General features: G+C 66.6%; 52 protein-coding genes and 1 pseudogene (2 of these 53 cut by a window edge). 30 read left to right on the top strand and 23 right to left on the bottom strand.

All coding sequences use genetic code 11. The features are described from left to right. On the top strand, positions 1 to 380 hold the 3' portion of the coding sequence (locus tag OG203_RS02635; RefSeq protein WP_405164037.1) for a TetR/AcrR family transcriptional regulator. 244 nt of this gene lie to the left of the window's left edge; only the last 380 of its 624 coding nucleotides appear in the window; its start codon lies beyond the left edge, outside the window; its stop codon occupies positions 378 to 380. Between the two features lie 465 nt (positions 381 to 845). Next, entirely contained in the window at positions 846 to 1550 is a 705-nt protein-coding gene (locus OG203_RS02630; protein ID WP_405164036.1) for a dienelactone hydrolase family protein, read from the top strand. Between the two features lie 438 nt (positions 1551 to 1988). On the opposite strand, the gene OG203_RS02625 is transcribed toward OG203_RS02630, so the two are convergent. Continuing rightward, complete coding sequence (locus tag OG203_RS02625) at positions 1989 to 2771, bottom strand: crotonase/enoyl-CoA hydratase family protein (protein ID WP_405164035.1); 783 nt, start codon at positions 2769 to 2771, stop codon at positions 1989 to 1991. 182 nt (positions 2772 to 2953) lie between these two features. Here OG203_RS02625 and OG203_RS02620 point away from each other — a divergent pair, with 182 nt between their 5' ends. Then, positions 2954 to 3253: an endonuclease domain-containing protein gene (locus OG203_RS02620; protein WP_405167755.1), complete on the top strand. Its 300-nt coding sequence runs from the start codon at positions 2954 to 2956 to the stop codon at positions 3251 to 3253. Positions 3254 to 3284: 31 nt separating this feature from the next. Then, entirely contained in the window at positions 3285 to 4391 is a 1107-nt protein-coding gene (locus OG203_RS02615; RefSeq protein ID WP_405167754.1) for an AI-2E family transporter, read from the top strand. A 1-nt stretch (position 4392) separates the two neighbouring features. Here OG203_RS02615 and OG203_RS02610 read toward each other — a convergent pair whose 3' ends face one another. Beyond that, a complete protein-coding gene (locus OG203_RS02610; RefSeq protein WP_405164034.1) occupies positions 4393 to 5058 on the bottom strand; it encodes an enoyl-CoA hydratase-related protein in 666 nt (221 codons plus the stop codon). A gap of 32 nt (positions 5059 to 5090) precedes the next feature. Then, positions 5091 to 5699: a TetR family transcriptional regulator gene (locus OG203_RS02605; RefSeq protein WP_405164033.1), complete on the bottom strand. Its 609-nt coding sequence runs from the start codon at positions 5697 to 5699 to the stop codon at positions 5091 to 5093. 1131 nt (positions 5700 to 6830) lie between these two features. Between OG203_RS02605 and OG203_RS02600 the strand changes: the two genes are divergently transcribed. Continuing rightward, on the top strand, positions 6831 to 7379 hold the full coding sequence (locus tag OG203_RS02600) for a TetR/AcrR family transcriptional regulator (protein ID WP_405164032.1): 549 nt from the start codon (positions 6831 to 6833) through the stop codon (positions 7377 to 7379). A gap of 613 nt (positions 7380 to 7992) precedes the next feature. On the opposite strand, the gene OG203_RS02595 is transcribed toward OG203_RS02600, so the two are convergent. Continuing rightward, complete coding sequence (locus tag OG203_RS02595) at positions 7993 to 9852, bottom strand: Na+/H+ antiporter (protein WP_405164031.1); 1860 nt, start codon at positions 9850 to 9852, stop codon at positions 7993 to 7995. A 125-nt stretch (positions 9853 to 9977) separates the two neighbouring features. Here OG203_RS02595 and OG203_RS02590 point away from each other — a divergent pair, with 125 nt between their 5' ends. From OG203_RS02590 to OG203_RS02580, 3 genes are all read left to right on the top strand, one after another. Continuing rightward, the gene (locus OG203_RS02590; protein WP_405164030.1) at positions 9978 to 10880 is read left to right on the top strand and encodes an alpha/beta fold hydrolase; all 903 of its coding nucleotides are present in this window, start codon (positions 9978 to 9980) and stop codon (positions 10878 to 10880) included. A gap of 727 nt (positions 10881 to 11607) precedes the next feature. After that, positions 11608 to 12255, top strand: a complete 648-nt coding sequence (locus tag OG203_RS02585; RefSeq protein ID WP_405164029.1) for a TetR/AcrR family transcriptional regulator — start codon at positions 11608 to 11610, stop codon at positions 12253 to 12255. A 426-nt stretch (positions 12256 to 12681) separates the two neighbouring features. Beyond that, positions 12682 to 13653 (top strand): enoyl-CoA hydratase/isomerase family protein, encoded by a 972-nt coding sequence (locus OG203_RS02580; RefSeq protein WP_405164028.1) that lies wholly within the window; start codon positions 12682 to 12684, stop codon positions 13651 to 13653. Between the two features lie 404 nt (positions 13654 to 14057). Here the strand turns inward: OG203_RS02580 and OG203_RS02575 are convergent, their stop codons facing one another. Further along, entirely contained in the window at positions 14058 to 14753 is a 696-nt protein-coding gene (locus tag OG203_RS02575) for a M23 family metallopeptidase (protein ID WP_405164027.1), read from the bottom strand. A gap of 210 nt (positions 14754 to 14963) precedes the next feature. Here OG203_RS02575 and OG203_RS02570 point away from each other — a divergent pair, with 210 nt between their 5' ends. Beyond that, positions 14964 to 15260, top strand: coding sequence for an ArsR/SmtB family transcription factor (locus OG203_RS02570; RefSeq protein ID WP_405167753.1), 297 nt, complete (start codon positions 14964 to 14966; stop codon positions 15258 to 15260). A 509-nt stretch (positions 15261 to 15769) separates the two neighbouring features. Here the strand turns inward: OG203_RS02570 and OG203_RS02565 are convergent. Then, positions 15770 to 16405 (bottom strand): TetR/AcrR family transcriptional regulator, encoded by a 636-nt coding sequence (locus OG203_RS02565; RefSeq protein ID WP_405164026.1) that lies wholly within the window; start codon positions 16403 to 16405, stop codon positions 15770 to 15772. A 114-nt stretch (positions 16406 to 16519) separates the two neighbouring features. Between OG203_RS02565 and OG203_RS02560 the strand changes: the two genes are divergently transcribed. Further along, on the top strand, positions 16520 to 18052 hold the full coding sequence (locus tag OG203_RS02560) for an FAD-dependent oxidoreductase (RefSeq protein WP_405164025.1): 1533 nt from the start codon (positions 16520 to 16522) through the stop codon (positions 18050 to 18052). 263 nt (positions 18053 to 18315) lie between these two features. Here the strand turns inward: OG203_RS02560 and OG203_RS02555 are convergent, their stop codons facing one another. Further along, positions 18316 to 19302, bottom strand: coding sequence for a glycosyltransferase family 9 protein (locus OG203_RS02555; protein ID WP_405164024.1), 987 nt, complete (start codon positions 19300 to 19302; stop codon positions 18316 to 18318). A gap of 159 nt (positions 19303 to 19461) precedes the next feature. On the opposite strand from OG203_RS02555, the gene OG203_RS02550 reads away from it, so the two are divergent. Then, positions 19462 to 19914 (top strand): VOC family protein, encoded by a 453-nt coding sequence (locus OG203_RS02550; protein WP_405164023.1) that lies wholly within the window; start codon positions 19462 to 19464, stop codon positions 19912 to 19914. A gap of 103 nt (positions 19915 to 20017) precedes the next feature. Further along, positions 20018 to 20602, top strand: coding sequence for an HdeD family acid-resistance protein (locus OG203_RS02545; RefSeq protein WP_405164022.1), 585 nt, complete (start codon positions 20018 to 20020; stop codon positions 20600 to 20602). Between the two features lie 65 nt (positions 20603 to 20667). On the opposite strand, the gene OG203_RS02540 is transcribed toward OG203_RS02545, so the two are convergent. The 7 genes from OG203_RS02540 to OG203_RS02510 all read right to left on the bottom strand — a co-directional run bounded on the left by OG203_RS02540 (position 20668) and on the right by OG203_RS02510 (position 27084). Continuing rightward, entirely contained in the window at positions 20668 to 20925 is a 258-nt protein-coding gene (locus tag OG203_RS02540) for a hypothetical protein (RefSeq protein WP_405164021.1), read from the bottom strand. Beyond that, positions 20901 to 21059 (bottom strand): hypothetical protein, encoded by a 159-nt coding sequence (locus OG203_RS02535; RefSeq protein WP_405164020.1) that lies wholly within the window; start codon positions 21057 to 21059, stop codon positions 20901 to 20903. The genes OG203_RS02540 and OG203_RS02535 overlap by 25 nt, the downstream gene beginning before the upstream one ends. Before the next feature lie 74 nt (positions 21060 to 21133). Beyond that, on the bottom strand, positions 21134 to 21844 hold the full coding sequence (locus OG203_RS02530) for a hypothetical protein (RefSeq protein WP_405164019.1): 711 nt from the start codon (positions 21842 to 21844) through the stop codon (positions 21134 to 21136). Positions 21845 to 22054: 210 nt separating this feature from the next. Continuing rightward, a complete protein-coding gene (locus tag OG203_RS02525) occupies positions 22055 to 22897 on the bottom strand; it encodes an alpha/beta fold hydrolase (RefSeq protein WP_405164018.1) in 843 nt (280 codons plus the stop codon). A gap of 113 nt (positions 22898 to 23010) precedes the next feature. Then, positions 23011 to 23670, bottom strand: a complete 660-nt coding sequence (locus tag OG203_RS02520) for a hypothetical protein (protein ID WP_405164017.1) — start codon at positions 23668 to 23670, stop codon at positions 23011 to 23013. A 1366-nt stretch (positions 23671 to 25036) separates the two neighbouring features. Further along, entirely contained in the window at positions 25037 to 25750 is a 714-nt protein-coding gene (locus OG203_RS02515) for an endonuclease/exonuclease/phosphatase family protein (protein WP_405164016.1), read from the bottom strand. Positions 25751 to 25857: 107 nt separating this feature from the next. Next, on the bottom strand, positions 25858 to 27084 hold the full coding sequence (locus tag OG203_RS02510; protein ID WP_405164015.1) for an AI-2E family transporter: 1227 nt from the start codon (positions 27082 to 27084) through the stop codon (positions 25858 to 25860). Between the two features lie 118 nt (positions 27085 to 27202). Between OG203_RS02510 and OG203_RS02505 the strand changes: the two genes are divergently transcribed. From OG203_RS02505 to OG203_RS02490, 4 genes are all read left to right on the top strand, one after another. Next, positions 27203 to 29224 carry a heavy metal translocating P-type ATPase gene (locus tag OG203_RS02505; RefSeq protein ID WP_405164014.1) on the top strand — a complete coding sequence of 674 codons (2022 nt, stop codon included), beginning with the start codon at positions 27203 to 27205 and terminating at the stop codon, positions 29222 to 29224. A 1205-nt stretch (positions 29225 to 30429) separates the two neighbouring features. Continuing rightward, positions 30430 to 31206, top strand: a complete 777-nt coding sequence (locus tag OG203_RS02500; RefSeq protein ID WP_405164013.1) for a DUF6585 family protein — start codon at positions 30430 to 30432, stop codon at positions 31204 to 31206. A 1254-nt stretch (positions 31207 to 32460) separates the two neighbouring features. Continuing rightward, positions 32461 to 33162, top strand: a complete 702-nt coding sequence (locus OG203_RS02495) for a response regulator (protein ID WP_405164012.1) — start codon at positions 32461 to 32463, stop codon at positions 33160 to 33162. Then, entirely contained in the window at positions 33159 to 34265 is a 1107-nt protein-coding gene (locus OG203_RS02490; RefSeq protein ID WP_405164011.1) for an ATP-binding protein, read from the top strand. The genes OG203_RS02495 and OG203_RS02490 overlap by 4 nt, the downstream gene beginning before the upstream one ends. Before the next feature lie 1007 nt (positions 34266 to 35272). Here OG203_RS02490 and OG203_RS02485 read toward each other — a convergent pair. Then, positions 35273 to 35437: a hypothetical protein gene (locus OG203_RS02485; RefSeq protein ID WP_405164010.1), complete on the bottom strand. Its 165-nt coding sequence runs from the start codon at positions 35435 to 35437 to the stop codon at positions 35273 to 35275. Positions 35438 to 36060: 623 nt separating this feature from the next. Between OG203_RS02485 and OG203_RS02480 the strand changes: the two genes are divergently transcribed. Both OG203_RS02480 and OG203_RS02475 read left to right on the top strand, forming a co-directional pair. After that, positions 36061 to 37362 carry a DUF4153 domain-containing protein gene (locus OG203_RS02480; RefSeq protein ID WP_405164009.1) on the top strand — a complete coding sequence of 434 codons (1302 nt, stop codon included), beginning with the start codon at positions 36061 to 36063 and terminating at the stop codon, positions 37360 to 37362. 165 nt (positions 37363 to 37527) lie between these two features. After that, complete coding sequence (locus OG203_RS02475; RefSeq protein WP_405164008.1) at positions 37528 to 38739, top strand: alpha/beta hydrolase family protein; 1212 nt, start codon at positions 37528 to 37530, stop codon at positions 38737 to 38739. An 82-nt stretch (positions 38740 to 38821) separates the two neighbouring features. Here the strand turns inward: OG203_RS02475 and OG203_RS02470 are convergent, their stop codons facing one another. Both OG203_RS02470 and OG203_RS02465 read right to left on the bottom strand, forming a co-directional pair. Then, positions 38822 to 39184: a hypothetical protein gene (locus tag OG203_RS02470; protein WP_405164007.1), complete on the bottom strand. Its 363-nt coding sequence runs from the start codon at positions 39182 to 39184 to the stop codon at positions 38822 to 38824. Positions 39185 to 39253: 69 nt separating this feature from the next. After that, a complete protein-coding gene (locus OG203_RS02465) occupies positions 39254 to 40201 on the bottom strand; it encodes a LysR family transcriptional regulator (protein ID WP_405164006.1) in 948 nt (315 codons plus the stop codon). 166 nt (positions 40202 to 40367) lie between these two features. On the opposite strand from OG203_RS02465, the gene OG203_RS02460 reads away from it, so the two are divergent. Next, positions 40368 to 41708 (top strand): MFS transporter, encoded by a 1341-nt coding sequence (locus OG203_RS02460; RefSeq protein ID WP_405164005.1) that lies wholly within the window; start codon positions 40368 to 40370, stop codon positions 41706 to 41708. On the opposite strand, the gene OG203_RS02455 is transcribed toward OG203_RS02460, so the two are convergent. Beyond that, positions 41701 to 41997: a hypothetical protein gene (locus OG203_RS02455; RefSeq protein ID WP_405164004.1), complete on the bottom strand. Its 297-nt coding sequence runs from the start codon at positions 41995 to 41997 to the stop codon at positions 41701 to 41703. The genes OG203_RS02460 and OG203_RS02455 overlap by 8 nt on opposite strands. A gap of 337 nt (positions 41998 to 42334) precedes the next feature. Between OG203_RS02455 and OG203_RS02450 the strand changes: the two genes are divergently transcribed. Further along, positions 42335 to 42961, top strand: a complete 627-nt coding sequence (locus OG203_RS02450) for a hypothetical protein (protein WP_405164003.1) — start codon at positions 42335 to 42337, stop codon at positions 42959 to 42961. Between the two features lie 245 nt (positions 42962 to 43206). Here the strand turns inward: OG203_RS02450 and OG203_RS02445 are convergent, their stop codons facing one another. Further along, positions 43207 to 44010 carry a thioesterase family protein gene (locus tag OG203_RS02445; protein ID WP_405164002.1) on the bottom strand — a complete coding sequence of 268 codons (804 nt, stop codon included), beginning with the start codon at positions 44008 to 44010 and terminating at the stop codon, positions 43207 to 43209. Positions 44011 to 44167: 157 nt separating this feature from the next. On the opposite strand from OG203_RS02445, the gene OG203_RS02440 reads away from it, so the two are divergent. The 7 genes from OG203_RS02440 to OG203_RS02410 all read left to right on the top strand — a co-directional run bounded on the left by OG203_RS02440 (position 44168) and on the right by OG203_RS02410 (position 51099). Further along, a complete protein-coding gene (locus tag OG203_RS02440; protein ID WP_405164001.1) occupies positions 44168 to 44362 on the top strand; it encodes a hypothetical protein in 195 nt (64 codons plus the stop codon). A gap of 119 nt (positions 44363 to 44481) precedes the next feature. Then, positions 44482 to 45117: a fasciclin domain-containing protein gene (locus tag OG203_RS02435; RefSeq protein WP_405164000.1), complete on the top strand. Its 636-nt coding sequence runs from the start codon at positions 44482 to 44484 to the stop codon at positions 45115 to 45117. A 116-nt stretch (positions 45118 to 45233) separates the two neighbouring features. Then, positions 45234 to 45899, top strand: coding sequence for an ECF RNA polymerase sigma factor SigK (gene sigK / locus OG203_RS02430; protein ID WP_405163999.1), 666 nt, complete (start codon positions 45234 to 45236; stop codon positions 45897 to 45899). Between the two features lie 213 nt (positions 45900 to 46112). Next, complete coding sequence (locus OG203_RS02425; protein WP_405163998.1) at positions 46113 to 46835, top strand: RskA family anti-sigma factor; 723 nt, start codon at positions 46113 to 46115, stop codon at positions 46833 to 46835. A gap of 49 nt (positions 46836 to 46884) precedes the next feature. Then, a complete protein-coding gene (locus OG203_RS02420) occupies positions 46885 to 48885 on the top strand; it encodes a molybdopterin-dependent oxidoreductase (protein ID WP_405163997.1) in 2001 nt (666 codons plus the stop codon). Between the two features lie 226 nt (positions 48886 to 49111). Further along, positions 49112 to 49891, top strand: a complete 780-nt coding sequence (locus tag OG203_RS02415) for a helix-turn-helix domain-containing protein (RefSeq protein WP_405163996.1) — start codon at positions 49112 to 49114, stop codon at positions 49889 to 49891. Then, positions 49888 to 51099: a fructosamine kinase family protein gene (locus tag OG203_RS02410; protein WP_405163995.1), complete on the top strand. Its 1212-nt coding sequence runs from the start codon at positions 49888 to 49890 to the stop codon at positions 51097 to 51099. Before OG203_RS02415 ends, OG203_RS02410 begins: the two co-directional genes overlap by 4 nt. Positions 51100 to 52662: 1563 nt before the next feature. On the opposite strand, the gene OG203_RS02405 is transcribed toward OG203_RS02410, so the two are convergent. The 3 genes and pseudogenes from OG203_RS02405 to OG203_RS02395 form a co-directional block, all read right to left on the bottom strand. Then, positions 52663 to 53538 (bottom strand): TIGR03619 family F420-dependent LLM class oxidoreductase, encoded by an 876-nt coding sequence (locus OG203_RS02405; protein ID WP_405163994.1) that lies wholly within the window; start codon positions 53536 to 53538, stop codon positions 52663 to 52665. A 1-nt stretch (position 53539) separates the two neighbouring features. Beyond that, positions 53540 to 53768 (bottom strand): annotated as a pseudogene (locus OG203_RS02400) (FAD-binding protein); the annotation flags it as partial. A 287-nt stretch (positions 53769 to 54055) separates the two neighbouring features. Then, positions 54056 to 54559 (bottom strand): VOC family protein, encoded by a 504-nt coding sequence (locus OG203_RS02395; RefSeq protein WP_405163993.1) that lies wholly within the window; start codon positions 54557 to 54559, stop codon positions 54056 to 54058. A 95-nt stretch (positions 54560 to 54654) separates the two neighbouring features. Here OG203_RS02395 and OG203_RS02390 point away from each other — a divergent pair, with 95 nt between their 5' ends. After that, the gene (locus OG203_RS02390) at positions 54655 to 55293 is read left to right on the top strand and encodes a TetR/AcrR family transcriptional regulator (protein WP_405163992.1); all 639 of its coding nucleotides are present in this window, start codon (positions 54655 to 54657) and stop codon (positions 55291 to 55293) included. Between the two features lie 754 nt (positions 55294 to 56047). Next, complete coding sequence (locus tag OG203_RS02385) at positions 56048 to 56461, top strand: VOC family protein (protein ID WP_405163991.1); 414 nt, start codon at positions 56048 to 56050, stop codon at positions 56459 to 56461. Here the strand turns inward: OG203_RS02385 and OG203_RS02380 are convergent. Continuing rightward, positions 56449 to 57258, bottom strand: coding sequence for a HugZ family protein (locus tag OG203_RS02380; protein ID WP_405167752.1), 810 nt, complete (start codon positions 57256 to 57258; stop codon positions 56449 to 56451). The two genes, OG203_RS02385 and OG203_RS02380, sit on opposite strands and share 13 nt — an antisense overlap. Before the next feature lie 138 nt (positions 57259 to 57396). Between OG203_RS02380 and OG203_RS02375 the strand changes: the two genes are divergently transcribed. Next, positions 57397 to 57671: the start of a hypothetical protein gene (locus OG203_RS02375; protein WP_405163990.1), read on the top strand. The gene runs 817 nt beyond the window's last position; 275 of the gene's 1092 nt are visible here — the first part of the coding sequence; its start codon is at positions 57397 to 57399; its stop codon lies beyond the right edge, outside the window.

The raw sequence follows: 57671 nt of genomic DNA, 5'->3' as shown, positions 1-57671 counted from the left end.
AGGCGATGCCTGTTTTCGCCGACGACGCCGAGTTCGACGACATCCTCGTCGCGGCGATGAAGAACCTGCTCACCGCGGTCCTCGCCAACCCCGATTCGTGGCGGTTGCTCCTGCTCCCTGCCGTCGACGCCCCGAGTCAGGTCCGCGAACGGTCCGAGGCCGCAATGCAATTCGCGCTCGATCAGATGCGCGCTCTGCTCGAATGGGGTCGCGATCGCCGCCCCGGTCTTGCCGATATGGATCTGGAACTGCTGGCCATGTCCCTGATCGCTGCGGGGGAGCGGGCCGGTCATCAGGTCCTCACCGACCCTGAACAGTTCAACGTGGACCGCTACGAACGTTTCGCCCGCAGCATGCTGGCCGCCGTCGCGCCGCACTGATCGGCTAGCCAACGGATGTCCGTCAATCGTGTGCGCGGCGGGCCCGAAGGTGCAGCGCACTCGTCGAGGGGACGCGGCTGAGGTATGGCGCGGGTCCAGTCTTGGTTGTCGCGTTGGCGGATGGGGGTGCCGTTTAGGGCTGCGCACGCATTCGAGTCGGTTGCGTGACACATAGGCGGCCCGCAGCTCGGCGCATACCGTCATCATCTGGGGTGTCGAGAAGGCGGATCTGCGTACGAGTGTGTTGGCGGGCCTGGCGGGCCGGTGGTGGCACACCGTCTTCTGCGTGCCGCATCGGATCGGAATCGGTTGCCTACCGCCCACAGTGCACGGCCACGTCACTCGCGGCACGGCGCCGAGCTATGCAGGGGCGCCGAAATTCAGCGTGAGCGTCGAGCGCGCCTTCGACGGTCGCGCGCACTTCGTGCTGTACATGTCTGAGACACTGACCTAGATTCGGTGAGCATGGAGACGATTGAGCTCACCGCGCCTGACGGCCGGCTCGAGGCGATAGTGGCGCGGCCGTCCGGGGAGGGACCGTGGCCGGGGGTGGTGGTGCTCCACGATGGGGTGGGGTTCAGTGCGGATCTGCGGCGGACCGTGCGGATGCTGGCCGACTACGGGTATCTGACGATCGCGCCGAATCTGTTTTCGCGCGGGCGGGTGCGCTGTATCCGGACGATCTATCGGGCGCTGGTGTTCACCGGAGACGGACCGCCGGTACGTGACGTGCTGGCCGCCCGCGATTGGCTGGTCGCCGAACCCGATTGCACCGGGCGCACCGCCGTTGTCGGATTCTGCATGGGCGGTGGGTTCGCGTTGTTGGTCGCGCCGAAGGGTTTTGACGCGTCCGCGCCGTTCTACCCGTCGCTGTACGGCGACTATCGCGCCATGCTCGAGGGCGCCTGCCCGGTGGTCGCCAGCTATGGACAACGCGACCCGATCCTGATCGGTGCGCCACGCAAACTGGACGAAGCGTTGACCGTACTCGGCGTCGACCACGACATCAAGGTCTACCCGAAGGTCACCCACGCCTTCGCCAACGTCACCCCCGTCGACCCGCTGCTGCGCGTCACCGGCCTCGGTTACAGCGAGGATGCCTCCCGCGACGCCTGGGACCGCATCTTCAGCTTCTTCGACACCCACCTCACCGGAGCCGAAAAGCCCTGACCCCAGGGGCCGTCCGCGCGAATCGCTGTTCGCGTTCAAGATCATGGGGAACTGGTGGCGGGGCTCTCTCGGACAATGCCGCCACCAGTTCCCCATGATCTTGGTCGGCTCGCCGCTCGGTGGTGAAGGAGGCCTCTCGGGCTGTGACCGTGCGCCCGACTTGGATCAATCGGGACCGCTGCGGGAGAGTTCCTTACCCTGTGCCGTGCGGAGTCCGTCCCGGCTTCGTGACTGTCGGGGCGGGTATCGGTTTCGCCCACTGGACCAGTCGTCCGGTTTACCCGCCGTCGGCCCACGTCAGTTCGATGGTGGAGAAGTGGGCTCGCAGTTCGGGACTCGATGATCGCCGCGCTCGGCTGCGGCCACCCGTGACTGATCACGGCGGTAGTGGTTCGAGCACGCTCCATTCGGTATCGGTCAGAACTCAGGTACGAGCGCTTACTCGCCGCTCCACTGCGGCGCGCGCTTTTCGGCGAACGCGCGGGGACCTTCGAGGGCATCCTTGCTGATGAACACCGGGCCCGCTTCCTCGAGACTCATCTGCCAGATCGGGGTATCCCAATCGGAGCCGAAGTCGTTGACGCGGTGCATGATTCGCTTGGAGGCGCGAACCGCCAGCGGTGCGTTGGCGGCGATGGTCTCGGCCAGTTCGAATGCGGTGGTCAGCACCTGGTCGGCGGGCACCACTCGGTTGACGAGCCCCCAGCGCGCGGCGCTCGCGGCATCGATCGGGGTGCCGGTCAACGCCATCTCGAGTGCGATCTTCGGCGGTACCGCGCGCGGCATCCGCAGCAATCCGCCTGCGGCGGCGACCAATCCGCGCTTCACCTCGGGCAATCCGAGCGACGCTTCCTCGCTCATCACCGCGAGATCACTGGCGAGCACGATCTCGGTGCCACCGCCGAGGGCGAACCCGTTGACAGCCGCGATGAGCGGCTTGTCGACGAAATGCTGTACCAGTCCGGCGAATCCGTACTCCGGATGCGCCGGATCGTGAATCCCGATGCCGCGCGCCAAATCCTTGAGGTCGGCCCCGGCGCAGAACGCGCGCCCGGCGCCGGTGATCACCCCGACCCGCAGCCCGGGATCGGCGGCGAGCTCGTCCAGCGCGGCACCCACCGCGCTCGACAACGCGGCATTCACCGCATTCATCGCCTCGGGGCGATTCAAGGTGATGACGGCGATATGCCCCTTGCGTTCCAGCGTTGCTGCGGCGGTCAAGGTTGGCCCTCCTTCAGAAGATCATTCGAACCTACCGGGGCCTGGCGGGGGCATCGCACCGAATCCCGGTCAGCGGACGGCGAGCTGTCATGCTCGACGGGACTGCTTACGTTCAATGCTGAACGGCAGTGCTGGAGTTCAACGGCGCATCGGGTGGTGCGCTCAACCTCCTCGAATAACGGCTGATAACGACACCGCTCGCCGTTGATCACGATCACACCTCGGGCGCGGTTCTAGGTCTCCTCTGCCCGCCGCGCGATGCCGGTCTCGGTGCATTCGGCGATGACCAAGCCCTGCACGCGAGGGCGATCAGCTCAGGGCTGACCGGCCGCTCGGAATTGTGGTTCGGCCAGGCGCGATTCGACCGCACCAAGGACCGCGCCGCACGGCACGCAATGACCGGTTCGGGCATCGGCCCCATGCGAGACTTGCCGCGTGAGTGGGCCGAGCGAAGACATTCAGCACAACACCGGCAAGCCTGAAAACACGGACGCGAGCACCGGTAGTCACGCGGTGCCGGATCGCGGCGACGTGATCGGGTCCGGACTGCTCTGGCTCGCCAAATGGGCGCTGTGCGTTGTCGCGATCGCGGCGGGCGCGTGGGTGCTGATGTATCTGCTCGCGAAACTGTGGGTGGTCATCCTGCCGGTCGCGCTCGCGATCGTCGTCGCGACCGTGCTGTGGCCGCCGACCCGGTGGCTCACGCAGCGCGGCTTGCGTCCGGCGCTGGCGGCGAGCATCACGATGGTCGTGTTCGTCGGAGCGCTGGCCGGAGTGATCGCGCTGATCGTGCCGTCGGTGGTCGACCAGGCGCCGGACCTCGCCGACAAGTCCACCGCGGGCGTCAATCAGGTGCGCGACTGGATGCAGGGACCGCCGCTGCGGATCGGCGACGAGCAACTCACCTCCGCGGTCGACGCGATCGTGTCCCGGTTGCAGTCGAGCGCCGCGCAGATCGCGGGTGGCGTGTTCAGCGGGGTGTCGACGGCGACGTCGGTGCTCATCACCCTGTTTCTGGTGCTCGTACTGAGCTTCTTCTTCGTCAAGGACGGGCCGCGGCTGCTGCCCTGGCTGCATGCCGTGCTCGGCAGCCGCAGCGGCCGTCATGTCGAGGAGGTGCTGGATCGGATCTGGGCCACCCTCGGCGGCTTCATCCGGACCCAAGCGCTGGTCAGTTTGATCGACGCGGTGTTCATCGGTGCCGGGCTGGTGATCCTCGGCGTCCCGTTGGCGCTGGTGCTCGCGGTGATCACGTTCATCGGTGGTTTCGTCCCGATGGTCGGCGCGTTCGTGGCCGGTGCGCTCGCGGTGCTCGTCGCGCTGGTCGGCAACGGGTTCACCACCGCGTTGATCGTGCTCGGCATCATCGTCGCGGTGCAGCAGCTGGAAGGCAATGTGCTGCAACCGGTTTTGCAGAGTCGGAGCATGAAACTGCACGCGGTGCTGGTGTTGCTTGCCGTCACCGCGGGCAGTTCACTGTATGGGATCGTCGGTGCGTTCCTCGCCGTGCCGGTCGTTGCGGTGGTCGCGGTGGTGGTCCGCTACATCGGCGAGCAGATCGATGTGGTCACCGCCGCGCCGCTGGCGTCGGACGACGAGGTTCAGCCGGCACCGAAGTAGCTCAATTAGGTTGGCGGGCAGCCGAAAGCGCGGCGATGGCGTCGGCGAACATGGTGTTCTTGATGGCGCCGAGGGTGTTCGGGTCCTTGCCGCCGAGCGGAGCGAGCATGGCGAGGGCGGCGTCGGTGATCGCGCCCTCGGCGGCGGTGGCGTCGACGATATCGACTGCGAGAGCGTCGTTTCCGCCGAAGCGACGGCCGGTGGTCATCGAGGCGACCGCGGTCTTCGGCGTGAGCTTGGCTTGGATGAGCGCGGCCATGCCCGCGGTGAACGGAATGTGGATGTCGACCTCGGGGAAACAGAAGTAGCCGCGGTCGGCCCGCATGACGCGGTAGTCATGGGCGATGGCGAGCATGGCGCCCGCGCCGAACGCGTGGCCGGGCAAGGCGGCGGCGGTAGGGACGGGCAGGGCCAGTACACGCGCGAAGAGTGCCTGGACCTCGCCGATGTACCAGTCGGCGCGGTCGCCGTTGCCGCCTAGCCAGTCCAGATCGAGACCGTTGGAATAGAACTTTCCGCTGGCGGTGGTGACCAGGCCCTGTGCGCCGTTGGCGAGCACGGTGTCGAGGTGAGTGTTCATCGCGTCGAGAAAGGTTGGCGAGAAACGGTTTTCGTCGTCGCCGAGGTCTAGAACGGCGATCTTGTCGTGGTAGCTGAGAGACGGCATGGGGTTCCTCGGGTTGCGGGTGGATGGAGCATTCATTGCGGTGGGCCTAGTGCGAGCACGGCCCGTACTGCCGCGCGAAGTTGGTCGCGGGCAAGGGGATTAGTAAACCTGTTGCGGCGCAGCAGGATCGCGGTCGGTAGGTCGACGAGGCACAGATTGAGTACGTCGACCGCGCGACCGTCGCCGCGATCCCACAGGTGCCGGGACAGTCGGATCATCAACTCCACCAACACCTTGTCGGTATCCGCGAGCTCGGTTGCGATGGCGTCGGGCACCTCGCCGAGCAGTTCGTCACGCTCGACTGTGAGCAGTAGCCGTGATGAGGTCGGGAACTTCTCGGCGAACACGACCGGTGCCTCGGCCGCGGCGATCACGGCGTCGATACCGTCCTGCCGGTCGGGCCCGTCCAGCGCGGCGTCGACCAGCGCGGACTGCAAGGCCAGAAACCGGTGCGCGGCCCGCAACCAGGTGCGGCCGAGCAACTCCGCCCGCGAACCGAACGTGTGATAGATGGCCCCGTTGGACACCCCGGTCGCCGCCGCGACGGCGCGAGTGGTGACCGCGGCCGGACCCGACCGCACGGCCAGCGACTCCGCAGCATCGAGCACGATGTCGGGATCGTGCGTCCGGGGGCGAGGCATAGAAACACAATAACAGAGCGATTGCTCTGCTATTGGATCGAGCGGCCGCAGTCCCCGATCCGTGCTCTTGCGTTCGCTATTCGGCGCGCACTCTCGGTCTCGCCGGTAATCGGCGTGGCCGCATGGTTCGCGCCGGTGGTTCAGGCGTGGGCGCTAGGTCCCGCCGATAGTGGCGCGCATATCGATCCGGTCGGTAATAGGGCCTGGCCGCGTGGCTCGCTTCCAGTGGTTCACGCGTGGGTGCTCGGTTTCGTCGGTCGTCGGGTGTGGCCGCGCGGTTCACGCCGGTGGTTCAGGCATGGGCGCTAGGTCCTGCCGATAGTGGGCGCGGCGGCGCGCATGTCGGTCCGGTCGGTAATTGGGCCTGGTCGCGTGGTTCGCTCCGGTGGTTCATGCGGGGGTGCTCGGTTTCGTCGGTAGTCGGGTGTGGCCGCGTGGTTCGCGCCGGTGGTTCGGGCGTGGGCGCTAGGTCCCGTCGGTAATCCGACGTGGCCGCGTGGCTCGCGCCGGTGATTCAGGCGCGCACTCTCGGTCCCGTAGGTAATTGGGCCTGGCCGCGTGGCTTACTCCGGTTAATCAGGCGTTGGCGCGCTAGCTCCAACCGGTAATCGGACGTGGCCGCGTGGCTTGCCGCCGGTGATTCACGCGTGGACGCTCGGTTGGCTGGGGTGTTCGCGCGTGCTTTCGGCTCCGGCGTGTCCGGGTTCGTTTCGATTGTCGGGCATTGACGGGAAGTCCAGGATGGCCATGGGCGCGCTCGCTGCCTGGGTTGCGAGTGTCTTTGGTCCGCCTCCGGTAGTCGGGTGAAACTTGGCGGGCGAACTCTGGCGGGCGGACGAACTTGGCGGTCGGCGAAACCCGGCGGGCGGACGACACTGGGCGGTCGGGCGAACCCCTGGCGGTCGGGTGAAACCTGGCGTGCGGGCGAATCCTGATCGGTCGCGCATCGCCGAGCCATTGTCGGCAGTCGCTCGATTGCGCACGCGCACTAGATATTTCGTCAAGTTACAGGTACTCGGGGTCGCTCGAATGGTCGTGGCGCAGCTTGGATATCCTCGTACGAGCCGACGAGACAATGGGGTACTGTTCGGTCCTCGCACCCCTGCCCGAACGAACAGAACGGCGCCCGGCATGTCACGTGTGGTCACCAAGGAGCAGTACTTCGACACCGCTCTGGAGGTGCTCGCCGAACTCGGTTTCAAGGGGCTCAACATCGGTGTGCTGTGCCGCAGACTCGGCGTCACCAGCGGCTCGTTCTATCACCACTTCGGCAGCTGGCAGGGCTTCGTCGACGCACTGCTCGAGCACTGGGAGAACCGTCAGGTACTGATCCTGCGCACCCTGAACTTCAACCAGGGCAACCCCGACGACGACATCCGCGCCATGTCCGACCTCGCCGTCGGCCTGCACCACGCCGCCGAAGCCGCGATCCGCGCCTGGGCCGCCAACGACGAATCGGTGAACCTGGCACTCAAGCGAGTCGACGAATCACGCAGGCGCACTGTGCACAAGGCGATTCTGGGTGTCGTCGGCGACAACGACACCACCGCGGTGGTGACCTCACTCGGCATGGCAATGCTGATCGGCTACCAGCAGATCGCCGCAAGCGGGGAAGTCATCTCCCTGGACAAACTGCTCAACGAATACGCCCGCCTGATCTACTCCCACGCCCACCGCTGACCGCGAATTCCGTTACAGTGCAACGCCGCTGACTACATCGAGTATGCACGTTCCGTGCAGCCGTGCAGCCGTGCAGCCGTGCAGCCGTGCAGCCGTGCAGCCGTGCAGCCGTGCAGCCGTGCAGCCGTGCAGCCGTGCAGCCGTGCAGCCGTGCAGCCGTGCAGCCGTGCAGCCGTGCAGCCGTGCAGCCGTGCAGCCGTGCAGCCGTGCAGCCGTGACGTGACGTGACGTGACGTGACGTGACGTGACGTGACGTGACGTCGTGACGCTGCGATGCCGTGACGCCGCGATGCGCGCCCCTGACCGTGCGCGCTGCGGGCAGCCAAGGGCTGATGGACTTCATCGCGCCAATTGCGCAGTCTCGATGACTGCGGAGTGCCGCCGTGCGGAGCACTGTTGGTGTAGTGCCGCGCTGCTGGCGTGGCGCCGCTAACCGCGTCGGTCGCGCTTGTATGCGGGAGTTGCCGCGCACGTTTCCTCGTGCTGCGCGCGAAACTGCTGGCGATTCTGTGTGCGCCGTGCGACATTGTGCGTGGCAACGACATCCGCGCCCCCGTTTCGTCGAGAGGTGCTCGAATTGTGAAGTGTCGCAGGGTGGTGCGGCTCTGCGGTCTCAGCCCAGCAACTCGTCCACATAGCACCAGCGCCACGCCTCGCCGGGCTCGACGCTGCGCATCACGGGGTGCTCGGTGCTGCCGTAATGCTTGGCCGCGTGATTGCCGACCGAGGACTCGCAGCAGGCAATGTTGCTGCAGGACAGGCACATTCGCAGGTGCACCCAGCTCAGCCCCTCGGCCAGGCATTCGGCGCAGACATCTGGCCCCTCCGGCTCCATCACCAGTGGTGCGTCTTGGAGATGCACGCAGGTATCGCCTGCGGTGGGGGCGGCGAGTGGTTCGAGACGTTCTTCTTCGGTCTCGTCGTATCGGTCGATCATCGATTCCTCGAGGTCGAGCCGGGCCAGCACGTATTGCAGGATCTCGTAGTCGGCCCCGCCCGAATCACGTACGCGCAGCACGGTTTCCCGTTCCGCGCGCAGCATCTCCAAGCGCAGCCGCCGGTACTCGGCGGTCGGGGTGGCCAGTTCGGATTCGGATCGGCCGAGGCGTTCCCAGGCGGCGTTGGTCTTCCAGGTGACCCGGTCGCGCAGCGAATCGATAACCGACGCCGGTGTTTCCTGGGTGATCCACTTCTCGAGTTCGGTGAGCCCCGCCGTAGTCGCCTGCTGGAGCAGATTCGCCTTCTGCAGCGCGTTTTCCGCGCGACTCGGCCCACGCAGGTGCAGCAGCTTCACCAGCCATGGCAGCGAAGTACCTTGCAGCAGTAACGTTCCCGCGACGACGACCAGCGCGAGCAGTTTCAACACGGGCAGCTGCGGGGTGTCCTCGGGCAGCAGCAGCACCGCGGCGAGGGTGACCACGCCGCGCATGCCAGCCCACGACACCACCGTGGAATTCTCGATCGGCACGCCTCCGGTATGGCGTCCGAGTCGGCGAATCAGCAACGACCACGGGAAGATCCACAACGGACGCGCCAGCATCGTCGCCAGCAGCACCCCGATCGCGGCCACCACCACGGTCCGATGATCGAGCCCGCTGCTCCACGCACCCTCGAGGATCGCGCGCACCTGCAACCCGATGATCACGAACACCGAACTCTCCAGAATGAACTGGATGGTGCGCCAATTGGTGCGTTCCGCGATGCGCGACGCCGCGCTCTGCCACACCGGTGCACCGTGCCCGAGGATCATGCCGCAGGTGACCACCGCGATCACACCGGACGCGCCGATCCCTTCGGCGGGCAGGTACGCCGCGAACGGCGCCAGGAACGACAGCGTGGTATCGAGCACCGGGTCGGTGATCCGACGACGAAGCAGCGCAAGCAGATACGCCACGACGACACCCACCGCGGCACCACCGCCCGCGGCGAGCAGGAAGTCGCCGCCCGCCTGCCACACCGACACCGTTCCGGCCGACGCGGCGATCGCCGTGCGCAATGCCACCAGCGCGGTCGCGTCGTTGAACAGCGACTCGTCCTCGAGGATCGTGACGATCTGGCGCGGCATCCCGATCCGCCTGGCCACCGCCGTCGCGGCCACCGCATCCGGCGGCGCGACCACCGCGCCGAGTGCCACCGCGACCGCGAACGGCACCGGAAGCAACCACCACACCACCGTCGCGACGGCAAAGGTACTGAACAGCACCAACCCCACCGACAGTGATGCGATGGTGCGCAGATTGGCCCGGAAATCCACCAGCGACGTGCGGATCGCCGCCGTATACAGCAGCGGCGGCAGCAAACCGAGCAGGATGATCTCCGGATCGGGATGGATCTCCGGCACGAACGGCAGATACGACGCCGCGACCCCGGCCAGGGTCAAAACCAATGGCTCGGACACTCCGAAACGGCGGGCGAGCGCCGCCAACGCTGCCGCAGAAGCAACAAGAACCACTAGGCCGATCGCGACATGCACCGTCGCATTCTCGCAGAGCGCACCGACGGCAACTCTGGCCGCAGTACATGACACGTCCGGTGTCGACGGATTTCCTGTGCCGGAGGGGTTCAGGGGCCATGCTTGTCGGCGACAAGGAGGTAGGCATGGAGGAGTTTGCGTCCTGGCGGGCGAACGGCAGGCGGTTCACCCACCGCGGCCACCAGATCTTCTATCGCGACGACGGCGGTGGTGCCGACGGCACACTGGTCTGCATCCACGGATTCCCGACCGCGTCCTGGGACTGGCACCGCGTCTGGCCCGGCCTCTGCGAGCGGTTTGCCAGGGTGCTCGCGCCGGACATGATCGGCTTCGGCTGGTCGGCCAAGCCACGCAATTACCTGTACTCGATCGCCGATCAGGCCGATATTCACGAGAATCTCTTGCGAGAGCAGGGAATCGACCGGTTCCACATCCTCGCCCACGACTACGGCGACACCGTTGCGCAGGAATTGCTGGCCCGCGACGCCGAACGCCGTACCGCGGGTGACGAGTCGCTGGTGGTCGAATCGGTGTGCCTGCTCAATGGGGGATTGTTCCCGGAGACGCATCGTCCCCGGTTGGTGCAGCGGCTGTTGGCGAGTCCGCTCGGACCGCTGGTCAGTTTCTTGGCCACCGAGCGCGCGTATACGGCCAGCTTGTCGTCGGTCTTCGGGCCAGACACCAAGCCGAGTCGAGAAGAGCTGGACCAGTTCTGGACGCTGTGGTGCGGCAAGCGCGGTAAACGTAACGGGCACAAGCTGATTCGTTATATGAGCGAGCGTCGTCAATACCGCGAGCGCTGGGTCGGCGCGCTGCGTGATACTCAGTTACCGGTGCGCCTCATCGACGGCCTGCTCGACCCGGTCTCCGGTGCGCACATGGTTCGTCGTTACCGCGAGCTGATTCCGAATCCTGATGTCGTGGAACTTCCGAAGGTCGGTCACTATCCGCAGGTGGAAGCGCCCGCCGATACCCTGACGGCTTTCCTCGACTTCCATGCCACCCGGGTGCCGCACCGCACCATCTGACCATGTGCGAATCTGGAGAGTGACGGGACAGAGGTGGCGACTCGCCATAACCCAGTGCTTCCTCGGCGGTCATGGCGTTCGCTGACTGGCCGGGCTTCCCGGCTTGCGCGGCAAGTCGATCGCCGACGTGCTGGAGCTGCGCTGGGCATCGCCGGAAGTCTCGGATCGCGCGCGTGGTCCGCTGAGCGCGCGGGTCGGCCGACTAACCGCGCGCGCGGGTGGAGCAGGTCGGGCGGTGTACTCGGCGCCGAGGTCGTCGCCGTACCGAGTGACCGTTGCTGATCATCGAGGTTGTTGCTGGACTTGGCGGTTGTCGCCCAACTTCGCGGTTAAGATCAGCCGTCCATCCGGGCCGAGCGCTACATCGTCGGGCCCGGGGCCCAGTAGCTCGAATCGGGTGGGTGCGGGAAGTGGTGGGGTGCTATGGGTTTGGCGCGCTCGCGGGGGAGTGGGTGGCGGTGTCCAGCGTTGGGGATTCATCGTCGATGTGGGCACGTCTCCGGGGGCGTAGTGCCGGGTTGGTCGATGTCTCGGCGGAACGGTGGGGGTAGGGGCGGGTGCTGCGGATCGAACGTTCGAGTACAGATCGGGCGACGTAAGGAGTGTTGCTAGGCTCGCCGGACCTGGCGGTCATCGCCGGACCTGGCGGTCATCGCCGGACCGCCGCTCGAGCGGCCGCTCAGCCCGGTCGGCGTCACGTTTATGGCATATCCCATAACATGGCGATATGGCAGGGACACGTCGAGCGCGTAGTGACAGTTCGGTACGTCCGCGTGCGGGTGATGCGCGGCGGCGGATGATCGAGGGCGCGGTCGAGTCGTTGCGGGTTCACGGTGCCAGCGCGACGAGTGTGGATCGGGTGCTCAGCAGTACCGGGGCGCCGCGCGGGTCGGTGTATCACCACTTTCCCGGTGGGCGCACGGAGCTGATCAATGACGCGGTCGTGGCGGCGGGGGCGCTCATGTCCGAGTTCATCGAGCAGCTTGCCCTCGACAACGACCCGGTGACCGCACTCGACCTGTTCGGCGCGGTGTGGCGGCAGACGTTGATCGACAGCGACTTCCGCGAAGGCTGCCCGGTGTTCGCCGTCGCGGTCGAAACCAATGACGACGCACCGGAATTCGCGCGTGCCGCCGCCGATGTCTTCGCCCGCTGGCAACGCGCTCTCGCCGATATGCTCGTCCGCGACGACATTTCCGACCTCCGCGCGAGCAGCCTGGCCACCCTTACCGTCGCCGCCATCGAGGGTGCGATCGCCTTGTGTCGAGCCCAGCGCGACATCACGCCGCTCGACAACGTCATCCGCGAACTCCGTGACTTGATCTCTGCCATCACCCGTATAGCGTCAGAGCCAGTCTCGCCTGGATCCATTTAGCGCAGGCTGGCACATCCGACCGATGGTGCGCCGGTTGCATGCCGCACCGTCTGAGGATCCGCACCCCACCGACACACCCGCCCGACCAGGCGACACCCTCTGTAAACCCCAAAACCGGTCAACCTTGGCCCGCAACATCGAAACCCCATCACAACGCTCCTCGCAGATCAGGTGTTGCAATCACCCCTTGAACCCAAGTCACTGCAGACGCCCAGAAGGAGTGCAAATCCCGAGAGAGGGTGCGGTTTTCGAGTGTGTGGGCCGGGGGTGTTCATTCGACGAGCATCCGGTGGGCGGGGTGGGTGGTACTCCTTGACACACCTATTATGGTGGATACCATAATCAGGATCGGGTTCGCGTGAATCGGGTTTGTGCCGAAGCATTCTCGCGGTCCGATCGTTGACCAGCGCATCGAAGGAGCCGCCGATGTCCGCCGCCGATCGCCAACTGGAGACCATCGAATTGGTGCAGGACGGGCGGGTGCTGACGGCGCGGGTCGTCGCGCCGCCGCTCAACTTCGCCACTCCCGCGTTCGTCCGTGATCTGGATGCGCTGACCGCCGCGGTCGACGCCGACGACACCGTCGGCGCGGTCGTGCTCACCGGCGGGCTGCCCGGCCGGTTCCTCACCCACGCTGACCCGCGCGCGCTCATCGGCATGGTCGAGCTGCCGCATCCGTTCATCCCCGCGCGGGTTGTCGCACCGTTCCTGCGGGTCGGCGATGTGGCGATGCGGCTGCCCGGCGCGACGCGATTGGCGGAACGTTTCGGTGGTGGGCTCGGCGCCGGACTGGTGTGGGGGCATCGTTGGAAGCGGACCACGCTGCGGATGAATCGTTCCGCGGTGGTGTACCTGGCCGCGATCAACGGTCCCGCGCTCGGCGGCGGTCACGAGATCGCGCTGTCCTGCGACCTGCGGTATGCCGCCGACGCCGACCACGTCAAACTCGGTCAGATCGAGACACTGGCCAACCTGATCCCCGGCGGTGGCGGAACCCAACGCCTGTCCCGACTCTTGGGCGCCGCCAAGGCAATTGAGGTAACCCTCGAAGGCGCACCGCTGTCGGCGCGGGAAGGTTACCGGCTCGGCCTGGTGCATCGGCTGGTACCGGAAGATCAGCTCCTGGCCGAAACCCAAGCGACCGCAGCACGATTGGCCACGCGTAACCCCGTCGCGATCGCAGAAGCCAAGCGCGCCATCTACTTCGGCACCGACAAGTCACTGTCCCGGGGCCTCGACCGCGAGCAAGCCGGATTCATCTCCGCGGGCACCACCGCCGCCGCAGGCCGCACCACCACGGCCTTCCTCGACGACCTCGAACGCCTCGGCGACACCCCATTCCTCGCCGAGCTCAAGCCCTGGCTCGACGGCACCCGCGTCGACCAGGTCGGCGACTGATCGACCCGGCTCACCGCGAAGTATCCAACAAGCTGGCCTGGATCGAATCGAGAAGGCTTGCCGCGCAACATCTATTGCGCCGCGCGTGAATCAGTCAACGATTCGGTGCGTAGCCCGACGCGAGGTCTGTCGCGCGACACGAGCCGCACTGCGGGACGTGTGCTGCGGCAATCGGCAGTCACACGGCGGGCCGGTCTGCGGTGCGTGGCTTCCATGATCAACGGCACCTGATCGAGATCTCTACTCGCGCAACGCTAGAGGTCATGCGCCGTTGATCACACAGGGGCCATGTCCCTCGCGCGCGAACGCCCCGCCCGTGAACATGTCACCGTTGACACGTTCACGGCCGGGGCGTTCCAGCGCTACCGTTCGCGAGCCCCTCATCGACTCGTGAAGGTGCCGGGCTAGGGCGTGTTGCCCTGGACGTCGATGCCGCGGGTGGCGAGCCAGGGGAGTGGGTCGATCGGCTCGCCGCTGGGGAGGTGGATTTCGTAGTGCAGGTGCGGACCGGTGGAGAAGCCGCGGTTGCCGACGGTGGCGATGATGTCGCCCGCGCGGACCTGCTGGCCGACGGTGGCGAGGGTTTCGTTGACGTGGCCGTAGATGCCGATGGTGCCGTCGTCCTGCTGCACCCGAACCCACATGCCGAAGCCGCTGGCCGGTCCGGCCTCGATCACGACGCCGTCGGTGACTGCGGCGATCGGCGTGCCGATCGGGTCGGCCAGGTCGAGGCCCGCGTGCAGTGCGCCCCAGCGCACGCCGAAGGTGGAGGTCAGCACGCCGGCGATGGGGCGAACGGTCTTGGGTCTGGCGGCTTCGGCGGCGAGGCGGTGCTGTTCCCACACGACGTTGTTCGGCACGGTCTGCGGCATCTGCGCTTCGCGCGGGGTGAAGGCGGTGAACATGGCCTGCGTTGCCACGTCGACGGAGGCGTGCTTTCCGGCGGTCAGATGGCCGGAGGTCGATTGCTGATCGGCGGCGGCGAGGACGCCGAGCGAGGCGCTGACGACCGCGGACACGGCCACCGCGCGGGTGGCGGCACGGTGGCGTCGAGTCCGGGTCGCGCCCCGACGAGAAGATAACGGAACGGTCACGGGCATGGAACGAACGTACGGGAGGCTCATGCACGTTCCGCAATCGTATGGCTACCGTCACAGTCGTGTGAAAGCCCAGTTCACGTATTACAAGTATGTAACGCAGACGCATGCCTCGCGTGTTCACCTGGGGGAACTCCGTATTGCGCCCAGTTGACCAAATGGTCGCTAGCTGATCACACTATTTCAGTGGCGACTAATGGAGTCCGTGCCCTCATGGCGCTGTCCGACCCGACCCGCCGCGCCATCTTCGAGGCGCTTCCGCAGGCCCCGCGCGCGGTCGGCGAACTCGCGGAACTCACCGGCGTGACCAGCTCTGCCGTCTCCCAGCACCTGCGCGTCCTCCGCGAGGCCCGCCTGGTGATGATGCGCCCCGACGGCAACCGCCGCCTCTACTCCCTCGACCCGCGCGGGCTGAGCGATGCCCGCGACTACCTGGACCAGTTCTGGCCGAGCGCCCTGGCCGCCTACTCCGCCGCACTCCAGACCGCCCGCACCGACGCCAGCCTCTGAATAAGCCCGATTGCGTTGCCGTCAACCAACATCGGCCGCCTACCAACCGGACGCTCTCGCGGAATTGCCAACCGTCCGCGGGCGTACTTGGCTTGGCCCGATCGCATCACCGGCGACTGTGCAGCGTTGCAGACCGTGCAGCGTGACGGGCGTTTCCGGCAGTATCACGCGGTCCTGCCATCGATCAGGATCAGACCGTAACGCAGGCCCAACCTGCCAGAGCATCGGTGATGTCGTTGGTCGCGCGGCCTGCCGACGGCGGGTGGCCCACTCGCGCTGACGTCAGCCTCTGGGTCGCTGTCGTTGATCATGACCGGCCACGGTCGTTTCGCCGGCCTGTCGGCGGACCGCCCAATCCGATCCTGGTGGCGCGATCGAACTGGAAGCGGTGGTAGGCGGGGCGATCGTACCGATCCAGTTCGCGTCGAACGCGCACATCACCTGGTGTCAGCTTCGGCACCCAATGTGCCACCGGTACAGCGTGATAGAAGCAGTGGGCGACGATCAGGTTACGTGTCGGGCCGGGCGGTGGCGACGAGCCCGCTGATCAGCATGTCCAGCATCCGCTGGAAGTCTGCCTCCGGGTCGGCGGACGGCAGGGTCTGCAGCAGCCGGCTGAAATCGGGCAGTTGTGCCGGGTCGATCCGGTCTCGGTATACCGTGACCTGCTGGTCGGTATGGGTCTGTTGATCGGTGGTGAACCCGGCGGTTGACAGCAGGAGCGAGCCGAAGATCACGTTGTTCACCGCGCCGAGCGCGCATCGCAGGTCGTTGTCCTGGAATCCGGCCTCGTGCAGGGCTGCGGCCAGGTCGTTGATCGGCCGCAGCGCCCGCGTTGACGTCGGGTTGGATTGGTCGGTGACCAGTGCCAGCGGCACCATCGGGTGGCGGCGCAGTGCGCGGTGCATGCTCGTGGCCACAGCGCGAACCTGGTCCGGCCACGGCAGCGCCGGGTCTGGGGAGTCGATCTCGCTGAACACTCGCTCGCAGATCCCGTCGAGGACATCAGCTTTGCTCGATACGTGGTTGTAGAGCGACATCGCCTCGACCCCCAGCGATTTCGCCAGCCTGCGCATCGATAGTCCGGCCAAGCCGTGCTCGCCGGCCACGGCCAGGGCTGCGTCCAGGATCCGCTCCCGGCTCAACGGTGCGCGATGGGGCCTCTGTTGTCTCTGGTCTCCGTGAACCACTTGACAGAGCTTACAGTGTAAGTCTGTACTTACAGCGTAAGTACGCAACCTAGACGGGGAGATTGATCCGTGATCGACGTACTGGTAGTGGGGGCAGGGCCGGTCGGATTACTGCTGGCCGGCGAGTTGAAACTGGGCGGGGCGGAGCCGCTGGTGCTCGAGGCGGCCGACGCCGCCGAGCGCCGGTCGCGCAGCCTTGGCCTGCGCGGCATCAATGGGCGCAGCGCCCAGACGCTGGCGCTGCGTGGGCTGACCGGACCACTGGCCAAGGCGCAGTGGGAGATGCTCGATCAGTTTGCCGCCGCGAGCGATCCCGATAGTGCGGATGCGGTCGGCACGTTGGTGCCCCTGCTCGCGCAAGGCAGGGCCCGGGGACACTTCAGCGGGCTGCCGCTCGTCGAGGACGACGAACCGAGCGGCATCGCTGGGAACCTCCTGCTCAAACAGCATCTGCTGGAACGGATTCTGGCCGACCGGGCGCGGGAGCTCGGCGTCCGGATCCGGTCCGGCTGTGCGGTCGTCGATGTCGTCGACGAGGGCGACACCGTGACGGCGGTGCTGGCCGACGGCCGTCGCTTCCGTGCGGCATACCTGGTCGGGTGCGATGGCGGCCGCAGCGTCGTCCGTAAGCGGGCCGGCATCGACTTCCCTGGCACGCCGCCGACGATGACCGGGCGCACCGCGGTGGCCGACCTCGCCGACCCGGAAGGCATTTCGTCATCGCTGCGCAGTTCAGGTGGGGTGGTCAATCTGTCGCTGGTACCTGGTGAGATCGCCACCATCGAATTCGACGGCGGGCCCGACGGGTGTGACCTGCCGGTGACGGCCGAGGAGATGCAGGCCAGCATCCGGCGGGCGAGCGGAGTCGAGGCGGTCGTCACCGCGTTCGAGGTCGGGATTCGGTACAGCGACAACACTCGCCAGGCTGCGGACTACCGGCGCGGCCGGATCCTGCTCGCCGGTGACGCTGCCCACGTCCACTCGCCGATCGGTGGTCAAGGGCTCAACCTCGGTCTGCAGGACGCGGTGAACCTGGGATGGAAGCTTGCGCTCGTGACCGGTGGCCGTGCGCCGCAGCGACTGCTGGACACCTACACCGCCGAACGGCACCCGGTGGCGACCCGCGTCCTGCGCAACACCCGGGCCCAAGTTGCGTTGATGCGCCCCGGACCACAGGTAGACGGGCTACGTGAGGTGCTGCACGAGGTGCTGGCGATCCCGGATGCCATGCGGCACTTCATAGCAATGGCCAACGGCACCGATATCGACTACGCGCCGACGGCGGCACACCCGTTGGTCGGCCGGTTCGTTCCGGCCTTGGAGCTGACCGGCTCCGGTCCAGTGACGGCGCTGCTGCGGGATGGACGCGGGCTGTTGCTGGACCTGGGCAACTCGGCCGAAATCTGCTCCATCGCAGCGGGTTTCACCGATCGAGTCCGGGTTGTCAACGCCCGAACTACCGCGTCCGACGATCTTGCCGCCCTGCTGATCCGCCCCGACGGCTACGTCGCGTGGGCGTCGGCGGACGCCGATCCGGCTGGCCTCATCGACGCGCTCACCGGCTGGTTCGGGTCACCGACCGACGCGTCCGTGATTGCCTGAACTCGGCCGCCGGTCGGCGAAGATGCGTGGCTGGAGCGATTGCGCCGGCGATGTGGCGCGTGTGTTCGCGCGGCACCATCGGTTCGTCCACGGCCGGTATATGCCGTAGACGGTCTTCGGAGGCGGGAAGTCGTGGGGCAACTGCGCCCAGGCGGTCCCGAGGCATCCACGCCGACCGGCAACCGAGTTCTCAGATTCCCACTGGGTCGCTGTCGTTGATCAAGACCGGCTCGCGGTCGTTTCGCCGACGGCGGGTGGAACCGTCAGCCGACGCGGCGGTAGGTACTCCGACGCGGTTGGGTACCGGTGCCGGGCCAGTTGCGCTTGTTGAGCTGCTTATCGACGGCGTTGATCACCTCGGTGACGCCGATCCGCAGCAGGCCGGGGTCGGGGGTGTCGGCGTCGGGATCGCCGAGTTGACCGGCCCAGAGGACTACATGCCGGTTCAGCAGATGCGGTGGCGGTCCACCCCAGCGCGGCGGGGTCGGGCCGAAGATCTGGACGGTGCGCGTGCCGAACGCGGTGGCCAGGTGGGCGACGCCGGTGTCGCCGCTGATCACGAGGCCTGCCTCGGCGACGGTGGCGGCCAGTTCGATCAGGTTCTGTTCCCCGGCCAGCACCCGGCCAATCGGCAGGCCCGCGCGCGCGGCGATGTTCAGCGCGATCTCGCGTTCGTATTCATCCCCGGTGAGCACGACCTCGCGACCGAGCACAAGCAGATGCCGGACCACGGCCGCGAATCGATCGGCCGGCCAGCGCCGTGCCGGTGCACCCGCGCCGACGTGCACGACGACGCAGTCCCGATGGCTGGTCGTCGACACCGGCGGCACCAGGCCGAGATTGCGCCGGTCCGCGACGATCCCGTCGGATTCGAGCAGATGGCACCAGCGGTCGACATCGTGCATGTCCGTCTGCCACTCCGGGCCGTCCAGTTCGGGGAACGCCGGATTGCGGTAGCTGAGGATCCGTCCCGGGTCCGTCTTCTCCAGTTGCACAATGCTTTCGGTGCTCGGCCCGTGCAGGTTGACGGCGAGTTGCGGGCCGGGCGCGTCCCAGCGAAGTCCGCCGAGTTCGGCGGTCGGCACCATCGCGTCCACCGAGGCGATCAGGTCGACGATCGGCTTGAGCCGGTGCGGCGCGGCGAGCACGATGCGGTCGTGTGGCTTGGCGCGGCGCAGCGCACGGAGCGCCGGGACCCCGGTGAGTAGATCACCAAGGCCCCGTGCCTGCAGCACGAGTACAACCGCCACCCTCTTCTCCTAGCCACCCGAGACTCACGATTTCCGACCCACCCGCTCACCCCATGGGCGTATACGACGAGAGTCACTTAGGGATGACTACCCGAGCCAAACCGGCGATAAACCCCGCTAGCGATCGCCCCGTGTGCGTTAGCGCACTAACCTCGTGTCATGACCTCCCGGCTCAACCCGTACCTCAGTTTCGGCGACACGGCCCGCGCAGCTCTGGAGTTCTACCGCGACGTGTTCGGCGGCACCCTGACCATCAGCACTTTCAGCGAATTCAGTGATCAGGAGGCCCCCGGCGCGGACCTGGTCATGCACGGCATCCTGGAGACTCCCAGCGGCTTCACGTTGATGGCCGCGGACACCCCGCCCGGCATGGAATACAAACCGGGAAGCAGCATTTCGATCAGTCTCAGTGGCGAGGACGCCGCGGAGCTGCATGGTTACTGGGACCGGTTGTCGGAGGCCGGCACGGTGTCGGTGCCGCTGGAAAAGCAGATGTGGGGCGACGAGTTCGGCCTGTGCCAGGACCGGTACGGCGTCACGTGGATGGTCAATGTCGTGGCCCCCGCGGCGGCGAACTCGGGCGCGTCGACCGCCGACGGAACGGTCGGTTAGCCTGCCGCACCTGCCCGACCGGCGGAAATTCGATGGGCAAGCCCACTGGACTCGCTTGAGCTAATATCCAGGAAACCTCGCTGACAGGGCATAGCATCGGATTATGACGACAAACAGCGTGCTCGAGGGTCCTTTGCAGTCTCTTGCCCGCAGTGCGTGGCAAACCGTTCTGGTCACCGGCTTACTCTCGGTGATCCTCGGTGTGATCATTCTCGCCTGGCCAGGCGTGACACTCTTGGCGGCGGGCGTCCTGTTCGGTATCTACCTGGTGGTCAGCGGTTTTCTGCAGTTGATGGCCGCGTTCGGCGCACCGGCGAGCACCGGGATGCGGGTGCTCGCCTTCATCAGCGGCGTGCTGTCCATCGCCATCGGTGTCTTCTGCTTCCGTGACGAGTTGACTTCGATTCTGTTGCTTGCCATTTGGATCGGGATCGGCTGGTTGTTCCGTGGTGTGGCCGCGGTGGTCATCGCGCTGTCCGAGCCTGCCGTGCCCGGCCGCGGGTTGGCCATCTTCTTCGGCGTGATCACCGTGATCGCGGGCATCGTGCTGATCGCCTGGCCGTTGACGTCGGTGGCGACACTGGCGATCGTGGTCGGCATCTGGCTGGTCGTGCTCGGCATCATGGAGGTCATCGTGGCGTTCGGAATTCGCAAGGACGCCAAGGCGATCCACGGAGCTGGTATCTGACGGATTCACTCGGCCCGCGGCCGCCGCGTCGATTCGGCGCGGCGGCCGCCGTGTGTCCGGGACCTTCACGCACATCGTGCAGGCAGCAACTCCGGGCGTTTGGGTTCCCGGTCGGATATCCCGCGCGGGCGGCGCCCGATCCACGGTGCCAGGTAGTGGATGGTCCAGCGGAACTCCGTCGCGACCGTCTCGGTGCGGGACGGGTGGACAGGTGGTGACGGTTCACGCCAGGTGTCGTCGGCGCCGGGGACCGCGAGTGCGGCGGCGAGTGCGGCGACGATGTCGTGGCCGACCGGGCTCAGGTGCAGGCGATCCTCGTCCACGCGGCGGGCTGGGTGGCGAAGCGATCGGCCCAGCCGCCGTATCCGCCGTTGCCGTCGGGATCACCGATGCCTTCGGTCTGGCTGTCGCCTAGGGCGACGAAACGGGCGAACGAGTGTCCTGGGGTCGGCTCCACGTTGAGCTTCTGTGGTGTCGTCGGACGGGAATGCCCCAGCGGCGCCCCGCTTTTCGGCTCATCGTCGCACGCGTTCAGAGCGGCCGGAATCCCGACCCGACGCCGCCGCCTCGATCGATATCGTCGAGCACCATGCCGATCTGGGTCGCCACGGCCGGATCGTGCAGCGGCGCGAACGAGGGTTTGCAGACCATGTCGAATACGGTGACGCCGACCAGTTGCACGCCGATATGCCCGACGTTCATCCCGACCAGCCGGTCGCCGATGGTCACCGGTCCGCCGGAATCGCCTGGCTGGGAACAGGATTGGTTCTGGAACCACCACCGATGCGTGTCCCATACGACGCCGCAGTTGTATCCGGTCGTCCGCCCGTTCTTGCACACCACATCGCCCTGCCGCGGTGGGGTCCCGATGCCGCCGATCAGCGTCGCGGCCACCTGACGGACCGGCTCGACCTTGGCGCGATCGAACTCGAGCACCGCGTAATCGTTGTAATGATCGACCGCCGCGACGGTGCCGACGACCCCCGCGTCCGGCGTCCGCTCCGCCCGCACCGACATGCCGATTTCCGTGCAGTGTCCGGCGGTGAGCCCGACCAGCCGGTCCGCGCGGTCATATCCGATCGTGGTCAACGTGCACACCCCGCGCCCGAGCAGAATCCCCGAACCACCGCCGAGCGATGCCACCGCCTCGCCCGTCGCAACCCCCGGTATCCCAACAGCGGCGAACGTCAGCACCACCGCACCGAGCGCCATTCGAATCCCAAACCGTCCCAGAGCAACCATGTCGCACCCTTCATCCAATGGATGTATCAGGTCACGATCATTCGTCCACGCACATTATTTCAGACCGACCGGTCTCAACGCCCCCCGATACCCGTTCCGTAACCAGATCTTGGGCGAAGCGCAACCGCCATCCCGCTGGAGAGACCGTCGAACGGGACATGGTGGCGGCGACGCGCCGGGAAATGCCGCCACCATGTCCCGCTCGATGGATCAGAGGAATTCGGTGAGGTGGGTCAGTAAGGCTTCGGGGCGTTCTTCGGCGATGAAGTGTCCGCAGTCGGGGATGGCGGCGCCGCGTACGTCTTCGGCGTAGTCGCGCCAAACATCCAGTGCGGGAATCTCTTCGAGGAAGCTGGACGCGCCCCACAGCACCAGCACGGGCATGGTGAGGAGGTGACCCGCGTCGGTGTTGTCGTGTTCGGTGTCGAGGTCGGCGGCGCGGTAGTCGTCGAAGCCCGCGCGCAATGCGCCGGGTGTGCTGAAGGCGCGGATGTATTCGTCGATCGCTTCGCCGGGTAGGCCGTGCCGGTTGACTGTCCAGGTCTCGAAGAAGTAGCGCAGGTAGCCGGGAATGTCATGGCCGACAAGGCGTTCCGGCAGATCCGGTTGCAGGTGGAACAGCCAGTGGAAGTAGCGGCGGCCGAGCGCGGCGTCCATTCGGCGCCAGGTCTCCCTGGTGGGAATGATGTCGAGCACGGCGAGTTTGCGGACCTGGTCCGGGCGATCCAGCGCCCACCGATGCGCCACCCGCGCGCCGCGGTCATGCCCGACGACCGCCGCCGAGGTGAAACCCAGCGATTCGATCAGCGCGGCCACATCGGCGGCCATGCCACGCTTGTCGTAGCCGGTGGTCGGTTTGTCGGTGTACCCGTAACCGCGCAGGTCGGGGGCGATCACGGTGTGCTGCTCGGCCAGCGCCGGCAGGACCTTACGCCAGCAGTAGCCGGTCTGTGGCCAGCCGTGCAACAGCACCAGCGCCGGACCCGACCCCGCCCGGCGATAGTGCATGTGAATGCCGTTGACGGTGGCGACCCCGCGGTTGATCTCGACCATATGAGCATTCTCGGTCGGGCCGGACTTCGACGGCAGCGAAATCGCGTCAACAGCCTGCGCTGGCTGCGAATGTTGCGGTGGCGGACGGACTCCGGGTGACCCGTCGGAGTTGATCACGACGCGGGAGTGGCGGCCGCCGGCGTTGTCGGAGGCGGCAGCGTGGTGGGAGCCGGGGCGTTCGATGTCGTCACGGGCGGTGTGCTCGAGATGATGACAGGCGGTGTGGTCTTCGGTTTCTGGGGTTCGGGGCAGACGCCGGTTTGTTCGCCGATGCTGTTGATTTCGGCATTGGCGCGTGGGTCGCCCGCGTAGTTGATGCGGTCGGTGCACTTGACGTAGGCGGGTGGTCTTTGCGGTTCGGGGCAGACGCCGGTTTGTTCGCCGATGCTGTTGATTTCGGCGTTCGCGCGTGGGTCGCCCGCGTAGTTGATGCGGTCGGTGCACTTGACGTAGTCGTCGGCTGGGGGTTGGGGTGCGTCGGGTGCCGGGGGTTCCGGTGCGGCCGCCGCAGGCCCGGAGGCACCTTGTCCCGGGGCGCCTTGTCCGGGGACGCCTTGTCCGGGGACGCCTTGTCCGGGGGCCGGTGCGGCTTGACCGGGTGTGGGTTGCGTGCTGGTCGGCTTAGGCGTCGTCGTGGCACTCGCGAGCGGTGTCCGTGTGGCAGCCGGTTGATCGGTGCCGCCGGACGAACATCCGGTAAGCGCAAGAAACATCGCCGCGAGCACTAATAAGACCGCCGCAACAGTGACGTGCACGAATCTCGTGCGGAACATAACTCCTCCTGATACCCCGCCCTGGTCGATCCGAAGACGGGTAGATCGCGAATAACTCTGCGGCCATTACTGTTCGGGCCGCGACGAAGTGTTGGTGCGCTATCGGCCGCCGAAGCCGGATCTCGCGGTTGGTCGCGTTGAAACGGGCGGGCGACGTATGAGCTGGGTCATCGGCTTGTCCGCATCACACTGCTGCTGCGTCAGGTCGCGAGCATCGAACTCGGGTGCGGTGCACGTGATTTCGGTCTGATAGGACGGCCGCAGCGTGAGGCCGCGCGCGTTGAGCCTGCCGTCGGCGCAGGGATCACACCGTCGCAGAAGCAGGCTGTGTGCGTCGAATCTGCTGTTGGCGCAGGTAGTTTCGTCCTGAGCGGCCGGACGTGGCGCTAGGTTGTGGGCGTCGAACCCGCCGTAATGGAGAGTGATTGCGTTCTTGTCAGAGGCCCGTGGTGCTCGTCCGCACACGCCAAACCTGCCGTCGGCGTAGGGATCGCAGGGCCGCAGGGGCAGGCTGTGTGCGTCGAACTCAGGTGCGGTGCACGTGAGTCCGGTCTGATCGCGCGGTCTCGGCGCCAGGTCGCGCGCGTTGAGTCCGCTGTCGGGGGCGACGATTTCGGCCTGATCGGACGGCCATCGTGCGTGGTTGCGCGCACCGAACCTGTTGCGGCGGGCACCATGCGGCCGCAACGCGCGGTTGTTCGAGTCGAGCTTGTTGTCGGTAGGGGTGATTCCAGTCTGATCAAGCGGCCGCAGCGTCAGTTTGTGCGAGTCGAATCCGCTGTTGGGGCGGGCGGTTTCGTCCTGAGCAGCCGGACATGGCGCTAGGTTGTGGGCACAGTAGGGGGCAGTGATTTCGTTCTCGTGAGAAGCCCGGGGCGCTCGTCCGCACACGCCAAACCTGACATCGGCGCAGCGATCGCACGGCCGCAGGGGCAGGTTGGATGCGTCGAATTCGCGGGCGGTGCAGGTGATTCTGCTCTGATTGCACGGACGCAGCGCGAGGCTGGGCGTGTTGAGTCCGCCGTCGGCGCGGGGATGACATGGTCGCAGGGGTAGGTTGTGTGCGTCGAATTCGTGGGCGGTGCAGGTGATTCTGCTCTGATCGCACGACTGCGGCGCTAGGTTGCGCGCGGTGAGTCCGCTGTCGGCAAAGATGGTTTCGATCGGGCTCATCCGATACTGAATTCGGGTGAGCCGCAGACATGCGGCGTCGAGCGTCGTTTCATCATGGCCCCCTCGTGCCGCGGTCTCCGCGTGCCAATTCGGCACCCCCGCTCAACCCTAATCGTCTGAGCCGATGACGAGCAGACACCAAAATCACGGGGTCGGCGCACCACACCAGATCTGCTGACCTGCGACTACGAAGTCACAAGGCGATAGTCGCGCGGACGAGGTTGTGGTCGGACAGGCCGTCCGCGTCCTCGACGATCACCTCACGTACCGTCGCATCGCGCACGACCACGTGATCGATGAACTGCGACTTCGCACCTGAGGTACGCGGACGGGTCGGCAGCGCGTCGGGGGACGGTTCGGCGACGGTGAACCCCTCACCGAGACTCGACGCGACGGTTTCCCTGTCGATGTTGAAATCGCCGAGCAGCACCGCCGCGTATTCCGGTGTGGCACAAGCCACTTCGGCTAACCGTGCGAGCTGTTTGGCGCGCCGCCGGTCCCCGGTCACATGCGTGGCGATGACCACCGCGCCACCCGTACTGACGGCCAGCGCACCTTTGCCTGGATCGTCGGCGAAGGACTCGGCGACGATCTCCCGGCTCGGTCCCTCGATGATGAGCACCAGATGCTCACTCGGATCCCGTAGCGCGCTGGCGTGCCTGCGCGCGGTCGGCACGCGCTGATACTGCATGGCATGGACCGTCCGGTCGGGCAACGCGGCGCGCAGGCTGAACAATTGGTCACCGCTGACCTCCTGCAGCGCGATGACCCGCTCGGTCCGTGCCGCCACCCGCGCGGTGACCGCGTCGATGCGAGCCGCCTCGTCCGGCCACCGGCTGGAGACGTCCTCGTACCAATTCTCGGCGTGGATGCGGTGCAGAACGTTCCACGTGGCAACGGTGATCACAGATCGCGATGCTAGGGGACCGCGTTCGAACGCCGTCTGCCGGAGCGGTATCTGCCCCACTGATGCCTGGCGCGCATCGGTGGGCCGGGTGATCGGTTGGCCGTCGATCAGGTCGAAGTCGATGCGGCACCGCTGCTTTCGTCGGTAATACGATCGAGGCGTGGGAACAGGATCTCTCTGATCAACAGCAGTACGGCCGCGGCAACCGGAATGGCGAGCAGGGCGCCGATGATGCCGAGCAGCGCGCCACCCAATAGTACGGCGACGACCGTCACCACAGCGGGAACTTGAACCGTGCGTCCCATGATCTTCGGTGCAAGCAGGTAGTCCTCCACCAGTCGCAGGAACACGAAGAACCCGATGGTGGCGAGGCTGACCGGCAGTGACACCGTCAGCGCGACCACCGCGATGATCACTCCGGCCAGTGTCGAGCCGACCAGCGGGATCAGATCCAGCACTGCGACGAGTACCGAAAGCACCAGCGCGAACGGGACATCGAAGGTGAGCAACCAGATGAAGGTGAGCGTCGCGGTGATCAGCGAGATCAGCAGATTGCCGAGCACGTAACCGCCGACCTTGGCGAAGATGGCATCCCCGATCAGGATGGCGCGCGGTCGTCTCGCGTGTGGAAAGAATCGGTACACGTAGGCGCGCAGTTTGGGAAAGTTCGCCGAGAAGTAGGCGGTGAGTACCGCGACGATCACGGTGCTGGTGATCGCGCCGAACACGACTTTGCCCGCGCCGAGCAGTCCGCTGGTCCACGAGGTATCGCTGGCGATGCCCTCTTTCAGCTTGTCGTCGAGATGGAGTCGCTGCGAGGTGCTGCGCACGATCGGGTAGGTCTGCTCCAGATGCCGCAGTTGGTCGGGCGCGTGGTCGATGAGCGCTCTGCCCTGATCGATCAGCGGTGTGATCGCGGCGGCGAGGAATCCGGCGAACCCGGCGAGCACGCACACGAACACGATCGTCACGGCGACGCTGCGCCGGACCCGGTGCCTGGTCATCCAGGAGACCACCGGTTCGATGCCGACCGCCAAGAAAAGCGCGGCGACCACCAGTACCAGCGCGTCGCGCGCGTCGAGGAGTAGCCGGGCGAAGCCGACGGTGACGATGACGCCCGCGGCGCCGGCCATGCCGATCATGAACGGGGACCAGCGATCGAATCGCTTGCCCGGCTTGCCGAGTGGATGTTTCGAGGTGCTGATCGCGGCGGCGTCGGCCTCGGCCGCGGAGATGACTGCGGGTTCGTCCGCGAGATGGGGTTGGCCGACCCAGTGGCTGTGGCCCTCTTCGGCCGTGCCGTCGTCCACGGACTTGTCTGTCGAATCGTTCACCGAGCGGGATCTCCTGTCGCCTCGCCACTGTGGCGGAGGGTGGTGGCTGCCTACCCCGCGCGGTATCTATAAAACATGATCTATGCAAACATCGCAATCTATGCATATGATGTCAGGCATGAGCGCAGAGGGTAGAGGCGAGCACGGGCATGGGGCCGCATTGCTGGGGGAGCGGTCGGAACTGATCTTCGCGATCGCCTCCGGCGTCACTTACGCCGCAGGCATGACGGCGAAGTACCTGGTGTCCGCGCCGGAGTGGGTGGCGATCGCGTTATTCGCGGCCACCTACTTCTTCGGCGGCTACTTCACCATCCGCACCGCGATCACTACTGTGCGCCGCGGGCGATTCGAGGTCGACTTCCTGATGCTGGTCGCGGCAGTCGGCGCGGCCATGGTCGGCAAGTGGGCCGAAGGTTCGGTGCTGCTGTTCCTGTTCAGCCTCGGGCACGCGCTCGAGGAGTATGCGATGGGGCGCGCGCAGCGCTCGATCGAGGCGCTCGCCGAACTCGCACCGGCCACCGCGCTGGTGCGTGGTCCCGACGGTACGGTGCGCGAGGTCGAGGTGGACTCGCTCGCCATCGGGGATGTGGTTGTCGTGCTGCCGAATTCGCGGCTGGCCGCGGATGGTGTGGTGGTCGACGGTGTGAGTAGCGTCGACGAGTCGTCGGTGACCGGTGAGAGTATTCCGGTGGAGAAGGCGCCGATCGCCGACGCCGCCGCCGCGCTGGCGAGTAGTACAGCCGTACCAGAGTTGCATCGGGTGTTCGCTGGCACGATGAACGGTTCCGGCGCGATGGACGTTCTGGTGACCAGTCGCGCCGCGGACAGCATGCTGGCCAGGGTCATCACGATGGTGCGTGAGGCCGATACGCAGAAGTCGCCCACGCAGCGGTTCATCGATCGGTTCCAGCTGTTCTACGTGCCTGTCGTGCTCGCAGGAGTGCTCGGCGTACTCGGCTTCGGTGTGATCGCCGGGTCGGAACCGTTCGCCGACAGCTTCTATCGCGCGATGGTCGTCCTGGTAGCCGCCAGCCCGTGTGCGCTGGCGATCGCCACTCCGAGTGCGGTGCTGGCCGGGATCGCGCGGGCCGCGCAGGCCGGTGTGCTCGCCAAGGGTGGTGGGCCGCTGGAGACCCTCGGTCGTGTGCGGTCGATGGCGTTCGACAAGACTGGCACGCTTACCTGGGGGCAGCCGAAGGTTACCGATATCGTCCCGGTCCGTCCGGAACTACGCGATGAGATGATCGCGACGCTGTTCGCGGTCGAGTCCTACAGCGACCATCCCTTGGCCAGTGCGATCACCCGCGACCTCGCGCAACTGGTGCCCGCGGCCGCCGAACGGACTGCGACTTCAGTGAATTCGGTGACCGGTCGCGGCGTCACCGCTCTGGTCGACGGCCGCGCCACCGAGGTCGGCAACCGCACCATGTTCTTCGAACTCGATCCCGAGGGTTTGCCCAGCGAGATCGTCCGGATCGTCGACGAGCTACACGAGCGCGGCCGCACCACCATGATCGTCCGGCACGCGGGTGTGTACCTGGGTGTTGTCGGCGTCATGGACATCCCGCGCGCCGAGGCGGCCCCGGTTGTCGCCCAACTGCGCGCACTCGGCATCGACGACATCGTCCTCATCTCCGGGGACAACCAGCGCGTCGCCGACGCCGTCGCCGCCGACATGGGCCTCGACGCCGCGCACGGCGGCCTGCTCCCCGAGGACAAGGTCACCATGATCGGCAAACTCGGCGGCCGCAACGGCACCGCCATGGTCGGCGACGGCGTCAACGACGCCCCCGCCATGGTCAACGCCTCCGTCGGCATCGCCATGGGCGCAAGCGGTTCCGCCGTCGCCCTGGAAACCGCCGACATCGCCCTGATGGTCGACGACATAGGCCGCCTACCTTTCGCCGTAGCCCTCAGCCGCCGCACCGCCCGCATCATCCGCCAAAACCTCACCTTCTCCCTCCTGATAGTCGCCGCCCTGGTCCCCGCCACACTCCTCGGCCTCCCCATCGGCCCAGCCGTCTTCATCCACGAAGGATCCACCCTTCTTGTCGTAGCAAACGCCTTACGCCTCTTGCGTTTTTGCCGTGGCGCCGAGCACGAAGGAATCGACCACGAGCCCAGGCCCGCCACCGACTGAAAGCCGTTCCGACTAACGGAACCGCTCCGATGCGAAGTCCTCGCTGCCGATGCGAAGCTCTTGCTGCCGATGCGAAGCTCTCGCTTCCGCTGCCGATGCCCTCGCTTCCGTAAGAGCGGCTGTCGAGCGGGACTTGCCTGCACGCCGAAATGTTAATGAGCTCGCGCGAGTGGCTGTTCTGCGATGTAGGACAGGCGATCTGGTCGCCGAGTGGGACTGGCTACGCCGAACTACGACCAACGTCCGCTCCCCGGACCGGCGGGCGCGATCTGGGTATCGAGCGGGACATGGTGGCGGCGACACGCCGTCCGATGCCGCCACCATGTCCCGTTTCGTCTCACAAGAGATGGTGGCGTCGAGCACGGCCAGGCTGCTACCCGGATGAAGTCGCTGTTTACTGGACGGAACCTGGCTCGGATGAGTCGCCCGGGTTGCTCCTGCGTCGAGTGGGACATGGTGGCGGCGACACACCGTTCGATGCCGCCATCATGTCCCGTTTCGTCTCGGCTGCTGTGGCGAGGGGACCGGCCACGGCCAGCCTGCTTCCGGATGAAGTCGCTGTTTGCCGTGCGGAACCGGGCTCGGATAAGTGGTCCCGGTGGCTCCTGCGTTAAGTAGGACATGGTGGCTGCGACATTGAAAGCGCTCGAGAACAGCACCACAGCCAGTCCCTCCGTCGAAAACTCGCACGTCCCATCACCAGGCTGCGGAAGAGAAGGCCGGGAACGCCACTCAACGTGCCCAGCACTACCCGGGTATCGCACGAAGGGTCATCAACTCGCGGAGTGCAGACCCGGGTTTCTCTGAGTACGCGATTCTGGGCGAGTGGTCGGATAACTGGCAAGCAACCAGCGCAGGTGGTCCCATCAGTGGCAACAGGTGGTCCCGTGATCAGGTTCTGGCGTAAAAAGTGCGATCTTGCTGTTCAGGGCTCGTGTGTTGCTGCGGGATAGATCTGGTCCGAAAGTTGTTGCCGCGCTTGGGTGGTCTACTGATCAGCGATGTCCGCTGGGAAGTGATGGAGTGGTCGTTGAAGCATCCGTATGCCCGATCACCCTGGCGGGCCACACTCTGGCTGTCATACGCTCCCCTGCGCAGGCGGGGATAATCCGTACTTGGTCGGATAGTGTTGCGGCCGAAAGCCGATAAATCATTCAGGGGGAACTATGTCTGCGGAAGTCGTTGGGGCTCAGACGGAGTCGCATTTGCTGGGGCAGATTGCGCAGGCTGCGTCGCAGGCGGAGCTGGGGCAGCATCGTTCGGTGCATCTGGCCGGTCCGTCGCCGCATCGGAACGACTTGCGAAATGCCATCCTGGCCGTAGTGGTACTGGTACCGGTCACGCTGGTCGGCGTGGTCACAAAGGCCCCGTGGGCGATGTTTTCGGCAATCGGCGCGGCGATCTTCGGGCTGGCCTTGCTCGTTGTGGTTCTGCAGAGCAGGCCCTACCTTGTCGCGGATCGTTGTCTGCGGCTCGATCTGTACGAGCGTGGTCTGGTGGCGGTGCAGCGCGGTGGCCTGCGGGTGGTGCGTTACGCGAACACCTCGGTGCGGCAGTCGATCACCACGTTCCAACGCACCGGGCGCACCGAATACCGCTACCGGATCACCGATATCGCCGGGGCGCAGGTCGAGCTTCGTGGAAACCTCGAGCACCCGCAGGACTGGGGGCCGGCAATCCAGAGCGGGGTCGCCGACGCCCAGACACCGATGATGTGGTCTACGGTGCAGAGCGGGCAGCGAGTCGAATTCGGTCCCTTCTGGATGACGCTGTCGGAGTTCGGTTCCGCGCGGAAGTCTGTGCCGTGGAACCAGATCGAGCGGATCAAGATCGGCGATGGCTCAGTTGTTGTGGCTGTGGTGGGACAGCTATTGATCATGGCGTCCGCCGAGGTGCGCGACATCCCGAACTTTCTCATCTTCCGCGCCTTGGCCGCTCATCTGTGCAAGATGCACGGACGCGAAGACGCCATGCCTGCGTAGCCGACTGTGATCCGCACGGTGCTGGGGCCAGCGTGACCAACATCAGGTGAGAACCGATCTGAATGAAATCGTGTCATCCGCCCAGATGTTGAACCGTTGCGTAATCACATTGTTTGCGCCAGAACCCGTGAACATGGGACCACCGGTTCTGAAGTGGGTCCCTTCCTCCTGGTAGCCGACAGCTGGTCGCGTCGCTGGTGGTACCCGGCTTTATTTATCAGTCAGGTGCGCGGCGTGGTCATCTGGCTGTAGTTGCGTTCCGCCTGTGAAAGGTATGCGCGGTCTGTGAGTTCGGCGTGCGAGGTTCGGTGGAGCGAGTCAGGCGCCGATCAGCAGCACTGCGTCGGTACCGGCGCGAGCTCGGGCTGGTCCTCGGCGTCCGGGATCTGCACCCTTTCTTGGGGATTCGCACTGGTTGTGGGCGCCTAGAGGGGGTGGATTCCCGTGTTGGGGTGCTGAATGCGGGTTGGTTTCAAGATCATGGGGAACTGGTGGCGGCGGCTTCTCGAACTTTGCCGCCACCAGTTCCCCATGATCTTGAAAGGATGGCTCGGCGGTCGGGTTGTTGTGTGATCGCGGCTGGCGATCGGCCGTGCAGAGCGACCCAGCCCAGTGCGGCGCGCACTCTGCGGTCAACAGGACGTGGTGTGCGACGGCCGCGCCCGGGTGACACTCATCGTGATGACGCCTGCGCCGAGGGTTTACCTGTCGACAAGGTGGCCGTCGAGGAGGACTTGGCCGCGCCGAGATGCGAGTGGTGACGGGCTGGGCGGGTTCGCTGGTCATCGGTTACTGCCCGTCAAGTGCGACATCGCCTGCACCACTGTCATGTCCACCATCGACACTCGCCTCTGGGCCCCAGCGCGAGCTATCGATGCTGTCCATTTGATGAACCTGGCCGGATGGTTTGAGCATTGAGCGGGGCGTGGATCTGGCGATACGCGGTTGGGTGACGCGGCGAGGTCCCGTTGAGAGAGTGCAAGACGGCGGGGCGGGTCGGTGTTGAGACGACCAGCAAGGTTCTGCCGTGGGCACGGATCGTGTCGTGGGTCACTGTCGGACCGCCCCGCAAGGCTCTGGGTCGACGCGGTCGGCCCCAAACCCGTGACGGTTCAGTGGTGGATGTCGCGGACATCGATCGTGGAGTTGGACGTGGGGCAGAATTCGGCATGGGGGCGGGGATTATGCGCGTCGACACGGAATCTCCACATTTGGTGCCGGACCTCTCCACAGCGGGTGGCTAGGGTTCCGAGCATGGAACAGAGCGGAGCGGCTGGGGGACAGCTGGCGCGGCGGATTCTGGTGGTCGATGACGAGGTGACCATCGCGGAGTCTGTGGCGGTGCGGCTGCGGGCCGAGGGGTTCACGGTGGACTTGGCGCATGACGGACCGGGTGCCGTGGCCGCGGCTTCGGCGCTCGCACCCGATCTGGTGGTGCTCGATGTGATGTTGCCGGGGTTCGACGGGCTCGAGGTGTGCAGGCGGATCCAAGCGGAGCGCTCGGTGCCGGTGCTGATGTTGACCGCACGCACCGACGAGACGGACCAACTCGTCGGACTCGGCGTCGGCGCGGACGACTACCTGACCAAACCGTTCTCCCTGCGCGTCCTCACCGCCCGCGTGCACGCACTGCTGCGCCGCATGGACCGCGCCGCCGACCGCGACGGCGACACCATCATCGTCGGCGACCTGCGCATCGATGTCGACCAACGCCGAGTCTGGCGTGCCGACGTCGAAGCCCAGCTCACCCCACTCGAATTCGACCTACTCGCCCGCCTGGCCCGTCGCCCCCGAGTCGTCTTGGCCCGCGAACGGTTACTCGAAGAGGTCTGGGACTGGGCCGATGCCGCAGGAACCCGAGCCGTCGACAGTCACGTCAAGGCATTGCGCCGCAAGCTCGGCGCCGACCTGATCCGCACCGTGCATGGCGTCGGCTATGCGCTGGAGGCGCGATGAACCGCACACACCGTATTGCGGATGACAAGGGATCGATTGCCGACGGGACGGTCAGCGGCAAGGGCCCTACCGTCAGCGAACGTCTGCGCGTGCTGTCGGACAAAGTGGCTGAACTGCTGCCACGTCCACTGGATCCCGTGCGATCGATCAAGGTGAAACTGGCCATCCTGATGCTGTGCGCCGGGGGAATCGCGTTCGGCTTCTTCCGAATCAAGATCGGATGGTTGCCGCCGAAGACCACCCTGACCGCGATGGCGATCGCCCTGGTGACCTCGCAGTTCCTCGCCCACGGGATCACCAGGCCGCTGCGTGAGATGACGGCGGCGGCCAAGCGAATGGCGCACGGCGACTACACGCGGCGGGTGCGGGCGAGTTCGCGAGACGAGGTCGGGCAGCTCGCCGAAGCGTTCAACCAGATGGCCGCGGATCTGGCGGCCGCCGACCAGCAGCGCCGCGACCTCATCGCGAACGTCTCGCACGAACTGCGCACACCGATCACCGCGCTCAACGCCGTGCTGGAGAACCTCGTCGACGGCGTCTCCGAACCCGACCCCAAAACACTGCGCACCGCCCTCGCCCAGACCGAACGGCTGAGCCTGCTCGTCTCCGAACTGCTCGACCTGTCCAGCATCGAGGCGGGCGCCTTCCCCCTCGACCGCGAAAAGCTCGACGTCGCACCGCTGTTGGCGGAGGTCGTGGCCGAGGCGGAGGTCGCCGCCGTGGCACTGGGCCGTGGCGTTCGATTCACTACCGACGTACAGCCAAGCACCGCAAGCGTATTCGCCGACCGTGCACGTTTGCATCAAGTGCTACTCAACCTGCTAGACAACGCCGCACGGCACGGCCCGGCAGGCGGCGAGGTCCGCCTCACCGCCCGCCAGCACCCCGGCCAACTGGTGATCGAGGTGGCCGACGACGGCCCCGGCATCCCACGCGCCGAACGCGCCCGCGTCTTCGACCGCTTCACCCGCGGCGGCCGCACCGACGGCGGCGGCACCGGTCTCGGCCTCGCCATCTCCCGCTGGATCGTCGACCTACACGGCGGCACCATCGCCGTCGCAGACCCCGGCTCCCGCATCCGCGTGGTCCTACCCGACCACTAGCGAACCAGTCACACCACCAACCCGGACCGCTCGAGGTCCCGGGGCGATCCCGCACACCCTCAGGAGGGGAACCATGTCCGAAACACCCGAATCAGGAACTCCGGAACCGCGTCGGTCCGAACCGGGTCAGTCCGGACCAGGTCAGCCGAAACTAGGTCGGTCCGAACCAGGTTGGCCGGAACCGGGTCAGCCGGAACTAGGTCGGTCCGAACCAGGTTGGCCGGAACCGGGTCAGCCGGAACCGGGTCAGCCGGAACTAAATCAGCCGGAACTGGGTCGGTCCGAACCGGGTTGGCCCGAGCTAGGTCGATCCGAACCGGGTTGGCCGGAACCAGGTCCGCCTGAACCGGGTCAGCCGGAACTAAATCAGCCGGAACTGGGTCGGTCCGAACCAGGTCAGCCCGAACCAGGTCGGTCCGAACTGGGTTGGCCGGAACTAGGTCGGCCCGAACCAGGCCGGCTGGAACCAGGTCGGTCCGAACCGCACCGGCCGGAACCGTCGCTGGCCACACCTGCGGCGAGCTATTGGGCACGCCCCGAATCGGGTTCGAAGCATGCGGCCTTCACCGAATCTGTGGCCGAGCATGCGGGACCCGTCTCCGGGGGCACACTATTGGCCGACCCACCACAGACTGGCACCCGATCGACGGACCCGATTTCGCCCCCTCCACCGACACCTCCGCCCGTCCCTGCCTATCCGCCGATGCGCATGCCTCCGCCGCCGAAGTGGCGCCGCGTCGCCAGCCCAACCGGCGTCCTCCCCGCGGCTTGCCTCGCCGGATTCACCGGCGCGGCGTTGATCCCGTTGGATCGTCCCGGAATCGGCTGGCTACTCACCGGATCGGTCGCCGTCGGCGCGGTGTACCTGGTCGATCGGAACGCCCGCAGGTCAGGGAAGCAGGCGACCGGAACGCGGGCCGCGAGCGAAAACGACGGGACCGCAGCAGAAACGGGGACCGCTGTCGGCGCAGCCGATGCCTTACCGACACCGTCTGCGGCGACACTACCTACACGGAGGCCAACAGCGCCGACGGCATCTGCGCGGACGGCATCTGCGCGGACGGCATCTGCGCGGACGGCATCTGCGCGGACGGCATCTGCGCGGACGGCATCTGCGCGGACGGCATCTGCGCGGACGGCATCTGCGCCGACGGCATCTGCGCCGACGGCACCTACACCGACACCGTCTGCGCAGACGTCGAATCCCGGAGGGGAGGATTCGACAACCAGCCCTCAGACGGACATGAACCAAAGCCTCACTGCCCGCGAGAGGGCGGCGAAGTCGCAACCCGATCAACCCAGGAAAGGCGCAGGCTCGGCAGGAGGTAGCTGCCGAGAAGAGACGAAGTCGAAAGCTGATGCGTCGGAGTCAGATTCCGGAGCCGCGCGAATCGCACCAGCCGATGCCACTGATGTGGGGCTTCCAGAGGCGAGTTCGGATGTCGGATCGACCGATTCGATTACCGAGGCCGCGCTGATCGCCCCGGACGATCCCGCCGATGCGAGTTCGGATCGCGGGGCTGCGCTGATTGTCCCGGCCGATGCTCCTGATGTGCGGCCTGCGGAGGCGAAGTCGTATCTCGGGTCGACCGAATCTATTCGCAGGGCTGCCCTGGTCGCCCCGGGCGATGCCACCGATGCCCGGCCTGCGAATTCGGCTATCGGATCGGTCGATTCGATAGCCCGTGCGGCGGGGGTTTCCACCGACGATGTGCATCCGACTGGGGCGAATCCGCAGCCAAGTGAGCTTGCCGCAACTAGTCCGGGAGCTGCGAGCGAGGGGAATGCCGATGCGATGGTGCCGAATTCCGCACTCACCCCGACGGAGCCGATCACGGCGGCAACCGCCACCACCTCGACACGTGTAGCGCGCGGCGGACTCGGGGAGAAGTCCGCGCGGATCTGGTGGACGGGAATGCTGCTGGCGCTCTTGGCCGTCGGCACCTTCCGTGCGGCGGGCTGGTTGTTCACTCTGTGCGTGCTGGCAGCGTGTGTAGCCGGGTCGCTGGCGGTCGTGGGGCGGCGGTCGGCGAACGGGGTGGTGTCCGATGTGATCGCCTTGCCTCTTGCGGCATTGGTCGGTTTGCCGTGGGTGTATGCGACGGTCGAACGGATGCGGGGTGGTAAGTCGCGGCGGGAGCGGGGTGTCGCGCTGTCGGTGATCGTCACGCTCGCGTTGCTCGCGGTGTTCGTTCCGTTGCTCGGTGGTGCCGATGCGACGTTCGCGAAGCTGCTGGAGTCGGTGACGCCGGAGTTCGACGGTGTCTTGATGGTTCAGTGGATCGTGTTGTTCGCGGTGGTCGGGCTTGGTGCGGTTGGCGCGTTGTATGTGCTGGCCGGTCCGCCGATGCCGGCGACGGAAACCGCTGGCGGAGGTCGGTCGCTGCGACGCGTGGAGTGGGCGCTGCCGGTCGGTGCGCTCACCGTGCTGTTCGCGGTGTTCGTCGGTGCGCAGTTCGTGGCGCTGTTCGGTGGCGACGACTATGTGCAGCGCACAGCCGGGCTGACCTATGCCGAATACGCGCGCAGCGGGTTCTGGCAGCTGTCGGCGGTCACCATCCTGACGCTCGCGGTGATCCTGGTTGTCTTGCGCTGGGCCGCGAAAGACTCGGCGGCGGCCCGGTTGTGGTTGCGTGTGCTGCTGTGCGCGGTGGGTGTGCTGTCGCTGATCATCGTCGCCTCCGCACTCGGCCGCATGTGGACCTACCAGCAGGCATACGGCTTCACCGTGCTCCGGCTGCTGGTCGAGGTCTGCGAACTGTGGCTCGGCCTGGTGTATCTGCTGGTGCTCGCGGCGGTGCTGCGCCTGCGCCGGATGTGGTTGTCGCGCGCGATGATCGGCACCGCCATGGCGACCCTGCTCGCACTGGCCGTCCTGAATCCGGAACGCCTCATCGCCGACAAGAACATCGACAACTTGCAGCAGGGCAAGCCCTTCGACACCGAATACCTGACCCAACTCTCACCCGACATCCTGCCCGCGACCGATCGGCTGCCCGAACCCCTGCGCACCGAAGTACGCGACCGGGTCCTGTACCGCCTCGACCATGACACCTGGCACAGTTGGAACCTGTCTCGCTCGACTGCCAGGAGGTAGTAGCCCGGCGTTTGATCGCATGATGCATGGCGGCGTCGAGAAGTGTCGGGCGATGGCGAATCCGTTGGGCGGGTCGACAGGCTCGCCCGATACTGCTGACGTGGACTCGGGATAGGGTGAACCGGTTGGAGGTGAGCGACGCCAGCGACTGGGGAGGGAATTGTCTTGCGGACGAGGCTATTTCGATATGTTTCTGTTCTGGTCCTGCTGGCGTTGACCACGGTGGACGGCATTGCCCGAGCTGAACCGGTTCCGCCGCAACAGGGTTCGGTAGTCGTAGCCCTGCCGGAGCCAACCGGCGCTGATGCGATCGGCGTGGTGGATCTGCATCTGGTCGATACCGCGCGGCGCGATCCGTATAGCCCGGCCGTCGCGCGTGAGCTGATGGTCAGCATCTGGTACCCCGCCACCGACGTGGCGGGAGTGCCTGTGCGGCAATGGCTCTCGCCCAGCCTTACCCAGATATATGCCGATAGTCTTGCTCCGGTCGGTGCGCCGTCGACGGAGCGCTTGACGTTGGCGCCCAGTCACGGCCACATCGATGCGGCTGCGGAGATGTCTCGTGGGCGCCGCCCGGTGGTTATGTTCTCGCCGGGCAAGGGGATGCCGCGTGAGCTGAGCACCGCGCAGGCCGAAGATCTTGCCAGTCACGGTTTTGTCGTGGTCGCGCTGAGCCACACTCACGAAACGGCGACGGAATTCCCCGGCGGCCGGATCGAACAGAGCGCTCTGGCACCGACCCACGGCGACGACGAGGCCCAGGGCGCTACCGCATTAGCGACGCGGGTTGCCGACACCCGGTTTGTGCTCGACAAGCTCGTCGACATCACCGCAGGGGACAATCCGGACGCCGACCAGCACCCGCTGCCCGCCAACCTCGCCCGAGTACTCGACGTATCGAAGGTCGGTATGTTCGGGCATTCCCTGGGCGGCGCCACCGCGGCCCAGGCCATGCACGACGATCCCCGGATCGCGGCGGCGGCTGACCTCGATGGCCGCCTCTGGGGCTCGGTCGTCACCGACGGGCTGGACCGCCCGTTCATGCTCATCAACCGCGAAGGCCACGACCGTGCCGACATCCCGGGTGTGAAACAGTTCTGGGCCACCGGTCACGGACCGAAACTCAATTTCCGGCTCAACGGCACGCAACATCTTTCGTTCTGCGACAACCAGCTGATCGCCGCTCCACTTGTCGCCGCGGGCCTGATCCCCTCCGCTGTCGCGGCCCAGCTGGTCGGCACCATCGATCCGCGCGTCTCGCTCGATCTGCAGCGCGGCTACCTACGCAGCTTCTTCGACACGACGCTGGGCAGATACAACGATCTCACCCAGACACCGGCCACCTTGCTACACCCCGAAATGGTCCCGGTTCCCTAGACACTTTCGGCCAACCCCTCCGGCGAGGTCGGCCTGCCCCAGCTCCCAACGACGGCGTCATGGCTCGCCGCAACGAGGCGGTCTATGTGGGCTGGGCGAGGAGCTGGTCCAGCTGTGTGGCGAACCCGTCCGCGTCGGTGACGTAACCGATGTGATTACCGGTGAATTCGACGACGTCGAGTCCGAGTTCCTCGGCGAGGACGGCGTTGGGTGCGGCGGGGAAGGTGTCCTTCGAGTCGCGCCCGATGCCGAGCACGAGCTTGTTCGCGGACTGTCGCAAGGCCGCGAGATCCGGCGCATAGCGGACGTATTGCCGCAGCTCGTGTTCCATCCAGAACGCGAGGTTCTGCTGAATGCGGGCGATCATCGGCGCGTTCTCGGGCGGCGGCTGGTGGTGCTGCTGGTCCGGTCGCCGCAGCCCCATCCCTTCGGTGAACCCACTCATGCAGTCGAACGCAAGGAGCGCGGCGGCACCTGGATTCGACCGCCGGACGACCTCTCACCGTTGTCCAGCTCATGACCTCGACGCGGACCGCCGCGTCCATGTCGGCAACCAGACCTCCGCGTCGGGTGCGTCGGTTCGTCTGGCGTTGAGGTAGTTACGGAGTTTGCTGAGCGCGGGATGCGGGTTGTCGTCGTGCCAGATCATTGACATCGGATAAACAGGGGTTGGGTTGCGGATGGGTATGCGCCGCAGGTCATAGCTGTCCGGCCACAGGTAACGCGAGCGCTCGCCGACGAGGGTGCTGAGGTCGGCGGAGTCGGCGATGTCCGCGAGCATGGTCTCGTTGCCGAAGACGGGGCCGACCACATCGATCGTCAGACCGAACGCGGCCACGAGTTCGTCGTAGTAGTCCGCCACCTCGCCGCGAGCACCCAACCCCGGCATCGAGATTCGATGTCCGGCGAGTTGGGCGGGCGCGACGGAGGAAGCGTCGGCGAGTGCGTGCCCGGGTCCGACGAGTAGCTGGTGCGGCTCGTCGATGACGCGGGCGGCCTTGATCGCCTCGGGTAACTGTTGCCGCGCGGGAACGCCATGAAAGGTGGCGTCGATCGTCCCAGCTTGGACAGCCGCGATCGCACCATCGACGGTGGCGTCCAGGGTCACGACATCCAACTCGATCTCGGGATGCGTTCGATAGAAATCCTGGAGCAGCACTGCTGTCACGACCCGCCGGTTGACGACATCGACGCGCAGCGCGCGCCGACCAGGACGCACGGACGCGTCGGCCCGCTCCGCCACCCGGAGAAGTTCACGGGCATGGGGCAGGAATGCCTGACCGTCGATCGTGAGCCGGGCGCCGCGGGGCGTGCGGGTGAACAGGCGCACATCCAGATCTTTCTCCAGCGCGGCGATGCGCTTGGAGACCCCCTGCTGGGTGATCGACAGCACGGCGGCGGCTTCCTGGAATTGACCAGCGTCCGCGGCGACGACGAAGGTGCGCACGGCGTCGAGGTCCACGTCGCAAAACCTTACTGGCACAACAGCTGGTTGTGGCTCGCCGCCGACTCGGTTGTTTGATCCGGGTTGCCGCGATTGCTTGGATTGGGTGGTCAACGACGGGTTGTCTTGCGGCAGATCAGTATTGAGTCGCTGGACGCAGAAGTAAGAGCATCGAAGGGGTCGCGTGCAGCTAGGTCGCAGTTTCGGGTGGTTGTGGTCGGCGTACGCGGTGAGCGCGTTCGGTACGCAGATCGCGTTCGGGGCGTTCCCGCTGATTGCCTTGCGCGTGCTGCATGCGCAAGCATTCGCGGTCTCGGCGCTGGAGGCGGTCAGCCTTGCCGTCGCCACGATCATCGCCCTTCCGCTCGGGCCCTGGGTGGAGCATCGGAACAAACGTCCGGTGATGATCACGATGGATCTTGTTCGGTTCGTCGCGATGGCCAGCCTGCCTGCGGCGTATCTGCTCGGGCTGCTGTCCTATGGCCAACTCCTACTCGTCGCGATCATCTCGGTCACGGCGAACATCGCTTTCACCGCCGCATCCGGTGCGTATCTGAAAGTTCTTGTCTCCGGTGATCAGTTGATCGTGGCGAACGCGCGTTTCGAGGGCACGGGCTGGGTTGCCATCTCGACGGGACCACCGCTTGGCGGTGCGCTCATCGGAGTGTTCGGCCCGCTGGTCACCGTCATCGCGGACGCGGTGAGCTACCTGCTGTCGGCGCTGGGAGTTCTCCGCATCCGCGGCCGCGACACAGCGGCACCCCGAGAGACCTCCACCCGTTTGCGCGGCCGCGATCTGCTCGACGGCTGGCGGTTCATTCGCCAGGATCTGGTGCTGCGCCGCCTGTTCCTCAACTCGATCGCCACCAGCGGTCTGATCATGGCCGCCGTCCCGTTGCTGTCTGTCCTGCTCCTCGGCCGATACCACGTCCCTGCCTGGCAATACGGGTTGGCGTTCGGGATACCGTCCCTCTTCGGGTTTCTCGGCGCCCGGCTCTCCCCGCGTCTGGTCAGTCGATTCGGACGACATCGCGTCATGATCGTCACCGGTGTGCTTCGCGCGTGCTTCCCGATCGGGTTGGCGTTCACCCGCCCCGGCCTCTCCGGCGTGGTGACCGTGATCATCGTCGAGGCGCTGCTGATCACCTGCATGGGCATCTTCAACCCCATCTACGCCACCGAGCGACTCCTGCGCACTCCCGCACACCGAGCCGCGCGAGTCCTGACCGCCTGGTCCATCAGCGGTAACGCGACCAAAGCCGCACTCATCGCCCTCTGGGGAATCCTCGCCACCCTCACCAGCCCACTCGAGGCCATCGCCCTCTCTGGTGTTCTGCTGCTCGCCACACCGTTCCTGCTGCCTTGGAACCCGGAAGGATTCGGACAAGTGGCTGAGCGCGTCCAGTCGATGCACCCACCGGCGATCGAGCATGTCCCTGCGGGCGAGCATGTGACCGAGCCCGATCAGCCGATGCACGTTCCTGCGATCGAGCCGACGCGGTCGAGCCCGGCCAGTATCAGGTGAGCTGAGCGCCCGGCGTTTCCACGCCCGCCGACGCGATCAGGATCGCGTCGCGTGCCTCACCCATGTCGGTGAACAGCACGGCCGACAACCCCGCGCACCCCGCGCCGCGATCGGTGTCCGGCCGCACCCCGATCACCAGCCCACCCGCGATCGACGCACCCTCGGCAACCGCGGCCATCACGCCGCACAGCACAGTCACCCCGGCCTCCGCCAACAGCCGCCCGACCATCCGTGCTTGCCCGGCCTCGACATCGCCGCATTCCCTCGGCCCGTATACCGCGACTTGCACGGCTATCCCTCCTCGAGTCCGAGCGCGACATCACCGATTCAGTTACTCGACTTTTGCCACCGCCACGTCCCACTCGGCAGCGTATCGACGTGGCGGCCGAGAGTGGGCGGGTCGGGAAGGTCCTCGTGTCGCCGTTCGCGCGGGCGTCGCGCGGTAACTGGCCTGCGCTGTCCTCCGCTCCGTTCCGACAACCGAAGGGCGCCAGCGAAACCGGCAAACCGGTCTGTGACTCATTCGACCGGCATGCCCGGCGAAGGTGTGCAATGTTGTTACTGCGCAACGGCATTGAGGGTGTCCCGGGGCGCTGAGTAGGCACCGGTAAAGGGGGTGCGGCGCGATGACGTCGTCGTCCAACGTTTCCGGGGGGAGTGCCGCCGCACATCGCGGGCGGCACAAAGCGGCGGTGCCGTTGTGGCCGGGGATGATTCCGCGTCCGCAGCGCTGGCATGTGCAGCGGCGAAGCAGGTCGTGGCTGGTGGGGTCGGCCGCGGTGGTCGGTTCGGTGGCCGCGGTGGCGGTGGTCATGGTGTACACGGCGTCGGCGAGTGCGCCGCGCCAGTCGGCCACGTATACGGATCCGGTGCTCGGCGGCGGACCCGGCTGCGAGCCGACCAGGAACGATCAGTTGGTGCGCGGCAACGGAACTGGATCGACCACCTCGGGACCGGACGTCATCCTGGCCTTCCAGTACGCCTACTACGTGGCCAGATCGGGAGCCGACGCACGCGCGGTGACCACGACGGACGCGTCGGTGCCGCCGGCCGAGGTCATCAGCGCGGGCATCAAGTCCGTCCCTGCGGGCACCCAGCATTGCGTGATGATCACCCCCATGGCCGACGGCCGGTTCGACGTGGTCATCACCGAAATCCGTCCCGACGCCGCCGTCCGCACCTATCGCCAGTTCGTCACGGTCACCACCGGTCCGGGCGTGGTCTCCATCGCCAAGATCGCCCCACCGACCTGATCGGCCAGGCCGCTTGTCGGGTTGCCATGACAACCGCCACGCCGTTGGTATTGCCTGGGCGGCCGCCTGGACCGTATGTCGGCCATGTCTGTCGGCGTTAATGTGCGGGCTACCCGGACCGTACGACGGCTACGGCCGTCGGTGTTACTGGGCAGGCCGCGCGGACCATATGCAGGGGCTGCGCACCGCACCGGACGACGCCATGGCGCTCGACCTGTCGATCGCCCGGTACCGCCGCTACCCGCTTACGTCGACACGATCGCCAATTGCCGCGATTGAGCAACCAAAGCCCCTGTGCTGTCCCAGATTTCGAAATCTTCCTCGTGAAATCCATCGATCAGGAAGTTGGTGGTGACGCGACACGCCAGCCAGCCGGGGGCAGGCCGCTTGCGGATGTGGACGGTGAGTTCGATGGTCGCCGAACCGGGAATGCCGAGGTCGAAGACGATCGGCGCGGCGGAGTCGACGAGGAACGCGAGGACGATCGGGTCGGCGTCGCGCCCGTCGGCCATGCGCACCCAGAACTCGGTGGCGCTGGCACCGCCGGGCTTGCCGCGCCAGAAGCCGGGAACGTCGGCCATGCGAGCCTCGGTCCGCTGCGAGATCGGCGGCCGTGGGTGGGTGAATGCCTCGAACGCGTCGACGCATTTTTCGGGCGCGGGCAACGCTGGCGGTTTGCCGTTTACTTTGGTCGGTCCGTCGGCGGTGCCGAGATCGGTGAAAGTGGCCAACACGCGCACGATTTCCCGATTATCGCGCAGCAGCGTCGCCGCCCCGGTCGAGGTGCGCCGCCCGATCCGGGCGACATCGGTGGTGATCCGCGCGGGTCCAGGACTGCCTGGCCGCAGGAAATGCGCGGACGCGGACAACAAATCGGGGTGCGGCACGTCGTTGCACAGCGCCTGTAAACAGCTGGCCAGCAGATACCCTCCATTCGTTGTGCCGATGAAGGTGGTCCACCGGTCCGTCAGCGTCAGCTCGAACTCGTGCTCTCCGACTCGTTCACTGGCCGTATCGCTGTCGAACACGAAATCCGCCGTAGTAGTCATCCCACGATCCTGCCTGCCGAACGGGACATGAGCGAGCGCGCACGCGACGATGTCCCGCCCGGCAAAGACTAGCCAGTCCGTTGCTGGTTGCTGTGCGAAGTACTGGTGAGGCTATTGGACCCGCGCTCGGTGAGCGCCCGGCGAAAGGGACAGACAGATGCAGACATTTGCCATGAATTCCGATATCGCTGATTGCCGGACCGATCCCGGTCCGATGTCGGCGGCCCGAGCGCATCGGGCGATGCAGATCCATTTGGACTGCTCGGTGGACACCTGCCGGGTTCGCCGTCGCGCCCGCGCCACCCTCGTGCAGGACGGGTCGATGGTCCTCGACGCGCGCGCCGAACGTTAGCGCGCCGCTGGAGAAAGTTCTTGCCAACTCGACCCATCCGGGCCGACGGCCCAGGCGAATTCCGTTCCGTCCAATCCAAGCACGGCCGCGAGCCGTATCGACGGAAGCGAATGACAACGATGACTGTAATGCGACGTTCGGTTGTGGCGGCGATGGCGCTGACCGCGTTGGTCGGTGCCTCGGCCTGTTCGAGCGACAAGTCCGACAACACCGCGGCACCCTCCTCGGCCGCGGCGATGACCACGTCGACGGCTGCGGCGGGCGACCTGGTCGGTACCGGCTGCAAGGCCTACGCCCAGCAGGTGCCGACCGGCGCCGGTTCGGTCAGCGGCATGGCCCAGGATCCGGTCGCCACCGCGGCCTCGCACAATCCGCTGCTGACCACGTTGGTCGCCGCTGTGTCGGGTCAGCTCAATCCGCAGGTGAATCTGGTCGACACGCTCAACGGCGGTCCGTTCACAGTGTTCGCACCGGTCGACGCGGCGTTCGCGAAGATCGACCCGGCCACCATCAACGCGCTGAAGACGGACTCGGCCACGTTGACGAAAATCCTCACCTACCACGTGGTTCCGGGCCAGATCGCGCCGGACAAGATCGCGGGCACGCACCCGACCGTCGAGGGCGCGAACGTGACGGTCACCGGCAGCGGCGACAACATCAAAGTCGGCGACGCTTCGGTGATTTGCGGCGGAGTGAAGACGGCAAATGCGACGGTGTACCTGATCGATACCGTGATGATGCCGCCCGCCGCGTAACCTCGCCACACCGTTTAGTTCGGAATGGTCCTTCCCATCAGGAGTCGTGCTCGACGTGTTGCTGCCGCAGATCCATTCCCTGTCCGTTTCCGCCGACGATCGCCGCGGAGGTGAGCATGCCGAATGAGCCGAGGCTCGCCGCGATCCGCCTGCGCCGCAACACCGGCGGGGGCGGACCTCCGGTGACACCGTCGTGCGCGACCGGCGCGGATCCGGACGAACTCGCGCGGATGCGACGGCTTGTCGAGCTGCTCGACTCGATCGCGACCGGCGATCGCGAGGCCTTCACCGAGTTCTATCGCGCGACCAGTCACCGGGTGTTCGGTCTCGCGCTGCGCATCCTGCGCAGTCACGCGGCGGCCGAGGAGATCACCCAGGAGGTGTATCTGCAGGCGTGGTCGCTCGCGGCGGGCTATGACCGCAAACTGTCCAGTCCGATGGGTTGGCTGATGATGCTGACCCATCGGCGGGCGGTGGACCGGGTCCGCCGCGAGCAGTCCGCCAGCACCCGCGACATCGCCTTCGGTCAAGCGAATCTGGGCCGCGACCACGATGTCGTCGCCGAAGAGGTCGGACAGCTGCTCGATGAGCAATCGGTGCTCGACTGCCTGGACACGTTGACCGCGATCCAGCGTCAAGCCGTCGCGCTGGCCTACTACAGCGGCCGGACTTATAGCGAGGTCGCCGACCACCTCGAAGTTCCGCTGCCCACCATCAAAAGCCGTATCCGCGATGGATTGAAGCGGCTCGAGAACTGCCTGACAGGAAGTGATACCGCATGAGCGAGCGCAGGATTGCGGCGCGGCGCGCGTCGGGCATACCGGAGCCGAGTGTTCGCGCGGTATGGGAGCGGGCAATGGATGCAGCCGAGCGCTTGCGCGTGCCGGAGCCGAGCGACGGTGCGGTGCCGGCATGAGTGTGCGACGCGAGTGGGCGATAGAAACAGCCGGGCATGCGCTCTTACTGGTGGGACAGAGTGTTAGCGCGGTGTGGGCATGAGTGAGAACGGGCGGCCCGCTACGGATCTGCTGGAGCTGGCTTACCCGTATGCGATGGACGCGGTCGCCGAGCTCGAGCGGCGCACCATCGAACACCGGTTGCGCGACGCCGACCAGGCCACCGCGGCCGCCTTCGCCGCCATTGTTTCCGGTGTGCGCGAGACGATGGCCGTGCTGACTGTGCTCGATGCGACCGAGCCGCCGCCCGCGTTGGAGACGACGTTGCTGCGGGCCCTCGATGAAGCGACCGGAGTATCGGGTAAGTCCCGCAAGCGATTCGAGCGATCGCGCTGGCTCGCGGCTGCGGTCGCGGTGGTGGTGGCGATCGGGGCAGGTGTCGGAGTGTATGTGCACCAATCCGATTCGGGCCAATCCGGGCTCACCGCCCAATTGGTGCTCGAACAGCCCGACGTCATGGTGAAGTCGGTGCCGGTCGCGGGCGGAGGTAGTCTCACCGTCCGTACCTCGCTTCGAATCACCGCTGCCACAGTAACTTTCGAATCCGTGTCGGCACCACCGCCGGGCCACTCCTACCAGGTCTGGCTCATCCCGCTCGGTGGGACGCCGCGCTCGGCCCGGGTGATGACCGAACTGCCTGCCGCCGGCCCCGCCATGGTGACCCGCTTCGACACTGTCGACACACTGGTCGTCACGGTCGAACCGGCCGCCGGTTCGCCGCAGCCGACGACGAGCGCGATCGCCAGCGTGAATCTGACCTGAGCTGCCGCCCGCAGCTTCTCGATCCCGACGATCAACGAGAGAACCTGCGATGAAAAACCTTGCGGCACAAGCACGCCCGAAACAGGCCGGCAACAGATCGGCCGCGGCTCTCACCGGAGTCCTCGCCGCGTTGACAGTACTTGGCGTTGGCCACCTGGTCGCCGCGCTGATCGATCCCGCCGCCTCCCCGTTCTACGCGATGGGCGCCTCGGTGGTCGACCACACCCCACATGCGTTGAAGGACGCCGCGATCCGCCGTTTCGGCAGCAACGACAAGCTCGCACTCTTCGCATCGATGGCCGCGGTGATGGTCGTGTTCGCCGCGATCCTCGGCATCCTGGAGCGACGGCGTCCACTCGGCAGTGTACTGCTGGTCCTACTCGGTGGGGTAGTACTCGGAGCCGCGCTCCAACGCCCCACTGCCACACCATGGTTCGCAGTACCGACGCTCATTGGTGTGGCGGCGGGAGTGCTGGCCCTGCGCGTGCTGATCGGCCGAGTGCCGGTTAGTGGTCCCGCGCTCGGTGGGGAAGCTACGGAGGGTGTTTCATCGGCGGACAGGGTTGCGGGCGAGGAGTCGCATCCGCGGGCGGGTTCGATGGGTGGCGGAGCATCGATGACCGGTTCAGCGCCCAGGAGTGACCGTGACACCGGGCGCGACCTAGAGCTCGATGGCGAACGTAGATCGGGTGGACGACACCCTGCGGAAGGCGGCACTATCGCGCGAACGGGACCGATGGGGATCGGCGCTGCGGCGGGTGACGATACTGCGGCAGGGGTGGGGCGAGCGGACGTCGGTGATGTGGCGGCAGATGTTGGTCCGGCGGCGCGTAATGATGCTGTGGCGGGGACACGTCGGGCGGCGGGCGGCGACAGTGCCGCGACCATCCTTCCGGTAGCGAGTGGCGGCATCGGTCCGTCTCGGAGTGCGGACGTGAGTAGCACGTCGGGGACACCGCCATCGGGGTCCCTGGGCGGAGGCGGGTCGCGGCGTCGGTTTCTCCTGTTCGCGGCGGGAGTGGGGGCGGTGGCTGTGGGGGCGGCCGTTGCTGGGCAGTGGGTTGGGGCGCGGCTGCGTGATGTGGTGGCGGATCGGGCTGGGTTTGTTGTTCCGCGTCCGGTTGTTCCGGCGTTGGCTGTCGAACCTGGTGTGCGGCGGGCGGTTCCGGGGCTAGCCGAGTTCGTCACTCCGAATGATCGGTTCTACCGTGTCGATACCGCGCTGCAACTCCCGGCGCTGAGGAGCGGCGATTGGCGGTTGCGCATTCACGGAATGGTCGATCGCCCAATGGAATTGGATATCGTTGGGCTGCGGCGGCGGGTGGCGGTCGAGCGCATGATCACTATGACGTGTGTGTCCAATGAGGTCGGCGGCGAGTTGGTGGGTACCGCGGTCTGGACGGGGTACCTGCTGGCCGATCTGCTCGCCGAGGTGGGTGTGCGGCCAGAAGCCGACATGCTGTTGTCTCGCAGTGTCGATGGATTCACCGCGGGCACACCGGTTTCCGCGGTGACCGATGGTCGGGACGCGCTGCTGGCGGTGGGGATGAACGGCGAACCGCTGCCGATCGCGCACGGCTATCCCGCGCGGCTGATTGTGCCCGGTCTTTATGGTTACGTGTCCGCCACCAAATGGGTGGTCGATCTCGAACTGACCCGATTCGACCGTGCCGAGGCGTATTGGACCCAACGTGGTTGGGCCGCAAAGGCACTCATCAAAACCGCGTCCCGCATCGATGTCCCCGCCGCCTTCGCCACCGTGCCCTCGGGCGATGTCACCGTCGCCGGAGTCGCCTGGGCCCAGCATCGCGGTATCGACGCCGTCGAAGTCCAAGTCGACGACCAACCGTGGCAACCGGCCACCCTCGCCGACGAATACTCCACCGACACCTGGCGTCAATGGACGTGGCGCTGGACCGCCCCACCCGGCGCACACACCCTGCGCGTCCGGGCGATCGACCGCGACGGCGTCACCCAAACCGATGCCCGCGCCCAACCGTTCCCCGACGGCTCCACCGGCTGGCACAGTCGCGTGATCACCGTCCGCTGACCACGCCGGTCGCCGCACCTCGGGATCCGCACCCACTCCCTGAATCCGCCTCTCTATAGGGGCCCATACCGAGTGCGGATCTCGAGTGTGGGTGCGGCTGTCCGGTCGTCCGCGTATAGCGGCGAGAATGCGCGGGGGTGTCGGTTCTCGGCGGGCAGCGGTGGCGGTCTGGACGATTACCTGTGAGGTAATCGTCGTGGCGACGGGTTGTTCGTAGGATCGGGGAGTGAGTACGCAAACAGCCGGTGACCTACTGCGGCGTTGGCGGCTCGAGCGCAGGCTCAGTCAGCTGGAGTTGGCCGGGCGCGCCGAGACGTCGGCTCGGCATCTGAGTTTCATCGAGACCGGTCGCGCCACGCCGAGCCGGACGATGCTGGTCCATCTGAGCGAGCACCTGGAAATCCCACTGCGCGAACGCAATCGGCTGCTGCTGGCCGCAGGCTATGCACCCGCCTATGCGGAACCGTCGCTCGATACCCCCGCGATGGACGCGGTCCGCAGAACGATGCGGCAGATCCTTGTCGGCCATCAGCCGTATCCGGCGCTGGCGATTGATCAGAGCTGGACGATGATCGACGCCAACAGCGGTGTCACGCTGCTGCTCACCGGCATCGACCCCGCGCTGCTGACCCCACCGGTGAACGCGCTGCGGTTGAGCCTGCACCCCGACGGTATGGCGAATCAGATCATCAACCTCGCGGAATGGCGCGGCCACGTGTTCGCGCGACTGTCCCGCCAGATCGAGGTCACCGGTTCACCCGAGCTGGTCGAATTGCGTGACGAACTACTCGCTTACCCCGGCGGTGCGATCGATCCGGCCTTGCCTGAACCCGACCAGTCGGTGGTCCCGCTGCGTATGCTGCGCGACGGCCACGAACTGTCGTTCCTCAGTGTCACCACCGTCTTCGGCACCCCCATGAATGTGACCGTCGCCGAACTCGCCATCGAATCGTTCTTCCCCGCCGACGAGGACACCATGAAGCGACTCACCGCCCAGACGCCATGACCCTGGCCGAGCACCTCCACGCCCTCCTCGACACGCCCGTCCGCGGCGTCACCGACCTCGGGTCGAGTCACGCATGGACGATGCACCGCGCCGCTCTCGCCGACGGTCGCGACGTCTTCGTCAAGGCCGCCGCCGAACCAACCACTGTCTTTGCGGCGGAAGCGTCCGGGCTGCGCTGGCTTGCCGCGGGAGCGCATGAGCCGGTGGGCGAGGCCATCGAGAACCGCGTAGCGACAATCGAGGCGCGCTCCGCCCAGTTCGATCTGCCTCGACGGCCCGGTGGATCACAGTCGAGTCGCTCGGCGAATACACCCGACGAGATTGGCTCGAGTCCCAACGAGATTGGCTCGAGTGCGGGTACGTCAGGTCTCGCGAGCGTCGCCGATCAATCATGGCTGCCAGGTGTGCCGACGCCTGGCACGTCGGATACAACTGGCACGGTCCGATCAGCATCCGTTGCCGCGGGATCGGCTATGGTCCGTTCGGCGACTGCTGGCGGGGAGTCGGCCACGGTCCGATCGGCGACCGCTGGCGGGGAGTCGGCGCGGCCCGGGTCGGTTCCCGACCTCCTCCCCGAAGTCCTGGCCGCTGACGATCGCATGATCGTGCTGCCCTGGCTCGATGACACCGGACCGACTCCCGCTGCGGCCGAACAACTCGGGCGCGAACTCGCGGCGCTACACGCGAACTCACCCAATGCTTTCGGCGCACCCTGGCAGGGTTGGATCGCAGAACTACCTCTGGACAACACGCTGTCCACCGGACCGTGGGCACGCTGGTATGCCGAACGCCGCCTCGCGCCCTACCTCCCGCGCGCCGCCCCTCACCTCGGCCGGGACGGAATCCGCTTGCTGGAGCAGGTCATAGACCGCATCGACACCTTGGCTGGCCCACCGGAACCACCCGCCCGCATCCACGGAGACCTCTGGTCCGGCAACATCCGCTGGACCGCCGAACGCGCCATCCTCATCGACCCCGCCGCCCACGGTGGCCACCGCGAAACCGACCTGGCCATGCTCGCCCTCTTCGGCGCCCCCCACCTGGACCGAATCCTTAACGCCTACAACGAAACCCACCCCCTCGCCGACGGCTGGCGCACCCGCATCCCCCTACACCAGCTCCACCACCTGCTAGTCCACGTCGTCCTATTCGGCGCAACCTACCGCGCCCAAACCCTCACCGCCGCCACCACCGCCCTAGCAGGCTAGCCCCACCCACCGACACGCCCCGCCCATCAACGCAGCCATCTCCGTTCACTAGGTCACCCGGTGCGCGACTCCACCGCTCAACTTGTTCACCGACCGGGACATGACGGCGGCTCCACGCGCACTTCGCCGCCACCATGTTCCGTTCACTAGATGGGGCGGCTGGTACGTGGTGAGCCACCAGCCACCGGACCGCGGCGCGCGCAGCACCGTGCTCGCCGACTCCTCCCGTAGCTGTCCTCGGTTCATCGCGATGGTCGAGTCCGCCGCGATGGTCGAGCCCGCACCGACGCGGCGGATGAACGCGCCGGGCCGAGCGCGACACTGCGCCGACTCCGTCCATAGCTGTCCGCGGTTCACCGAGCGGGACATGACGGCGTGCCCACTCGCACTTTCGCGCCGCCATGTCCCGGTCGGTGAGTGGCGGCCGATATACGCCGCTCCGCAGAACCGTGATCTGACACGGAGTTTGGCCGATGGCGTCCCTGCTGAGCGGTGCTGGCAGCAACGTGCGATTCGGGTGCGGGCTGGGCGGCCAACCGCCTGCGCGTGCGCAACCGTCGCTCTGCGCGTGCGCAACCGTCGCCGATTGATGACAGCGACTCGTTGACCGCTGCGAATCTGGCGTGGCGCCAGAGCGTCTGATGCGCGCACCGCGCGGTCGTCTTCCTCGCTACTGCGCCCGCTTCGTTATGCATCCGCTTAGCCCAGAACACCTCGACCGCCGCGATGATCGAGCCTGCACCGGCGCGGCGGATGTACACGTCGGGCCGAGCGCGACACCACGCTCGCTGACTGTCCGCAGTTCATCGAGCGGGACATGACGGCGGGCTTACTCGCACATTGGCGCCGCCATGTCCCGTTCGGTGAGTGGTGGTCGATTCCGTCGCTCCGGAGAAGCGTGGTCCGGCACGGAGTTCGGCCGGTGGCGTTCTTGGTGGCGGGTGGTGGCTGCGCCGTGCGATTCGGGTGCAGGCCACCCGCCTGCGGCGCACGCAGCACGTCGTGCCGGTTGGTGACAGCGACTCGTTGACCGGTGCGAATCTGGCGAGGCGCCAGAGCTTCCGATGCTCTACTGCGCGGTCGTCCTCACTGCGCCAGCCTCGTTACGCATCCGCGTAGCCTAGAACGCCCAGACTGGCGATCGAGCCCGCACCAACGCGGCGGATGTACACGTCGGGCCGAGCGCGACAGCACACTCACCGACTCCGTCCGTAGCTGTCCTCGGTTCACCGCGATAGTCGGGCCCGCCGTGGCGATCGAGTCCGCCGCGATAGTCGAGCTCGCACCGACGCGGCGGATGAACGCGCCGGGCCGCGCGCGACACTGCGCTCGTCGACTCCGCCCGCTGCCGACCTTGGCTCGCCGAGCGGGACATAGCGGCGGGCTCTACTCGCACTTTGCCGCCATCATGTCCCGCTCGATGGTGAGGACCGTGCCGTCGGGCTTTGACCAGCGGGCTGTTCATGATCAACGGCACATGGCTGCTAGAACTCACCTCGTTCGACGAGGGCTGGTCCGGCTTCTGGAGCGCACGACCATGTGCCGTTGATCGTGATGGCTTGCTCAGCTGGACGTGCGGGCGATGACGTGTTCGGCGAAGCGGGACAGGTTGGCGATCTTGGTGTCGAGGGGTTCGGTGTCTTGGTCGAGGGTGTAGGGGAGGCGGAAGCCGACGATGACGTCGGTGACTCCCTTGTCCTCGAGCCGTTTGATGCCGTCTACGGTGAATCCGTCGAGGGAGATCACGTGCACCTCGAAATCTTTGCGTGTCCCGTATTCGGCACGCAGGGCGTCCAATTCGACCAGCAGCTTGTCGAGTTCGGCCCCGTCGCCGCCCGCGTGCATCCATCCGTCGCCGCGTTGGGCCGCGCGCCGCAGTGCGGGTTTGCTGTGTCCGCCGATGAGGATCGGCACCGGTTCGGTCGGCACTGGGCTGATCTTGATCGGCGGAATGTCGTAGAACTCGCCGTGGAACTCGAAGTACCCGCCCGCGGTGAGACCGCGCACGATGTCGATGCACTCGTCCATCCGCGCGCCGCGCTTCTCGAACGGCACGTCCATGATCTCGAAATCATCGGGCCACGGGCTGATCCCGACGCCGAGCCCGAATCGATTGCCACTCAGCGCGGCCACCGACGAGGTCTGCTTGGCGACAAGCACCGGCGGACGGATCGGCAGCTTCAGCACGAACGGTGTGAACCGCAGCGTCGTGGTGGCCGCCGCCATCGCCGCGCTGAGCACGAACGCCTCGATGAACGGCTTGTCCTCCAGGAACTCCCGGTTCCCGTCGGGGGTGTACGGGTACTTGGCGTCGGAGTCGCGCGGATAGGCGATGCTGTCCGCGACCGCCATGGATGTGTACCCGACCTCCTCGGCCGCGCGGGCCAACGGCACGTAGTAGGCAGGATCGGTCATCGTCTCGGCATAGGTGAAGCGCATATCAGTCGCCTTCCTGGCGCCGCAGCGCCGCGTGTGCCCCGGCGCGGCGCCCGAAGAACGAGCCCTCCCCGAGGCAGGTTCCATTCGAATAGCCGCCGGTGTCCTGCGCGATAGTGGACGCGCAGGACACCGGCGGCGTACAGCCCCTCGATTACGGCCCCGTCGGCCCGCAGCACCTCGCCGTCGACGGTGGTGCTGAGCCCGCTGAGGGTGAAGCCGACGTAGTAGGCGGTGATCTCGGCGTGGTCGGGCTCGGGTGTGACGGCCGTCAGGTAGTCACACATCGCGGCCGCGCTGTCCGCGTGCCCGGTGGCCTGCTGCACCGGCGTGCCATCACCGAGGTAGAAGTGCCCGGCCGCCGACGCCCCACCTGCCGCGCGGGTGCGCTCCAGGACCAGCACGTCCGCACCCGCGCTGATCGCCGCACAGGCACCGGCGATGCCGAAACCGACGACCAGCACGTCCGCGGTGTCATCCCAGCGCGCCGGGCTCGACACCACCCGCGGGACTTCGGTTCCTACTGCCATGGATTCGCGAACCCGTCCGGAATCATCGCGTCGAACATGGCCTTCATGTCCTCGGACAGCCGCATCAACTCGAAGCACGACCCGATCGGCCCGCCGTCGAGATACGCGAACTCCATCCCGACACCCTCGAACTTCCCCCGCGCGAGCACGTCGATCCCCGCCGCTCGCGCCTGCTCGAGCGCACCGTCATAGTCCGCGGGCACCCACGCCGCATGATGCAGCCCGGGCCCGACCCGCTCGAGATACTCGCTGTACAAACTGACCCCACCGCGCGGCTCGATCAGCTCCAACTGCTGCCCACCCGCGTACCCCAGCCCCACCGTAATCGTGTAATCGGCTGGCGCACCACGCAATTCGCACAGCTCCGGCCCGAAGTGCACGTCCGGAATCGTGAACCACTTCGCCACCCCATACCGCTCACTGAACAACCGCTGCGCCGCCGCCATATCCCGCACCACCCAGCACAGCTGAAAGATCGGACCCTCCGCGATCATCGGACGCACGCGTTCGTCACCCGGTCGCTTCCCACTTCTTCAACTAAACACGCATGCTTAACTCAGTCAAGGCTGGGCTTTAGTACAGTCCAGCTATGCTCATCGCCGATTCGCGCGCGTCCCTGCTCGACGCGGGGGAGCGACTCATCGCCGAACGCGGAGTCGAGGTCCCACTGCGCGAGATCGCCGCGGCCGCAGGCCACCGCAACAACTCCGCCGTGCACTACTACTTCGACTCCCGCCACGGACTGATCGAAGCCATCGTCGAACGTCGGATGAACTGGCTCGAAGAGCGCCGCATGCGCCTACTCGCCACCCACGAGGCCGACGGCACCGCCCACGAGATCAACACCCTGGTCACCATGCTCGCCGCGCCGATTCTCGAACTCATCACCCAGGACGAGGTCACCCACTACGGCCGCTTCCTCGAGGTAGTGCGCGCCCACCCCGTGGTCGCCGACCCACGCCGCCTCGCGGGCACCGACCGCGCCGCCGTGCGCATCATCGCCACCCGCCTCGCCGCCGCCCTACCCCAACTCACCCCGCGCAGGCGCCGCCAACGCCTCGAAACCATGGCCACCGTCATGTTCGCCCTGATCGCCGACTACGAACGCACCCTCGAAGCAGGCATCCGCAAACCCCACCCGGATGACACCGCCGAAATGACCGACATGATCGTCGCGATGCTCACCGTGCCGACTCGGGACTCGAAGGCGACCAGCCGTCGCCGCTGACCGTGGCGAGCGCTGTCGTTGACCTGGCGAGCGCTGCCGTTGACCCCCGGCTAGCGACCGCCGCCGCTGAAGTCGACGACTGACTGCTGCTGTTGAATCCGGCGACTGCTACTGCTGTTGAGCGTGGCGGCTGCGACTGCTGTTGAACCTGGTGACTGGTCGGTGCCGTTGACCTGGGCGGCTGACTGTCGCCGTCGAATCCGGCAACTGACTGCTGCGGTGAGCCGGGCGGCTGACTGTCGCTGTTGAATCCGACGACTGGTTATTGCTGTTGAGCCTGGTGACTCGTCGGTGCCGTTGGCCCGGGCGGCTGACTGTCGGCGTCGAATTCGGCGACTTACTGCTGCGGTTGAGCCGGGCGACTGGCCGCTGCCGTCGAATCCCGCGACCGACTGCCGCGATTGAACCCCGGTGACCGACCTGCCGCAGCTGACCCCGGCGAACGTCGGTACCCTCACCAACCGCGATCCATCGAGTCCAACGCCGATCGTCGGCATAGGACGGGCGTCCACGGGCCAGCTGCCTTCACAACTCACCAGAACAATCCGCGAACCCACCACCGCGAACCGGCGAGCGCCCCATTTGCCCAGCGCCCCAAACCAATCGAGGCGCCGCTGTCCCCGCGGCCACGTCGGCGCCGAGCCAGCGGCGCAGACTTCGTGAACAGATCGCTCATCCGCGCGATCCCCGAGACAGCAGGTAGGCGAGCTGATCACCGACGGCACCCGCCAACCACGGTGGGTTGTCAGGAGCGATGCCCGCGCTGAGATACGGTCGCGTAGTGGAACTCCTAGGCATTCATCACGTGGCGATCATCGCGTCCGACTATGTGCGGTCCAAGCGGTTCTACGCCGAGACGCTCGGGCTCGCCGTGATCGCCGAGCAGTACCGGGCCGACCGCCGCTCCTACAAGCTCGACCTCGCCATCCCCGGCGGCAGCAGGATCGAACTGTTTTCCTTCCCCAAACCACCCGACCGGGCGAGCTGGCCGGAGGCGGCGGGGCTGCGCCATCTGGCCTTCGTCGTCCGCGACGTCGCCGCGACACTCGACGAGCTGGCCAGCAAGGGCGTCCGCACCGAGGAACTGCGCGTCGACGAGGTCACCGGAAAACGCATGGCATTCTTCTTCGACCCCGACGACCTGCCACTGGAACTCTACGAAGTCTGATTCATCCCCCGCGCCCGCCGCGCCAATTCGACTGTCGCCGCACGTAACTCATCGATCGCGCCGATCGGCGCCGCATAACCGACCCGGGTCCGCGCCACCCCGCGCGGCGTCACCACCCGCAGGTCGAGCCCATACCGATCGGCGCGCTCACAACTCGCCTCCGTCGCATCCGGATACCCACCCAACGCCTGCGCCATCGCCAGCAACGCGGGCGCGTGGTCGTCATTGAGATGCACGATCGCGCTCGCCGCGACCGGCACGATCGGATCCGGCGTCATCTCCGCATACTGCGCCGCGCTCGCCGAATCCATCCGCCCATACCCGCCGACCCAGCGCACCCGCCGAACCCGCAGTACCCACACCGAGAAATCGCTGTAGTCGATATAGAACTTCGCCGCGGGCACCGCCGCCAGATGCGCCTCCCGCGCCGCATCGGCCTCCGCACCCACCGGCCGCTCCACCACACCGGCCAACGTGATCCTCGTCCCCGCCAGCGGATCCGCTGGCGCGTCCGGCGCCACGATCGACAGACTGGCCCGCTGATCGCCAGCCAGGTTACGACCGTGCTCGGCCATCCGCGACACACACAGCACCGGCTGCCCATCCAACAGCCCATACGTCACCAGCGACGCCCACGGCGTCCCATCCTCGCTCAAACTCGCCAGCGTCGCCGTATTCGTCGCGGCGGCAACCGTTCTCGCCTCCTCAGCGGCGGACGGCCTAGCCGGATTCGCCACCGGCGCAGTCGGCTGGGGAATCGAAGGAGCGTCGCCGGGATCACCGTGGTCGAGGGTCATGTCGTCCATCATCTCCTGCCCGTCCGACAAGTAGCCAACGGGCCTTTTCCCGCGTGCCATATCGAATCGACATGCGCAGTGCGGCCAATGGATCGGATTGACCGCGCGGATCGCGCCCGGATAGACCAGACTTGCCGAGTGACCCGATACGCATTCGACGCCGACCACAACGTGCTCGTCGCCATCTGGGCGACCGGACGCGGTGACCTCGCCCAAACGGTTGCCACGCTGCCCCGGACGGTAACCCATGATCAGGCAACAAATCTGGCGTCGAACCTGACCACGCTGTCGCGGTTCCACTGGCGCACCTACACCCACCCGGCCAGCGCCGCGGGCGACCCCGACATCCCCAACAGCGAAGCCTGGCGCCGCGCCGAAGAACGCCGCAACTTCAAGGAGGTCGAGGCCGGAAT

The organism is Nocardia sp. NBC_01499, assembly GCF_045040275.1.
GTDB lineage: Bacteria > Actinomycetota > Actinomycetes > Mycobacteriales > Mycobacteriaceae > Nocardia.
The sequence above is the reverse complement of the archived record's forward strand: the minus strand, read 5'-3'. Positions and strand labels throughout refer to the sequence as shown.

Bases quoted from the DNA above. Each gene is read 5' to 3' on its own strand.
- OG203_RS02405 (WP_405163994.1), bottom strand. From the start codon at position 53,538: ATGCGCTTCACCTATGCCGAGACGATGACCGATCCTGCCTACTACGTG.
- OG203_RS02590 (WP_405164030.1), top strand. From the start codon at position 9,978: ATGGAGGAGTTTGCGTCCTGGCGGGCGAACGGCAGGCGGTTCACCCAC.
- OG203_RS02550 (WP_405164023.1), top strand. From the start codon at position 19,462: ATGACCTCCCGGCTCAACCCGTACCTCAGTTTCGGCGACACGGCCCGC.
- OG203_RS02570 (WP_405167753.1), top strand. From the start codon at position 14,964: ATGGCGCTGTCCGACCCGACCCGCCGCGCCATCTTCGAGGCGCTTCCG.
- OG203_RS02440 (WP_405164001.1), top strand. From the start codon at position 44,168: ATGCAGACATTTGCCATGAATTCCGATATCGCTGATTGCCGGACCGAT.
- OG203_RS02425 (WP_405163998.1), top strand. From the start codon at position 46,113: ATGAGTGAGAACGGGCGGCCCGCTACGGATCTGCTGGAGCTGGCTTAC.
- OG203_RS02385 (WP_405163991.1), top strand. From the start codon at position 56,048: ATGCCCGCGCTGAGATACGGTCGCGTAGTGGAACTCCTAGGCATTCAT.
- OG203_RS02390 (WP_405163992.1), top strand. From the start codon at position 54,655: ATGCTCATCGCCGATTCGCGCGCGTCCCTGCTCGACGCGGGGGAGCGA.
- OG203_RS02445 (WP_405164002.1), bottom strand. From the start codon at position 44,010: ATGACTACTACGGCGGATTTCGTGTTCGACAGCGATACGGCCAGTGAA.
- sigK (WP_405163999.1), top strand. From the start codon at position 45,234: ATGCCGAATGAGCCGAGGCTCGCCGCGATCCGCCTGCGCCGCAACACC.
- OG203_RS02420 (WP_405163997.1), top strand. From the start codon at position 46,885: ATGAAAAACCTTGCGGCACAAGCACGCCCGAAACAGGCCGGCAACAGA.
- OG203_RS02435 (WP_405164000.1), top strand. From the start codon at position 44,482: ATGACTGTAATGCGACGTTCGGTTGTGGCGGCGATGGCGCTGACCGCG.
- OG203_RS02605 (WP_405164033.1), bottom strand. From the start codon at position 5,699: ATGCCTCGCCCCCGGACGCACGATCCCGACATCGTGCTCGATGCTGCG.
- OG203_RS02505 (WP_405164014.1), top strand. From the start codon at position 27,203: ATGAGCGCAGAGGGTAGAGGCGAGCACGGGCATGGGGCCGCATTGCTG.
- OG203_RS02630 (WP_405164036.1), top strand. From the start codon at position 846: ATGGAGACGATTGAGCTCACCGCGCCTGACGGCCGGCTCGAGGCGATA.
- OG203_RS02520 (WP_405164017.1), bottom strand. From the start codon at position 23,670: ATGTTCCGCACGAGATTCGTGCACGTCACTGTTGCGGCGGTCTTATTA.
- OG203_RS02395 (WP_405163993.1), bottom strand. From the start codon at position 54,559: ATGATCGCGGAGGGTCCGATCTTTCAGCTGTGCTGGGTGGTGCGGGAT.
- OG203_RS02380 (WP_405167752.1), bottom strand. From the start codon at position 57,258: ATGACCCTCGACCACGGTGATCCCGGCGACGCTCCTTCGATTCCCCAG.
- OG203_RS02470 (WP_405164007.1), bottom strand. From the start codon at position 39,184: ATGAGTGGGTTCACCGAAGGGATGGGGCTGCGGCGACCGGACCAGCAG.
- OG203_RS02495 (WP_405164012.1), top strand. From the start codon at position 32,461: ATGGAACAGAGCGGAGCGGCTGGGGGACAGCTGGCGCGGCGGATTCTG.
- OG203_RS02450 (WP_405164003.1), top strand. From the start codon at position 42,335: ATGACGTCGTCGTCCAACGTTTCCGGGGGGAGTGCCGCCGCACATCGC.
- OG203_RS02610 (WP_405164034.1), bottom strand. From the start codon at position 5,058: ATGCCGTCTCTCAGCTACCACGACAAGATCGCCGTTCTAGACCTCGGC.
- OG203_RS02575 (WP_405164027.1), bottom strand. From the start codon at position 14,753: ATGCCCGTGACCGTTCCGTTATCTTCTCGTCGGGGCGCGACCCGGACT.
- OG203_RS02410 (WP_405163995.1), top strand. From the start codon at position 49,888: ATGACCCTGGCCGAGCACCTCCACGCCCTCCTCGACACGCCCGTCCGC.
- OG203_RS02600 (WP_405164032.1), top strand. From the start codon at position 6,831: ATGTCACGTGTGGTCACCAAGGAGCAGTACTTCGACACCGCTCTGGAG.
- OG203_RS02530 (WP_405164019.1), bottom strand. From the start codon at position 21,844: ATGGTTGCTCTGGGACGGTTTGGGATTCGAATGGCGCTCGGTGCGGTG.
- OG203_RS02585 (WP_405164029.1), top strand. From the start codon at position 11,608: ATGGCAGGGACACGTCGAGCGCGTAGTGACAGTTCGGTACGTCCGCGT.
- OG203_RS02480 (WP_405164009.1), top strand. From the start codon at position 36,061: ATGGTGCCGAATTCCGCACTCACCCCGACGGAGCCGATCACGGCGGCA.
- OG203_RS02580 (WP_405164028.1), top strand. From the start codon at position 12,682: ATGTCCGCCGCCGATCGCCAACTGGAGACCATCGAATTGGTGCAGGAC.
- OG203_RS02545 (WP_405164022.1), top strand. From the start codon at position 20,018: ATGACGACAAACAGCGTGCTCGAGGGTCCTTTGCAGTCTCTTGCCCGC.
- OG203_RS02490 (WP_405164011.1), top strand. From the start codon at position 33,159: ATGAACCGCACACACCGTATTGCGGATGACAAGGGATCGATTGCCGAC.
- OG203_RS02525 (WP_405164018.1), bottom strand. From the start codon at position 22,897: ATGGTCGAGATCAACCGCGGGGTCGCCACCGTCAACGGCATTCACATG.